Raw genomic sequence first — 57,671 nt, forward strand, 5'->3', positions numbered from 1 at the left:
GACAATTGCTTCAATTATTAGTTATTGTAACACCTTTTATGTACATAGAAATTGTAATAGACGGTATCCTAAAGGGGCTGGGAGAACAAAACAGTTGCTTAATCTATAGAATTATAGAGTCAGTTTTAAGTATTGGCCTCATTTACTTCTTAATTCCTATTAAAGGGGTAGAAGGATTTATCGTATTAAACATAGGTATTAGTATTCTAACAGCTACCTTAAAAGTAAGACGCTTAATAGCAGTAACAGATATAAAGATACAGCTCATTAAATGGTTTGTACATCCAGCACTAGCAGCAACAGCAGCAGGTATGACAGCTAAAGTAATTGTTTTATATTTATTGCCACAAACAGCAGCACTCGGGTTACAAATAACATTAGGAATAGGGATAACACTTTGTATTTACTATATTGCATTAACTTTACTTGAGAATGTTACTAAAGAGGATTTAGCTGTATTAGATATTAGAGGGAAGAATTGTTAAAAGCATTAATAATTTTTTATGCCAAATTTAAACTTTATCTCTCGTGGTAGGTATTATAACGGTTTATATGAACTTGAATTTTATGTAAGGTATAAATTTGATGAGCTTGGGCAAAATCGTAGTAAAAAGGAGATGATGACATGAGTAAACACAAAACAGAAGAAGCAAAACTCCAAAGTAAAATAGATAATACAAGAGATGCGATGAATTCGTCTCATGGATTTAAAGCCGGTATCAGCTCAGGTACACATGGAGCTGGAGACAGCTTTAGAAATAAACGATAAAAATTATTTATAAGCACAAGAAGCTACCCTAAGACAGTCTTTTCCTCCCTGTGATGCACAAAGACTAGACTTAAGGTAGCTTCTTGTATGTGTGGCAAAATCTTCAACTTAGAAGAGACTTCTTAAGAGGGTGCTACAGCTTTAGAGATAAGCAAGGAGTGACTGAAGGCGAAGTAATCTTGGAGTTACCGCACTATACGCTTGCTGCGTTGGTGTGCCTGCTATGAAAGGGATCCCATTGGATTTATCATGTTAGGTGTCCAAGCTAGCCTTGTATATGCTGGATTTACCTCATAAGTTGCCGTAAGTTACACATTACTTATCATGTGGGCATGAGCATTTGAAGGTAGAAGTCACTATTTAGTTAAAGGATACCCAGACACTGAGGTTGCCACCACCTACAGCACTGGGGCTAAGAGAAAATAAAGTTTAAGATCAGGGAGGAGGAACCTTATCATTTATTTTTCTTAGCATAGTATCTCAAGTTCAAGGGGCCTAGGACTTGTCCCATTGATACCGATAAGGTTATTGATAAACACCTTATATATATACATACTTTTTAACTTCCTTAAATTCGTCTAAAAATAAATAAAAAAGTTTTATTTGTTACACTTATACAAATGAATAAAGTAGCTATTGGGCAAAATAACAATGAAAAATGGACTACTCCTATTAAATGAGGAAAATGGAAGTCTACTATGATATAATTAGGGGAATACTAATTTTACAAAGAGAAGAAAGAGGACCAAATGGTGAAGGATTATAGAGAGATTCCACAGGATGCCCTATATATTATAGATACTTTAGAACAACATGGATTTGAGGCTTATGTAGTAGGTGGATGTGTGCGTGATATGATTATGGGGCGTACACCTAATGATTGGGATATTACTACTTCTGCAAAGCCAGAAGATGTAAAAAGTGTATTTAAGAGAACTTATGATACGGGTATTCAACATGGAACAGTAACAGTTATTGTAGATACAGAACATTATGAAGTTACCACTTATCGTATCGAAGGTGAATATAAAGATTCAAGAAGGCCAGAAAGTGTAAGTTTTGTAGAAGATATTACACTAGACTTATCTCGTCGTGACTTTACAATGAATGCCATTGCATATCATCCTGTAAGGGGATTCATTGACCCTTATAATGGCCAAAAACATATAAAAGAAGAATGTATTAAGTCTGTAAGAGATGCTAAAGAACGTTTTACAGAAGATGCCCTTCGTATCTTAAGAGCAGTACGTTTTGCAGCACAGCTAGGCTTTAAAATTTCAAATAATACTATAGAAGGAATTAAGGCTTGTAAGCACCTTCTTGCTAATATTAGTAAAGAGCGTATTCGTGATGAATTTATTAAAATCTGCATGTCAGATTCACCAGAAGCGATTAATATGCTCTATGAATTAGGGCTTCTAGAATACATTTTACCAGAGTTTATTAAAGCCTATGAAACACCTCAAAATCACCCTCATCATATTTACAACGTAGCACAGCACACATTAGTAGCTATGAAGCATACACCAAAGGATGAGGTATTAAGATTAGCTGTACTTTTACATGATATTGGGAAACCTCTTACAAGAACAACAGATGCAAAAGGAATAGATCATTTCTACAATCATCCAGAAAAAGGTACTGACATTGCTAAGCGTGTCCTAAAGGATTTGAGATTAGATAACCAGACTATAAAGGAAGTAACGCTTTTAGTCAGCCTACATGATTATCATCTTAGAAAGAAAATTAATAAGTTTTATATTAAACAAATTCTGAAGGTAACAGGTGAAGAACTATTTGATAAGCTTCTTATTATTAATGAGGTAGATGCAAAGGCTCAAAATCCAGATAAGTATCTTGAGAAAGAAAAAATGATTCAAATAATACGTGGAATGAAAGAAGAAATTGTAGCGAATCAAGAGTGTTATAACTTAAAGATGCTTAAAGTTAATGGAGGAGATCTGATTAAGATGGGTATTACTCCAGGTAAAGAAGTAGGTGATAAGTTAGAAGAACTATTAACTTATGTCATGAAGCATCCAGAAGCGAATGATAAAGTTACATTAGAAAAGTATATACAAGAGTCTGCACGAGCTATATAGAATGTTGGACTAATCTATAATAATATATGAAAAGCCCTTATCAACTAATAGGATTGAGTTGATAAGGGCTTTGTTGCTAACATTTATAAATACTAATTCCTAAACATCCCCTAGTTTAGAAGAAAGAGTACTTTATAAATACTGTTTTTAGAATGATCTAAAGCATAATAAGATGAACTATCTTGAATTTTTACAAAAGAAAAGACAGTAGCATTTCCCGAGAAATCATAAATTTTCACCTTAAGATTAGGTTGGTTAAAGCCATATGAAGAAATAATATGTTCTGAAGCATCATCAATAATAAATTGATCTACTTTTGATAGTGATAAAAAGTTAATCAACTCATCAACCTCTTTTTGAGATAAATTTTCTCCATAAAAAGCTTTATTACCTTCAATAGATACTGGTTCTATAGCATAGTGTGTATCTGGTGTTGTTACATTAATTTTTGCAACTTGTTCTGGATTAAAAGGAATATATTGTTTTGTTCTCCAAGAAGCAAGGTCTGAGGAAACAAAATCAAAAATATCTTTTTTAATCGTATAAATGCATCTAGTCAAAGGACTATATGCGTAATAAGTGGTGTCACTTGCAGCACTACCAGCAATTAATGTATACTCAGCTCCATTTTCATCAACAAGCGTCATTGTAGGAGAATAGTCATAAATACCATAAGAAGAAGGATCAGTAACTTCTGTTTCTATAGTATGAATAAGACCTGGACTAACAAACTGAGAAATAACATTATAAACATATGTAGAGTCTGCAATGGACTGAATAGGGTTTGTAATAAACCATTCGTTATCTATTCTTTCTGCTACAAAGGAAGAAGAATGAGCAGAAAAATGAACTTGTTGTATCTCCGAAATATCTTTGTCCCATGGTAGTTGAGCCAAGTTAGAAGTATGTGCTAAATATGGCTCGTTAGTACTTTGTTCATACATGATTAAGAACCATGTACATACAAAAAATACTGCAATTGGTATAAACCATCCCTTACGTTTCATGTGATCACCTCAAAAGTTGTATGCTTGACAGGGTCTATTGTATCACATAATTGTGAACGAATAATAGAAAAGAATTTTAAAATAGATATTTTTTTTTAGGACTTATCATATACATAAGAAAGGTGAGGAAATAAAACACTGGAGGGGGGGAGAAATGGAATGAAACAAGTAGGGAATGAGCTGTTTAATCAGTATGACATTAGTATAAAAAAATTCCAATATAGTCGTAGCAATTATTACTTGGATACGAAGCAAGGGCAACTCTTACTTAGAAAGACGTTAATTCCAAAAGAGCAAATTGTTTTTGAGCATGAAGTAACCCAACAGTTGTTGGATAAAGGATTTAATGAGATTAATAAAATCTATTTAAATAAAAAACAATTGCCGTATGGTACTTATCTAGATAAGTGCTTTGTCCTACAATCTTATGATAAAATTACAGAGATAGACTTTGCAAATCGTGAAGAACTTAAAGCAAGTATGCAAGTATTAGCAAGATTTCATAAAGCTGCATGTCATATTGAGTCTAAAGTACGTGACATAGAAAATATTGGTTCAAAAAATATATACGAATATTTTCAAAAACGTATGTTAGATGCAAAAAGAATGAAAAAGAAGATTTCTGGTTTCTCACAAAAGACCAAATTTGAAATCATGTTTTTAGAAAGCTATAGAGACTATGAAGAATTGCAGTATAGTGCACTAGACTTGGTAAATACTGAAATAGCAAATCAATTAATTACAAAAGCTAAAGTAAATAAAACAATTATGCATAATGATTTTACTTACCATGCAGTAGGAAGATTAGAAGACAATACCTATAAGATTATGAATCTAGATAATTGCACTTATAATATTCAACTGTTAGACTTAAGTAATGTATTAACAAAGATTATGCAAAAAAATAATTGGGATATTGGGCTCTTAGATGAGCTTATTAATAGTTATGCATGCATTAATACATTAGAAGAAGATGAAGTAAGAGCACTTAAAGCAATGCTTATTTTCCCAGAAAAATATTCTAATATCTGTTTTAAGTATGCCACATCTAAACATCGTAATAACTACAGCATGTTTGAACATAAGTGGGAGAACATGTTAGTCTATAAAGATGAGCAATTAACTGCTGCAAAAGAACTTATTAAACATTTATAAGAGGTACAGATGGTTAGATACTAAGAAATTTAAACTAGGAATAAAATAGAAAAATACAAAGGAGTATAAAGTGAAAAAGAATAAGACTTTTATTACAACTGTAATTATCTCATCAATAGTGGGATTTATGGTGCTTCTCATTGTCATGCTTGTAGGGATTAAGTATTTTGTAACGGAAACAGTTCCAAAAGAACCCTATAAAGCAATAACAAATGAAGTAAAAGACGATAATTTTTATATAACAATTACAGGGGTTATAAGAAATTTAGAAGAACAAAGCATTGATATCTTAGATATAGAAAAAAGAGAAATAAAGACTTATCAAGTTCAAACAACAACTAGGGTACAAGATAGTACTGAAAAGACAATGCCATATTCAGCATTAAAAGTAGGAGATATTGTAGAACTTATTTACCAATCACAAAAAGATAATTTAGTATGTGTTAGAATCTCACCGAACGCTTTTACAAAGACAGACATGAAGAATTTAGACATTGATCGATCTAATCGTACCCTTAAAATAGGGAGTGTACTCTATCATTATACCGGTCATACCAATATTGTTGATGAAGAAGATAACATGATTAATATGCATGAGGTTAATGACTACGATATCTTAGAATTAAAAGGAATAGATGATCAAGTATTCTCTGTTAAGGTACTAGCTAGAGAAGGCTATATACATATAGGTAAGTTACCTATATATGATGGTTATCTAGAAATTAATAGAAATAGGCAAGTTCCACTTTCAGAGGATATGAATCCATTACCATTAGTTGCAGGAGAACATAATGTAGTACTTCAACTTAAAGGGTATGAACCAATTACAAGGACTATTACTATTGAATCAGGCAAGACATTAGAGCTTGATCATGAAGAGTTTAAAAGACTTCAAACTACTCTTACTATTCAGGTGCTTAATACAGATCAAGATTATAAGGTAAAGATAAAGGATAAAGTTTATAAAAAAGGTGAAGTGATCACACTACCTACAGATACCTATACAGTAGAAATTACAGCATCAGGGTTTAAACCTTATGTACAAACCTTAAACTTACAAGAAGGCAATGTAGTGATGAAAGCTAATTTAGTATCAGAAGTAAGTGAAGAGGAAGAAAGTTCAAGTGAGTCTGAGAGTAAGAAAGAAGAGCAAGATAATAATCAAGCGAATCAAGTAGATTACAAAGTAAGCATTTCAAGTGACCCAAAGGATGCTGAAGTCTATATTAATGGAGCGTATAAAGGTATAACACCTTTTAAAGGAACTTTAGAAGTAGGTGAATATAGTATTATCCTTAAAAAAGAAGGGTATAAAAACTATGAAACTAATATCTTAATCGATCAAAGTGATGATCAAAATAGTTACCTTTATACACTTATTCCTAATTAAAAGAATGGAGTTGCTACTTTAAAGTAGCAGCTCTTTTTTGCGTGGCTAGACCTTATCTTAAGGCAACTAACATAAATATTTTATGTAGTGAAAACTTAGTAGTTGAGATAGACCGGTCGGCACTACGTGTGTGCTCTCCCTTTCGCTTTTGCTCAAATGGACTAAGAATGTGTAAACTCTTATTCAGTCAGAATGTGCGAAAACTCGCTAACGCTCAAACATTCGCACAAACCCCTTCCTTCATATTCGTTAACACATTCTAAGTCCATTCTCGAAAAAAGCTCCAGTGAGGTCACCCACGCATCACCGCCCTTTTCTACTCAGTTAGGTAAGTTTTCACTTCCAGTAGTTCACCATGGTGAAGAGATAGGAGTAAATGTTTCTTCTTTCAGGGCAAAACCTTGCATATTTCAATGTCTTTTGTTATCTCTCTACCGGAAGGGTCTATGATGTGATGGGCTGTAAGGTGAGTTATTGTATGGAAACTTTCTCCACAGACTTTTTAGAGAGGCTTAGTGAGTGGAATCAAACTGGTTTTAGGGAAATGTCTGAAGAAAAGTGCACTTCTTTTCTGAGTTTTGACCGTTAGTTTGATGAAATGAGTTTAGCCTGTCTTAAAAGTCGAGGACTAGAAGTTGGAATACAATAAGCTTGCCTACATGCCCTCACACCTAACCAAATATTTATTTGTTTATAATTAACTTTAAAAGTTGGAAAAGTTATAATATAATGTAAAAGTGTAAAAATATGGTTTAAGGGGGCTCAACATGAGTTATAAAGAAAAATATCAAGAGTGGCTAGAAAGTCCTATTTTTGATGAAGCAACAAAAGATGAGTTACTTGCACTTAAAGGGAATGAAAAAGAGATTGAGGATAGGTTCTATACAGAGTTAGAATTTGGAACAGCAGGTTTAAGAGGTGTTATTGGAGCAGGGACTAATAGAATGAATCCTTATATTGTTAGAAAGGCAACACAAGGTCTTGCTAACTTTTTAAATAGACAGGCTTTAACTAATCCTAAAGTAGCTATTGCTTATGATTCAAGACATTTCTCAGATGTATTTGCTAAAGAAGCAGCACTTGTACTTGCTGCTAATAATATTACAGCTTACTTATATGATTACTTAAGACCAGTACCGATGCTTTCCTTTGCTGTAAGGTACTTAAAGTGTGATGCAGGTATTGTAGTAACCGCTAGCCACAATCCACCTGAGTATAATGGGTATAAAGTATATGGTAATGATGGTGCTCAAGTTATTGCACCTTATGACCAAATGATTATTGAAGAAGTTAATGCGATTACTGACTTTAATGCCATTAAGACAATGAGTGAAGAAGAAGCTTTAAGTTCAGGCAAGCTTGTGATGATAGGCAAAGAAGTAAGCCAAGCTTATATTGAAGAAGTTAAAAAACAAGTTTTAAATCCTGAGATTATTAAAGAAGTTGCAGATGACTTTAAGATTGTTTATACACCTATTCATGGAACAGGAAATAAACCAGTAAGAAGGATATTAGATGAAGTAGGCTTTAAGAATGTATATGTTGTAAAAGAACAAGAAGAGCCAGATGGCGCATTCCCAACTGTACAAAGTCCTAACCCAGAGAATAAGGAAGCCTTTAACTTAGCAATAGATTTAGCTAAAGAAGTAGGTGCAGATATTGTAATGGGAACAGACCCAGATGCAGACCGTGTAGGCGTACTCGTACGTGACCATGAAGGTGAATATGCTGTTTTAACAGGGAATATGCTTGGTGCCATGCTTACAGAATATATTCTTTCTCAGAAAAGCAAGCAAGGTACATTAGAAAAGAATAGTGTAGTGATCAAAACCATTGTAACAACAGAGATGGTAAGACCTATCTGCGATGCTTATGGTGTAGATGTTATGGAAGTTTTAACAGGTTTTAAATACATAGGAGAACAAATTAGACTATTTGAAGAACATCATAATAGAAGTTATGCTTTTGGATTTGAAGAAAGCTATGGTTGTTTAGCAGGTACTTATGCAAGAGATAAAGATGCAGTTGTAGCATGTATGCTTGCAGCAGAGATGGCAGCATACTATAAGACAAAAGGTATGACACTCTATGATGGGCTTATAGAACTCTATGAGAAATATGGATATTATAAAGAAGCTGTACAATCTATTACCTTAAAAGGAATAGAAGGATTAGAAAAGATTAAAAATGTAATGGAAAATCTCAGAAAAGAATCACCTGAGAGCTTTGGAGAATACAAGGTGCTTTGTACAAGAGACTACAAACAAGGTGTAGGAGACCTTCCTAAATCTAATGTTTTATACTATGCATTAAATGATGGTGCGTGGGTATGTGTAAGACCATCTGGTACTGAACCAAAGATTAAATTCTATATAGGAATAAAAGGAACAAGCGAAGAAGATGCTTGTAAGAAGGTTGAAGTTATTAAAGAGGCAGTTAATGTACTAATTGCACCTTGGATAAAGTAATAGAAAAATCAAAAAAGTTTTTGAGATGTTTCAAGGCATGAATAGGCTTGAAGCATCTTATTTTTTACTTCAGGATTCCCAAGAAATGGAAATGGTGCTAGGATAGTCTCATGAAACGCCAACACCTATCACACAGATGAAAAATTAGGGGGAATACAGATGATCAAACTACATATTTTAGAAAAAGTAATGGAAGTTGTAAACAGTGTAAGTAAATGGGCTGCTACTATGAAGGACAAGCATGAAGAGAAAAAATTAGAAAGAAAACTTGCAAGAGTGGAAGCTAGAACAGCTAAAAAACATTTACTTAATTTATTTAAATTAAAAAGACGTAAACATCAAGAAGAGCATATTGAGGAAAGCTACTCTACCTTACAAACAAATGTAAAACTTATGAGTAAGGCTAAAGAGATGAAACAGATGATGCATTCTATTAAAAAAGATAATGTCATCTATTTATTACGATATCCGCTTAGGAATCAACGCCAGGATCTCTACTATAGAGATAACGTCGTTTACATAGATTTTGAAAAATTAAAAGATCATTATAACAAAGAACACTATCGTGTAAAACTCCATTCTAGAGAGCCAACACATTCATCATATGGTTAATACTCTTGATACATAGGCATAGGACTTCCTATTCATGTAATAAAATATAGAGATATCGTGACTAGGAGTCTTAATGTATGGTTATTGCAGTCGGAGATTATGTTGTACGTATTTCATATAATAGAGATGTTTTATTTAAAGTATTAGAAATAAGGCCTGACGGTATAGTGAAACTGAAAGGAATTTCATACAGAATTATAGCAGATGCACCTATAGAAGATCTAGAACTTGCGGGAGGGATGCGATTTACAAATAAAGAAAATGATTTAATGGAAAAAATTCAACAGACAGTAAAAAATTTAGTGCTCGAAAAGCAACTCACAAAAGACAAAAACAAACCTATACTCCAAAAAACAGGGAAAGTACTACACATAGATGGAGATACCTTTTATCTCAGCTTATGTATGAAGTACTATGATATATTGGGAGTCAATGCGGTTGGTGAAAATGTCTTAGAGTTTGAGCAACCCAAAAAAATTAGTAGTCTTTTGCAAAAGCACAATCCAGATATACTTGTTCTGACCGGACATGATTCATTGAACAAAAAGTATAAAAATTTATTTGATATTAATGAGTATAAGAACTCAAAATACTTTGTAGAAGCCATAAAAGAAGCTAGAAAGGTACCCCAAGGAAATAAGCAACTTATTATTTTTGCTGGGGCGTGTCAATCTTTCTTTGAGGCTCTCCTAGAAGCAGGAGCGGATTATGCAGCCTCACCAGAAAGAGTACTTATCCATGCCCTTGACCCAGTATTCATAGTAGAGCGTATTGCGTACTGTCCATTTAATGAAGTGTTATCCATAGAAGAAGCCATTAAAAATACAGTCACCAAATTTAAAGGTGTAGGAGGGTATGAGATTCTAGGGGTAGCACGTAAAGGTGGGCCAGTAGTAGGAGCATTCGACGATAAATCCTAACGGCGCAGGAGTAGATCGTTAAAAGAAGGTAGTCAACCGCCAGGCTGCCTTTTTTTTGTGTTCAAAAAAGGTATATTACAGGTTGTACATGAATATAAATGAAATAGAAGTTAGTCCAAAATGTAAAAATCATGGCATAACTAGATAACTCTTACTCATATACATAGGTAGAGTGTAAAGGTTAGAAGAGGAGGATCGTAAAATGTCAGTAGAGCTTATAAGAAAACAAATGGGCTTGAATGAAATGACTAGAAGAGAAAACGTACAAGTTGTTAAGGAAAGAGACATTATTGTTCCAGATGGAAAGCCAGACATGCAAAGAGTACTATATTTAGATGGAGACATTAATATTGATCAAATTGATGTGCAGGAGGATAGAGTTGTTTATAAAGGGCAACTTGATACAACTATTCTTTATGTTCCTCAAAACAATTCAAAAGAAATCTATACTATGAAAGGTAGCATTCCTCTTGAGGATTTTGTTATTTTAGATGGTGTAGACAATGACCAACGTATAGCCTTCAACTATAATATTGAACATATGCATTGGAATATTTTGAATGAACGTAAACTTAATGTTAAAGCTATTATTGGTGTTAGTGTTGAAGCAACAAAACCAAAAGAAATAGAGCTTGTAACAGATGTTAGAAGTGATAGCCCTATTCAAACAAGTTTTGATACTGTAAGTATTGTTAGACCATCACAAAATGGTGTGGAAAAACTTATAGTGAAAGACGAACTGACAATTCCACAAGGTAAAGCAAGTATCGCTGAAATTCTTAAAATGAACACAGAAATTAAAGAAGAACAAATCAAACGTACAGACAGTGAGATTTTATACAATGGTATTGTTGAAGTAAGTACTATGTATACAAGTCAAGATGAAGATAAACCTGTTGAAGTTGTTAAACACCGTATTCCTTTTGCAGGAAGTAGTGATGTAACCAAACCAGGTGAAGAAGTTTATTGGAATTGTGATTTAACTGTAAAACCAACCTATATGCAAGTTTCACCAGACTATGATGGAGAAGATCGTATTGTAGAGGTTGAATGCATTGTAGAAGCTAAATACAATACATATGATAAGAATGATGAAACAATTATAGATGATGTGTATTTCCCAGGTAAAAAAGTAACAATTGCAAACAATACTTCTGATTATATGACTTTAGCTTCAAAAGGAGCTGCTAAAGCATCTAAAAAAGAAATGGTAACTGTAGATAGTGGCGCACCAGACACAGAGCAAATCTTTAGTGTAACTTTAAAACCTATGGTTGAAGAGAAGCAAATTAATGGTGACAAGCTGACAGTTAGTGGTATGGTAGAAGCTAAAATTGTATATATTGATCCAGAGAACATGAATATGGTTCAAACTGCAGTAGAAATGTTACCATTTAACCAAGAACTTGTAATTGAAGGACTTTCTAAGGATGCTTACATTGATGTTAAAGTACAACCTAAAGATATAGAAGTAAGTGCTTATAACAAAAATGATCTTATGATTGACTATGCACTTGACTATATCGCAAATGTTTATAAAAAAGATATAGTTCAAACCATTAATCAAATCAACGTAGAAGATATGGATAAAGAAGAACTTAATAATTATCCAAGTATTACAGTGTATGCAGCTAAAAAAGGAGATTCTCTTTGGAATCTTGCAAAACGTTTTAATACAACGGTTCAAGATATCGTTGAAATTAATGATTTAGATGAAAATGCAGCACTTAATTTAGGTCAAAAACTTATTATTTTAAAGAAAACAAAGTTCTAGTTAAATAGCTCTAAGAATAATTTTGACTATTATAAAAATTATTCTTAGAGTTATATTTTTATGATTTATATTAATAGACCTGTATTGAAATGTTTGCTATAATTTTTATAAGAAGTATACTATAAAAAACAGAAAATATTATAAAGGGGGATACAATGAGCAATATTTTACTTGAAACAGGGAATGGCGAGTTTGAAATTGTAGAGTTTTTAATAAACGGAGCTCGCTACGGTATTAATGTACTGAAGATTAAAGAGATAATTAGAATAAATGAGGTATCTCCAATACCAGGGAGTCCGAATGATATAGTAGGACGTGCTGTAGTACGTAATAACATGGTATCAACAATTGATTTAAAGAAAGTACTTAATAAAAAAAGTACGGATATAACAGATGGTGCTTTAGGGTTACTTTGTGAACTTAATCAAACTACAGTTGTATTCCTTATTGAAGAAGTAGCAGGAATTAGACGTGTAAAATGGTCAGAACTAGATAATACTCATGCACTAGATAATGATTCATTAGTAGTAGGAAGCGTATTATTAGACGAAAAAATTATTATGCTTCTTGATTTTGAAAGTATTTTACTTTCATTAAATCCAAAGAATAACTTCTATAATGAAAAATATAGAGACATGTGTGATAATAGTGAAGAAAAAAAACATATTAGAAGTAAAATGGATCTTATCTTAGCAGATGACTCAAGAGTGGTTAGAGAACTACTTAAAAATGCATTAGAAGACGCTGGATATACAAATCTTAGATTCTTTAATGATGGTGCACAAGTATATCAATACTTAGTAGATGTTAAAGAAAATTATGGAGATAATTTTAAACAACAAGTCAATCTTCTTATTTCAGATATTGAAATGCCAATATTGGATGGTTATTCTTTAACAAAAAAAATAAAAGATGATAAGATTTTAAATACTTTACCAGTTATTTTATTCTCCTCTCTTATAACAGAAGATTTACAAAGAAAAGGTGAGAGTGTTGGAGCAGATGCTCAGATTAGCAAACCAGACATTAAACAATTAATTTCTATTGTAGATAACTTGATTGGAATTAGATAAATAGTGAAGTTTTAATGAAGCTACAGACACAAAGGATATCCTATTAAAGGGTATCCTTTGTTCTTTGTATACAAGAAATACATTTCCATTGACTAAGTCTTTTTTTAAGGGGTATAATATAAAAAATAATAAAAATAAAGGAGCTACTGATGGATACAATAATACTTAAAGCTAGAGGTAAGATTAATCTTACACTAGATGTAGTAGGTAAACGTGATAATGGCTATCATGATTTAAGAATGATCATGCAAACTATTAATCTGCATGATACAATTACGATTACAAAAACTAAAACAGAAGGTATTCGAATCAATAATAATTTAGCATGGCTCCCGAAAGATGATAAAAACATTACCTATAAAGCAGCTGCAAAGTTTTTAGAAGAAAGCAATATAAAAGCAGGTATTTATATAGATATATTTAAACGTATTCCTGTTGCAGCAGGACTAGCAGGCGGTAGTAGTGATGCTGCAGCTGTGCTAGTAGGGCTTAATAAATTATTTGGTACGCATTATAGTAAGAGACAACTTATGAAAATGGGTGTAGAAATTGGGGCAGATGTACCTTTTTGTATTTTAAGAGGGACAGCATTAGCAGAAGGAATTGGTGAAGTATTAACACCACTACCATCATTGCCTCCAATGCATATCTTATTGGCAAAGCCTAACATTAGTGTTTCTACAGCTAGTGTATATAAAGCTTTAAATATAGCAGAAATAGAAAAGCATCCTGAGACAGATGATTATGTTGAAGCAATTAAGAGGCAAGATATTGACTACATGACGACACATATGGGAAATGTTTTAGAGGACGTTACAATTAAGATGCATCCTCAGATAGAAGAGATTAAGCAAGATATGATACGTATGGGGGCACTAGGAAGTATGATGAGTGGAAGTGGCCCAACTGTATTTGGTATTTTCCCAAGCAAATATGAAGCAACATTGGCGGCAGAATATTTCAAGAATAAATGTGGATTAAGAGAAGTACATGTAACGAGTACATTTTGCAAGGCCAAAAGAGAGGGGAAAAGAAGACATGAAAGAAAAAGATACAAACACAAACATGAAGATAAATGAGTACTTACCATTAAGGGATATTGTATTCCAAACACTTAGAAAAGCGATATTAAATGGGGAATTAGAGCCAGGTGAAAGGCTTATGGAAACGCAATTAGGTGAAAAGCTAGGTGTAAGTCGTACACCTATACGTGAAGCAATACGTAAGTTAGAGCTAGAAGGACTTGTTGTAATGGTACCACGTAAAGGTGCACAAGTAGCACAATTTACAGAAAAAGATATTGAAGATGTACTTCAAGTAAGGGCAGCATTAGAAGCGTTATCAGCAAAACTTGCATGTAGACATATGGATGAACGTTCTTTCTTAAAACTTCAGCTTATTATTACAGAATATGAGTATGCGGCTAAAGAAGATGATATAGAAGTAATGATTCAAAAGGATATAGAATTCCATGACACAATTGCATTAGCTTGTAAAAATGAAAAGCTTATTCAACTTTACAATAATATGAGAGAGCAAGTACAGCGCTATCGTATTGCTTATCTTAAAAATACTGAAGAAAGCAATGCAGTAATTGCAGAACATAATGAAATTCTGAATGCATTAAAAGAAAGACAAGAAGAAGTAGCAGCAGGGTTAGCAACAAAACATATAGAAACTCAATGTAGCTCAATTATGAAATTTATTCACAGTAAAAATAGATAATAGTGCGTAAAAAGACTAACAATGGCATGTAAACAAGCCATTGTTAGTCTTTTTTTGTAACTAAATGTAAAATAGATGCACATTTATTTGTATGCAAAAATGATTAAACGCACAATTTATAGACTGAATATGTGACAAAAGAATAAAAGTGTGCAAAAAAAATTAATACATATTAACTAGGCGTAAAACTAGTAATTATAACGTTTTCGCACAATTAACTAGAATAATAGGTGCAAAAAACATAAAAAAAATTAAATATATATATTGATTTTATACAAAATTAATGATACGATAATTATAAATTAAGTAAACATTGGTGTAAAATTCAAGTTTTACATGTAAAAATAAAAATTTACATCAATAGAATGAAAAAAATAGAAATGACTTGAAATTATATCAGACAAGGGGGCGTTTTTTTGAAGAAGGAAATTAAAAAAAGCAAATTCAAAGTAAATAGAGATGATGTGGAACTATCACTCTTAGCATTGCCTACTTTCATATGGTACGTTGTTTTTAGTTTTATTCCAATGATCGGGATTCTAATTGCATTTAAAGATTTTAGAATTTTACCTGGTCAAGGTTTTGTTGAAAGTCTTATACAAAGCGAGTGGGTTGGCTTTACAAACTTTGAATTCTTGTTTAAGACACCAGATGCACCAATTATTATTCGAAATACAGTAGTTTATAATACGATATTTATTATCTTAGGAACAGTGGTACCAGTTGCATTAGCAATCGGGATTACACAACTTTATAGTAAAAAACTTGCAAAAGTATGCCAAACAGCAATGTTCTTACCACACTTCCTTTCATGGGTAGTTGTTAGCTACTTTGTATTCGCATTCTTAAGCTATGATAAAGGGATTGTAAATCAATTCTTAGGAAGCATAGGTCAAGATTCAATCCAATGGTATATGCAAGATAAGTATTGGCCATATATCTTGGTATTCATGCAAGTTTGGAAAACAGTTGGTTATGGTATGATTGTTTACTTAGCAGCTATAGCAGGTATTGATAATACTTACTATGAAGCCGCAGTTATTGATGGAGCTACAAAATGGCAACAAATCAAATATGTAACATTACCACTTATCAAACCAATCATCATTATTATGTTCATCATGGCAGTTGGTAATATCTTTAGATCAGACTTCGGTTTATTCTACCAAGTACCAAAAAATGCAGGAACATTATTTAACACAACAGCAACTATGGATACTTACGTATATAAAGCGATTGAAGGAACAGGTAGTATGGCAATGAGTTCAGCTGCAGCATTCTTCCAATCAGTTATTGGTTTCATTACTATTGTTACTGCAAATACCATCGTTAAGAAAATTGATGGTGAAAATGGATTATTCTAAGAAGGAGGACAGAAAATGAAATTTAAAAAAGAAAAACAACAACTCGAAGGGATCGAAAAATTTAATAGAATCTCTAAAGGAAGCAACTTTGCAATATCAGCTTTATTCATTGTCCTCGGTCTTATTTGTATCTTACCAGTAATCTTAGTATTTATGATTTCTATTAGTTCAGAACAAAGTATTATTCAAGATGGATATAGATTCTGGCCTAAAGAATTTTCACTATCAGCTTATAAATATTTATGGGATACAAAAGACTCATTACTTAATGCTTTAAAAATTTCTGTAATTGTTACAGTAGGTGGAACAATTATGGGGCTAGTATTAAATACAAGTATTGCTTACTCATTATCTAGAAGAAACTTTAGATTTAAAAAGTTCTTTACATGGGTTATCTTCATTCCAATGCTTTTCAGCGGCGGTATGATTTCATTCTATATAGTAGTAGCAAATATGTTAGGACTTAAAGATAACATTTTAGCTTTAATGCTTCCAATGGCAGTATCATCTTTCTATATCATCATCTTAAGAACATTCTTCCAAACAACAGTGCCAGATGCACTTGTGGAATCAGCTAAGATTGATGGTGCAAGTCAATTACGTATCTTTACAACAATTGTATTACCAATCTCATTACCAGCAATTGCTACAGTAGGGTTATTCCTTACATTCAGTTATTGGAATGACTGGTATAATGCGTTACTCTTCATTGATAACTCAAGCCTTGTTCCACTTCAAGCGATGCTTAATCGTATTGAATCAGATATCACATTCCTAAACCAAAATGCAGGTTTACTTGGAACAGCGGCAGCAGATGTTGTTAAAGGTCTACCAACAGAAAGTGTTAAGATGGCAATTGTAATGGTGATCGTACTTCCAATTGCATGTTCTTATCCATTCTTCCAAAAATACTTCATCTCTGGTTTAACAGTAGGTGCGGTAAAAGAATAATTGAAGTTAAATCCATAAGGGATTTGATGATAAATAAACTAAAGTAACATAAATAAAAACAAAATGTAAGCAAATGAAAGGGGTAGTTTTAATTATGAATAAAAAAATGAAATCACTAGCACTTTTATTAGTAGGGATTATGTCTTTAGGTACTTTAACAGCATGTAGCGGTGGAAATAGCTCAACACCAACACCAGCTGGAGACAATCAAACAACAGCATCTTCAACAGATAATAAAAAGACAGATGCACCAGTAAATCTTGTTTGGTGGACAATTGGTAACGAACCAAAAGATTTAAAAATGGTAAATGATAAAATTAATGAGTACACAAAAGAAAAATTAAATGTTACTCTTGAAATTAAATATGCAAGCTGGGGAGAATACGGCGATAAAGTATCAAAAGTTGTTCAAAGTGGTGAAAACTATGATATCGCATTCGGTGCAAGTATCAATAACTACACTGATTTAGCTGCAAAAGGTTACTTTGCTGACCTTACAGATCTTGTTCCAACAGCAGCACCAGCTCTTTGGGACTTCATCCCATCAGATCTTTGGAAAGGTGTAACAATGAACGATAAGATCTTTGGTGTACCTACATACAAAGATTCTTCTCAATCACAATACTGGGTATGGGATAAAGAATTAGTAGAAAAATTAGGTATTGATTACCAAAACATTAAAACATTAGAAGAATTAGAACCAGCACTTCAAGCGATTAAAGCAGATAATCCAAGTGAATACCCACTTGTTCTTCAAGGTATAGAAGGTATCAATGGATTCATGGCAACAATCAATGAAATCGATGAATTCTTAACAAAACCATATGTAGGTATCAACTATAACGATACAACAGGAACAGTAGTTTCTCCATGGGAACAAGACTATGTAATGGATAACTTAAGAACAGTACACAAATGGTTCAAAGAAGGACTTATCAATCCAGATGCTGCAACACTTACAGAAAGTCCAAAATACAGACCTGTAACATCTGACCAAGGTTACCCACATGCAGATGCTGACTGGACAAATTCAAGAAATTATCCTGTAGTATCTAACATGTTCTTCGGACCAAAATACTCAACAAAAACTATCCAAGGTTCATTCTTAGTAGTATCAGCAGGTTCAAAACATCAAGAAGAAGCACTTAAAGTTATTGAACTCTTCAATACAGACGAATATGCACGTAACCTTCTTGCATTCGGTATCGAAGATACACACTACAAAAAAACTGGGGATAACACAATTGAAATCTTAAGTGATGGTTACCAAGCTCCAGCTTACTCACAAGCTACATTCTTCAATATGTACGTAGTAGATCCAGCTCCAGCAACAAAATGGACAGATCTTCAAGCTCATAATGAAACAGCAACATCTTCACCAGCATTAGGATTCACATTCAATACTGATCCAGTTAAAAACCAAGTTGCTGCTTGTGCAAACATTCAAGCTAAATACGAACCATCTCTTATTACAGGTTCTGTAAATCCAGATGAAGTAGTACCAAAAATGTTAGATGAATTAAATAAAGCAGGTTACCAAGAAATCATTACAGAAGCACAAAATCAACTTAATGCCTTTTTAGGTAAATAATAGTTACTAACAGAGCGAATACTTTTATGGAATGAGTAGGGGGAAACCTCTACTCATTTTGTTTTTATTGAATCAGAGGAAATATATAACAAAATATGATTAGATTTGATAAAATAAGATTTAGAGATTATTTAAGTGAGGGAGAAGGTGATACGATGAAAAACGTGGGGATTAATGAGATAGCTGAAAGATTAAATATATCTCGTAACACTGTATCAAAAGTTATGAACAATAGGGGAAGTGTTGCAGATAAGACAAGAAAGAAAATTATAGAGACAGCTATAGAGATGGGGTATAGTAAATTACCTGAGCATCTATCAGAAGGATATAGTAACAAAAATACTATGAAAAATATACTTGTGATAGCGACTTCACCAGACTTTTCATCTTTCTGGGGAAAGATTATTAATGGAATTACTAAGGAATTAGCAGATAGAGAATATCAATGTTTTTATCACTTTTTGACGTTTGATCAAGCTGCTCATTTTACTTTACCTAAGTTAGTAGAGAGTAAAGAGCTTGCTGGTATCATTGTTATGAACGTTTATAATATTGATGCTATAAAGAGCATAGCTACATTAGGGTTACCAACAGTATATTATGACTTACCATTAGGTATAGATATAAGAGAGGCTAAGGCAGACGTAGTTGTAGCGGAAGGAAGAAAGAGCGTCTTTTATCTCACGGAACAGTTGATTAAACAGGGTGATAGAAAGATTGGGTTTATTGGAGATGCAAGCTACTGTAGGAGTATAGAGGATCGTTGGAGAGGCTTTATGAGAGCTCATGAGATCTATAATATACCAATTAACAAAGAGTATTGTTTCACCAATAAGCAAGGACACTTTTACTTTGGAGAAGAAGTAGAACGTACCCTTGAAGAGGTCTTTAGTGACCGAATAAACTTACCAGAGGCATTTGTATGTGCCAATGATGCTATTGCATATAAGGTAATTAATCAATTAAAAGCATATGGATACCGTATACCAGAAGATATACGCATAACAGGATTTGATGATATTGATGTCCTAGGAGAAAAAGAATTAACATCTGTAGGTATTGATATATCAGATATAGGCATAAGACTAGCAGAACAACTTGCGTGGAGAATAGACCATCCAACAAGGAATAATGAAATGATTAAGATTTATGGAGATATTCATTTTAGAAAATCAACTGAAAGACCAGTATGAAAGATTAAAAAGAGGAGTATATACTAACGAACTGATAAGTTAGTGTATACTCCTCTTTTTAATAGGGTTAATAAGATGTAATGGCTATTTATAATATTGTATTGGAAACTGATATTGAAAGATAAAAAGGTGGAAATTGAATAGAATAACAGTATCCTAATTACCGAATAAGTAAAAGATTTATTTGCGTAGGTCTGAAGGGGTGATGCCCGTTAGACGTTTAAAGACTGTAGAGAAATATTGGCTCGATGAAAAAGATAGCATATATGCAATCTCAGTGATACTTAATTCAGTTTGGGTTAATAGCATTTTTGCATAGTTAACTTTTTCTCTAAGGATATACTCATTGGGTGGTAGACGTAATTCGTTGCGAAATTTCACTTTAAATTGTGAAACAGATAAATGTGCATTGTTTGCTAATACTTCTATATTAATAGGTTCACAAATGTGAGAGGTAATATAATCAACACTCTCATTTAAAAAATTATCATTTGGTTGTACTGGTAAGTTTGCGTATTTGATAAGCTCTGTTAGGACTGTAAGGAGACGATTACGAAACATGGTATTTTTCAATGGAGAAGCTTCGTTAGCAGTAGTTAGTAAATTTTCAATACAGTGTTTAACATTATTTTTTACTTTAAAAGGAGCATTACTATTTCTAAGTAATTCATCGATGATATAAGAACATTCTTTATTACCAAAAGCAAAATTAACATCTATAAATTTTGAAGGGTCAAATTGGATGTAATAGAGTTTTAAAGGTTCTATAGAACAATGGCCAGTGTTATAGGAAGTGTGAGGAGAGAGTATCACGACATCATTACTGAAAACCTTAAAATGGGCAGAGTTAATGTTAAATGATTGCGAGCTCTTGTAAAAATAGTAGATGGTAAGTAAAGAAGTTTGTTTATTAATAGGAGGAAGTGCATGAGAGGTAGTAAGCTTCCCTAAGGTGATAGGAAAATCAACATCATTTCCGAATTCAATATGTATATTGGAATTATTATTAGAGGTGCAATTTTGAATAGAGTGCATAGCTTATAACCTTCCTAAGTGAATAATATGAAGATATTTTAGATTAATTATATCAAATAATTGATAACAAGTAAAAATGGATGAATACCTAATGGTATGGGCAAAAGTTGATGATAGTCATTAGATAAAAGAGGTAGCCACTGTATGTGGCTACCTCTGTAAAGAACTGATAGATTAAGGTGTTACTTCGATTTGTGTAGTCCAGATGATATTGCCTTTATCTTCTAAAGTAAGTGTAAAGGTACCTGGTTCTAGTGTGAATTGCATATTAGCATCCCAAACAGACAGGTCTTCTGAATCTAAGGCTAAATTGTATCTTCTTGTTTCGTTAGGTTGAACGAATGCCTTGTTGAATGATTTAAGTTCTCTATCACGTCTAATAGTTGATGCTTGATTATCTTTGATGAAGAGTAAAGGTACAGGAGCACCAACTCTATCACCTGTATTTGTAATGTCTACTGCAAAGGTGAAGCAAGTACCTTTTAACAACTCTGCTTTTGAAAGTGTAAGTGTATTTGCTGCTACTTCGCTATAGTTATAAGTTGTATAGTCTAAACCTGCCCCAAAGCTAAAGAGCGGTTTTGATTTCTCATTGTGATATACCATGGCTGGATAAGATGTTTTGTGGTTGTAGTATACAGGAAGTTGTGCAGCACTATAAGGAATAGATACTGGTAATCTACCTGATGGAGAAATCTTGCCGAGTAAGATTTCAGCTAAAGCTTGTCCACCTACTGGACCTGGGTAGAAGCTGTATAGTAGTGCATCTGTAGCTTCTGCTATACGAGGAATGGCATAAGGTCTGCCTGCAATGATGATGGATACAGTAGGCTTATTGAGTGCAAAAATACGTTCTGCTAACTCATTTTGAAGGCCACTAAGTTCAAGATGTGCACAGTCAACACCTTCACCACAATCCATTTGTAAGCTACCTTCTTCTAAGATTGCAGCACCATTGGTATCAAACTTAGCACCTTTAAAACGGCTACTAGAACCACCTAAGGCTAAGATGACAAGGTCACATGTGCTAGCAAGCTTAACAGCTTCTTCAAGCTCTTCTTGTGTACCATCCATAATGTTACTACCTTTATGGATGTGTAATGCCACATCTTCACCTACAAGTGTTTTAAGGCCAGTGAGTAAAGAGATTCCTTGACTTTCTTTAATAGGTGGTGTGTAGTCCCCAAGTTGGTGATATACTTCATCTGCATTTGGTCCAATAACAGCAATAGACTTAACGCCATCTAATTGGAGAGGGAGTATATTATTTTTATTTTTAAGAAGTACAACAGACTCGCGTGCTAAGTTAAGAGATTGTGGATACTCTTCGTAAGTAAATGTAGGTGTAGCAGTTTCCTCATCAAGGAAAGGATGTTCAAAGAGACCTTGAGAGAATTTCAGTGTAAGAATCGCTAAAGCAGCTTCGTCGATTTCCTCTTCTGTGATGTAGCCTTTTTCTACAGCTTCTTCAAGCTTTGAAAAACCTACATCCCATAAGCTCATTGTAACGCCGCTACGAAGTGCAAGGGCACCAGAACGAGCAAAGTCACCTGTAAGTTCGTTGAGACGGTCAACAGCTACACCATCGGCCATAACAACACCTTTGAAGCCAAATTCATCTCTTAAAATATCTTTTAGGAGATGGCTGTTAGCATGACATGGTACGCCATCGATTTCGTTGTAGGCAGCCATAACACCACTTGCACCTGCAGCAACAGCAGCTTTAGTAGAAGGAAGGTGAATTTCACGAAGTTCACGCTCACCAATACGTGCAGCACTTGCATTTACACCACCAGTGCCTTCACCTTGTGCACAGAAGTGTTTGATCACAGATAATACACCTTGACTTTCGCAACCGATAACAGCACTTTCAGCCATTCTAGCTGAAAGGTAAGGGTCCTCGCTATAGCATTCTTCACTACGGCCCCAACGAGGGTCACGAAGAACGTCTAAAGCGGAAATAAGACCAAGGTCTACACCCATAGATTTCATTTGAGCACCACATACTTTGTAAGCCGCTTCGATGAGTGGAGGGTTAAATGTAGCGCCCATTGATAAGTTAACAGGGAGTAGATAGCCATCTAAGGCTTGATGACCATGAGGACATTCTGTACTCATAAGCGCAGGAATACCAAAGCGAGAATGACTCATAACGAAGGCTTGTACTTTGTTATAAGCTTTTGGAGCAAGCTCTGTGACAATGCCAGTCTCAAAGTCTTTGTTTGCCCAAGGGTCAGCACGGTAAAGGCCATAAAGTGTACCAAGTCCACCGTAGTACTCTACTTCGTCAGTTAAGTGCTTCGTAAGGATGATCTCATCATCCTTACGTTCATAAGCTTGAAAACCATAAAGTTTTTGATTAATTTGACCTACTTTTTCACGTAAAGTAAGACAAGTTAAAAGGTCTTGTGCACGCTCAGAAGGTGTAAGTGAGGCGTCTCTAAATTTTTCTGTCATTATCTAAATACCACCTTATAAGTTTTGATTTCGTATGGTTTGATAGTGAATGTGAAAGCATTTTCTTCAGTTGTTAATGCTTCTAATTCATTTTCTAATAAATCACATTCATGAACTGAAACGATAGCATTAGCGAAGTTTAATGTAGCTTTTGTACGTTTGTTTTGGTATTCATAAAGACGTACAATGATACCACTACCATCTTCAGCAAGCTTAATAGTTTCAAGTAATACGTTATCTTTGTTAATGTTAGCAAATGAGAAATCTGTATCGATATTCCCTTTATTTGCTACAAGTACAGGCTGGTTAAGTTTGATCGCTTCTTCTTGAGTATGAGCTTCTTTCCATGTACCTGTATGTGGGTAAAGTGCATAAGTGAAGAAGTGTTCTTCTTGGTCAGTTGTTGGGTTTGGATCTATACCTGATTTAATGAGTGTAAGGCCAAGGTCTGTATCTTTGATAGAGTGACCATATTTACAATTATTAAGTAAACTTACCCCATAGCCACCTTCAGATAAGTCAACCCATTTATGTGCACATGACTCGAATCTTGCTTGATCCCAACTTGTATTTTCATGTGTTTTACGTGTTAGGTTACCAAACTGAATGTCAAATGTAGCTTCATCTGTGTGAATATCTAATGGGAAGTGAACTTTAAGTAGGTGTTGGCTTTGCTTCCAATCTACATAAGTTTCGAAGTCGATACGTCTAGAATCTGCATAGAAGTGGATACTTTGACGGATGATAGAGTCTACAAATGGTCTTTCGATTTCAAGAGTAGCACGTACAGGACCTACTTCTGTCCAGTTCATGCTTGTAAGCTCTGTAACTTCCCAGAATTTTTGTTTGTAGTAAATGTCGATATCCCAGTTGTCGTAGCACATTGGCATATCTTCGTATACCTTCATGACATTACCTTTTTGTCCTTCAAGAATAAGCTCGCGGTCATTTTCTTTGTCATAAATAGATGTAAAGAGACCATTAGCATCTAATTGAACACTATAAAATGGTGTATCAATAGAATGATTTGTTGTAGCAAAAACATCTGTAGTAGCTACTGCGTCTTGTGAAAGTGCAAAGCCTTTAAGACCTTTTGATGGTAATGCTTTAACATAAGCTACAGCACCATCTTTTGTTTGTTGAACAGGGTATAGAGTACCTTCTTGATCAACAAGAGCAGTAGTAGCGTCTAAGTTTGTAATAGTAGTAGGAAGTGCTACAACAGTATCTTTCACAAAGCCTGATGTGTTAGCAAGTGTAATGCCATCACCAGTCCCTACTAATGTGTCCAGGCGGTCATTAATAAGTGTTTCAGTTTGAGCCTTAATATCAGCGTATTCTTTTGCTGTTACTTCATAAACTTCTTTGATTGAAGTACCTGGTAAAATATCGTGGAATTGGTTAAGAAGCATTGTTTTCCACATAGAATCAAGTTCAGTAGTTGGGTAGCTTGCACCTTTATCAAGAGCCATAGTACTTAAAAGTTCTAGGTTCATAAGGTTATTTTCATTTTCTCTATTTGAACGTTTATTACGTGCCATAGAAGTGTAAGTACCACGATGGTATTCAAAGTAAAGTTCACCTGACCAAGTAGAGAGCATATTGCTGTCTTCTACAGTATCTTTTAATGTATCAAAGTATTCTCGTGCGAAGGCTTGACGTACTTTTGGTGTACCTTTAATACCTTTTTCCATACGAGTAGAGGTTTCAAGCATTGTTCTTGTTGGGCCACCTCCACCATCACCATAGCCATAGGCAATAAGAATATCGTTGTTCATATCTTTGTTTTGATAACGCTCCCATGCACCCATAAGTGCATCTGGATGAAGCATACCATTGTATGTTGTAAAGAAGTTATCAAGAGACTGTCCAACACCAAGGGTTGTAATGAAGTGTGTTAAGATTTCTGTACCATCAATACCGCGCCATTTGAAGGTGTCGAATGGAAGTTTATCAAATTGATTCCATGCAAGTTTTGTAGTCATGAAGTAGTCGATACCGCATTTGTCCATGATTTGAGGAAGTGCAGCTGAATAACCGAATACATCAGGTAACCAAAGGATACGGTTATCTACACCAAACTCTTCTTTGAAGAAACGTTTACCGTGCATGAATTGACGTACAAGTGACTCGCCAGAAGTTAAGTTACAGTCTGCTTCAACCCACATACCACCTTCTGGTTCCCAGCGGCCTTCTTTAACCTTTTCTTTGAGGCGAGCATAAAGCTCTGGGTAACGTTCTTTAAGGAAGTAGTAAAGTTGAGGTTGGCTAGACATGAATTTATAGTTAGGGAACTCATCCATAAGCTTAAGTACAGTAGCAAAACTACGCGCTACCTTTTGTCTTGTTTGAGCAACGGTCCAAAGCCATGCTACGTCAATATGTGTATGACCAATACATGTAGCAATCACTTCATCAAAGCCAGCAAGATCTTCATAGATTGCTTTTTGAATGAAGTTACGAGCAACTTCTATAGAAGCGTAGAATTCATTACTATATGGTTTTCTAAGATCAACCAGGTTAATGGTATCATTTAAAGCTGTTTCAATATCTAAACGGACTTTATCACCTTTTGGCATACGATTAAGTGCCCATAAAGGTACTTGAAGATCGTAATAGAGTGCATTGATCTCAGGATTAAATTCAGCCATTTCACCGATTAATCTAAATTCACTGTGAATAGTCCCAGTGTAAGATTGTAAATCAATATGATAAGTTTCACCAGCTTTTGCACATTCTGTAATAAGCACTTCACGATGGTTCATATCTAAACCTTGAACAATTTCATTGTTTACAAAAAGAAGGAATTGAGGGTTTTTACCGTCGTCCCATTCGTCAATTTGCGTATGGATAATCATCCAAAGTGATTTGCCATCAAAACTTTCTGGTACTGTAAGTGTTGTTTTGAACCAGTAATGTTTATCTGGACCATACCAGTGCATGGTACGGCTGTCGAAGTCTTCCCAGTCTGTCTGTGCTGCATCTGCTTCGATAGGTGTGTTGAAACATCCTGGCTTAACTTGCCAAGTTTCTAAAGGGTTACACTGAACTTTAGAAAGCCTTTTTAATTTTTGGGTAATAATAGTGACTCTTTCTTTTGTGTAGAACATGGTATCCTCCTAGAGTGCGAAGTAATATGTTTTGTTTACGTTAAGTTTACGTTTTTGTTTAAAATTATTATATAATCTTTATTATAATAACTAAATTAGAAATTGTATAGATAAAAAAAGTGATAAAATATAAGCTTATATACTTAAAAAAATCTTTAAATCTCTAAAAATATAGATAAAATGCCTTATTAACAAGATAAAAGGTGTAAACAGCTTGTAAAGTAGATGTAAAATTTATTGATAGAAAGACTATAAAAAGAATGAAAAAAGCATAGAAATCCTATATAATTAATAGGAAATAGACTGAAAATACGCATAAAACTAAGAGCATAAATAGGTATATAAACAATAAATGTAAAGTATAAAGATAAAAATGTAAACACAATAAAAAAACTTTCAGTTTTTATAGAGCTTTTGAGTGTTTTTATTGAGGCTAAGTAAAGAATTCATGTAAACTAAAATAAAGACAACAGCATGAAATTTTGACATTATAAGGAGAGAAGATATATGAAAGGAATGGGAATGAGTGACATTGCTGAAAAAGTAGGTGTGTCGCGTAATACTGTCTCAAAGGTAATGAATGGACGTGGAAAAGTATCTCAGGGGGTAAGATACCAAGTCATTGAAGCAGCAATAGAACTGCGCTATCATAAGTTGCCACAAGAACTTTATGAAGAATATATGCTAACTATCAAAAAGGATGAAAAAGAAAAGGTATCTAAAAATATCCTTGTGATCGCAACATCACCAGACTTTTCAAGCTTTTGGGGACATATGATCAGTGGCATAACAAAAGAATTAGCCGATAGAGAATATAGCTGCTTTTATAATTTTTTAACTTTTCAACAAGAAAAGGACTTTGAGTTACCACCTATTTTACAAGAGGCAGATATTACAGGTATTATCGCTGTGAACTTATATGATAAGAATGCTGTAAATAAATTATCACAAGCTAATTTACCTACAGTGTATTTTGATATTCCATTAGGCATTGACCCGATGTCTGTAAGCGCAGATGTAATTGTGGTAGAGGGTAGAAGAAGTGTACTTAAAATTACAGAAAAACTTATTGAACAAGGTGACAAGATCCTTGGTTTTATAGGTGATACCCAATATTGTAAAAGTATTGAAGAAAGATGGAGGGGCTTCGTTAGAGCGCATAATGTAGCAGGTATTCCTATCCATAATGAGTATTGCTTCATTAGTAAAGAGCATGGACATTTCTATTTTGAACAGCAAGTAGAAGGTACGATTACATCACTTATTGAAGATAAACAACCTTTGCCACAAGGATTTGTATGTGGAAATGATGCCATTGCGCATAAGGTCATTAAAGTATTAAGACAGCATGGATATAAAGTGCCAGAAGATATTAGAATTTCAGGGTTCGATGATATTCCTTTAGAAGGTGAGGAATCAACATTAACTTCTGTACGTACTAATATTCATAACATAGGTAGACGCTTAGCGGAACAGATTGTATGGCGTATAGATAATCCAGATAGAGATTATGAAAACATTAAAATTTATGGGCAAGTGGAATTTAGACAATCAACCAATAAGAGAAGCTAATAGCATAGAACTGGGGGATAAATATATGAAAAATATATTATTTATAATGGGTGACCAACATAGATGGGATTGTATAGGTGCTTATGGTAATAAGATATTGCAAACACCATATTTAGATGCATTAGCACAAGATGGTGTGAAACATACAGAGCACTATACAACCTATCCAGTTTGCACACCTGCTAGGTATTCTATTTTAAGTGGGCTATATACACATCAGCATATGGGATGGAGTAATCATTGTACATTGGCAGATGGTATAGAAACTTTTCCAAAGATACTTAGGAAAAATGGCTATAAAACAGCTGCAATAGGGAAAATGCATGCCACACCGACATATTTAGATATGGGATTTGATAAAATGATTCTATGTGAACAAGATGGTGATGGGCGTTATGATGATGATTATCATAAATATCTAAAAGAGCAAGGTTTATTAGATGAAAATGATTTAATCGATCAGAGACAAGAATTTAGAGCTAAAGCAGATGAAAAATATTGGGATACTTGTGGGGCTATGAAATCTAATTTAGATGAAAAGCATCATTCTACAACATGGATTACAAATCGTGCACTAGAGGAAATAAATTCATGGGGAGAAGGCGGAAATATGATGCTTGTGAGCTATGTGAAACCGCACCATCCTTTTGATCCACCAGCTCCATACGATACAATGTACAATTCAGAGGAAATAGAGATACTGCCAGGGTATACAGAAGAAGTATCAGATGTAGATTATGAACATGGTTCAGGATATTTTGATCATAAAAATCTTACAGAAGATAAGCTGAGACAGGTAACAGCTCATTATTATGGAAGTATTACACATATGGATCATCATATTGGGCGTTTAATAGAAGCATTAAAAGCTAAAGGGCTTTATGAAGATACTTTAATCGTTTATACAAGTGATCATGGAGAGTATTTAGGGTTCCACCATATGCTACTAAAAGCTAATTATATGTATGATCCATTAGCTAAGGTACCACTTATTATTAAATATCCTAATAATGAATATAAGGGGGAAATCAATGAGCAAATAAGTTGCAATATTGATCTTGCTCCAACTTTCCTTACACAAGCTAATTGCCAAATACCATGGACCATGAAAGGGCTTAATTTATCAAACCAAGAAGTGGGAAGAGAAATGACAATATGTGAAGGCCTTAGAGTAGATATGTGTAATGGTGTTCTTGAAAGATACTATGAATACATGGTAAGAAGCAAAGATTATAAACTTATTATCAGTAAAAACTTCAATCATTATAGATTCTTCGATCTTAAAAAAGATCCATATGAATTAAATGATGTAGCAGCAGACTTACAATACAAAGAAGAAATTGAACGACATAAAGCATTTTTAGCACAAACAATGACATTTGATGCACTCACACCAATCTATTTAAATGAAGAAGAAAAAGTGTTTATAGAAGATAAGAAACCTGATTTAGATAAGCGAAGAGAAGTAGAGGAATATTTCAAATTAAAAGTGCCTTACGAGAAAGAGTAGGCTAGGGGGAACAAATGAAACAGCCAAACATATTACTCATATTATGTGACCAATTTCGTTGGGATTGCTTAAGTGTAATGGGGCACCCAACCGTTGAAACACCAAACTTAGATACATTAGCTAATGAAGGTGCACTTTTTACCAATGCTTATACGCCAGCACCGAGTTGTGTGCCAGCAAGAGCGAGCCTCTTTACAGGCATGAGCCCTAATCAAACAGGTTTTATAGGGTATCAAGATGGGACAGAGTGGAACTTCCCTAATATGTTGCCAGAAGTTTTACGTAACTCGGGCTATCAAACGCATTGCGTAGGAAAAACACATTTCTTCCCGCAACGTAAGCATTGTGGATTTGAAGGACTAGAGTCTTATGAGGCATGGCAAGTATTTGGTCATCACTATGTTAATGACTACCATGAATGGCTTGCGGACAAGACCGGTAAGGTGATGGATGAATTACATCATGGGTTAGATGATAATAGCTGGAATGCTAGACCAAGTACATTACCGGAAGAGTTACATAACAATACATGGGTTGTGACAAAAGGGTTAGAGTTCTTGAAGAAGCGAGATAGAACAAGACCATACTTCTTAAATTTATCTTTCCATAGACCACATCCTCCGATAGATCCACCACAATTCTATTGGGATGAGTATATGAAAAAAGAATGTGAACAGGTACCTGTAGGAGATTGGGCAGCTAAACATGATAAACCCGTTAGAGGGCTTGATACTTGGGAAGGTCATTTAGATGAGGGGAAATTAAGAAGAACACGCCTTGTTTATTACGCTCAAATTGCTCACATTGATACACAAATAGGAAGATTAATTCGTAGCCTTAAATATCAAGGTGAAATGCCAGATATGATTATCTTTACTTCAGACCATGGAGAGATGCTCGGTGACCATCATCTATTTAGAAAAACCTATGCTTATGAAGGTAGTGCAGCAGTGCCATGTATTATATGGACTAAAGATAAGGCGTATAGAAGTAAAGAAGAAACACCAATAGTCTTACAAGACTTATACAGTACTATATTAGGATATGCTAATATACCGCAGCCGGATTATGTAGATGGATGCAATTTAATGCCATTATTAAATCATGAGAGCCAAGCTGATGTAGGTAAAAATATATTTGATAGAAAGTGGATTCATGGAGAGCATGCAAGGTGCTACAGTCCAGATGAAGCAATGCAATTTATGACTGATGGTAAGACCAAGTACATTTGGTTTACTCATACAGGAGAAGAGCAATTATTTGACCTTGAAAAAGATCCTTATGAATGTCATGAATGTTCAAAGGATGGAGCCTATAAAGAAGTAATTTTAGAATGGCGTAAGCGAATGATAGATTATTTAGCTACAAGAGAAGAAGACCATTTATCAGATGGAAAAGAACTAATAACAGGCCTATTACCTGTTAAGAGAAAGGGGATACATCAATGAAAAAGTATAACATTATTTTGATTACAACAGATCAACAACGTTATGACACAGTAGGTGAGCTTGCACCAGATTATATGCGTATGCCACATACTCAGTATCTTATTAACCAAGGAATTAGCTATACCAATGCTAATGCCCAATGTCCACTGTGTGTACCAGCACGTATTTCTATTATGAATGGGAAGTTTCCTCAGACAACAGGTTCTACAACAAACTGTGAGACAACAGATGTGATGGGAACACGTGATACCTTACCAGACCTTATGAGACAAGCAGGTTATCAAACCATTGCAATAGGAAAGATGCATTTTGGACCACAACGTGCAAAACACGGATTTGATGAAATGATTATTCCTGATGACTACTACAGACAAATGCAACGTAGTGGAAGCCTGATTCAACCAATGCATCACGGAATGGGACAAAATGAGATTTATCCAGCACTTTCTACTGTACCAGAACCAATGACATTGACTTCTTGGATATCAGAACAATGTGTAGAATACATAAGAGATAGACGTGACCCGTCTCAACCATTCTTTATGTGGTGTTCTTACTCTAAGCCCCATCCACCTTTTGATCCACCAGAACCATACTATTCAATGTATCGAGGTGAAGAGATAGCAGATCCTGTATTTGGAGATTGGTCAGATGATGAACATGCACCTCTTGCTTTTAAACGACTTAGACAAATGTGGGGATACGATAAAATTAGTCCAAAGATCATAAAAGAAGCAAAGGCTGCTTATTATGGCTTGCTCACTCAAATTGATTACAATATGGGACGGATTTTCTCTGCGCTTCAAGACTTTGATATGCTTAAAGATACCATTATCCTTTTCACTTCAGACCATGGAGAATACTTAGGAGACCATCACACAGCAGCCAAGTTCTTCTTACATCAAGCATCTACTCATGTACCATTTATTTTAAGACTCCCACCATCAATGGGGCATAAGCTAGGTGGAACAAAACAAGATATCCCTGTAACTCATGCAGATATCTTACCAACCCTTGTAAATCTAGCAGGTGGGACAGTACCTGAAGATGTAGATGGACAAGATCTTATGGCAGTACTTGAAGGGAAAGAAAAGCCAAGACAATACGTAGAGATGGTATCACAAATGGGCATGTTAGAGTCCATAGGTATTACAGACGGGGAATTTAAATACATGTGGTACTTAGAAGATCAATGCGAGCAACTCTTTGATCTTATCAATGATCCACAAGAACTTAAAAACCTTGCAGGATTAGAAGCATATAAAGGGGTTCAAGAAGAACTTAAACAAGCTTTAATTGAAAGTGAACAAACTAAGAAATTAAACTACGTTAAAGATGGTAAGCTCACAACTATAGAACCACTTCATGACGATGAAAGACATAGAAGAGCGAATCCATGGCCAGGGTATCATACAGAATACTGCGATATTGATGTAAAACATTAAGTAAGTGAGGGTGTGCTGGTATGAATATTGTATTCCAACTTCTAGTCCTCGACCTTTAAGACAGGCTAAGTTCATTCCATCAAACTAACGGGCAAAAACTCGGAAAAGAAGTTCACTTTTCCTCAAACACTTGCCCTAAAATCAGCTTGATTCCATTTACTAAGCCTCTCTAAAAAGTCTGCGGAGGAAGTTTCCATACAATACCTCCCAGCATCCCATCACTTAGTCAGCCCCCCGGAAGAGAAAAAAGGAAGTAACGTTCTTTTATCTTCCGGGGTACATTGCTGAAAGTGAAGGGCCTTAAGCAGAAGTGGGTTCTGGAGTAAACATTTACCCATCAAGCTAGGTAAGGCTACTAAAATAAGTTCACTACTTGGGAGAAGGTAAGTATACAATACCTCCCCAGCAACCCATCACTTAGCAAGCCCCCCTGGAAGAGAAAGAAGGAAGTACCGTCCCTCTCACTTCCACGGGCGCATCACTGAATGTGAAAACATAGTGGAGTGAGTAGAGTAGGTTAGGGATGCGTGGGTAATATACCTGTAGCTTTTTTCGAGAGTGGGCTTAGAAAGTGTTAATGAATACGAAGGTAGGGTTTTGCACGAATGTCTGAGCGTAAGCGAGTTTTCGTGCGTTCTACCTGAGAATGAATTTACACTTTCTTAGTCTGCTTGAGCAAAAGCGAAAGAGATAGTGCACGCGTAGCACTAACCCAACCTCAACAAACACCTATAAGTTTTCACTACATCCAAGTCTAATTAACATGAAAAGAGGGGATTTACATGTCTAAGAAAAAAAATATATTACTCATATTTACGGATCAACACCGCGCAGATAGTTTATCTTGTTACAATCCAAATACACTTTGCAAGACACCTCATATCGATGCTTTAACAAGTGAGAGTGTTGTATTTAATAATGCTTATACAACTTGTCCTGTGTGCTCTCCAGCGAGAAGTTCTTTAATGTCAGGTTCTTATCCATCTAAAACAGGTATGGAAAGTAACTTATATCAATCAGGTTGTAGAACACATGAACTTCAGGATACACCACATCTTTTAAGTCGTAGACTACAAACAGTGGGCTATAACTTAGGATATACAGGTAAGTGGCACCTTGGTGTGGGTAGTGACAAACAAGCAAGTGCGGAAGGTAGAAGTATTGTAGCTCAACAAGAAAAAGGATTTATGGATAGTGCAGCTTATGAGCATTATGGCACATTACCAACAGATGTAGGGTTTGTGGGAGATGATTTCCCAGGACATGGTGGTGGTGGATGGACTTATCCAGAGTTCCATCAGTACTTAAAAGATAACAATCTAGAAGTTAAGATGATTAATAAAGGAAATGGTAATCGTGCAGGTGACCATTCAACTTGGGCAGAGGTTGTATCACCAATAGAATCTACTATCGAATACTACTTAACAGAAAGAGCGATTACACTCATTGATGATTTAACAGGAGAAGACAAACCTTTCTTCTTTGCACTTAACTTCTGGGGACCACATGAACCGTTCTATGCACCAACTAAGTATTTAGATCTATATAGAGATATGGCTATTCCAGAGTCACCTTCCTTTAGAGAAGATGCTAAAAGTATGCCAAAGATTTATGAACTTCTTAGAAGACCAGAACATGACTGGAGCTTCTTCCAAAATACATTAAGACATTACTATGCATGTATTTCTCATATTGATGCACAAATAGGACGTTTAGTAGAGCATCTTAAGGCTAAAGGACTTTATGAAGATACAGTTATTATCTTTGCAGCTGATCATGGAGATAATCAAGGATGTCATGGTGGACTTGAGAATAAGTCTTACAGTATGTACAATGATACAACGAATATTCCTTTATTTATTAAACCAGCAGGAGAAAGTATTACACCATATACTCAAACAGCATTTGCCTCAACAGTAGATATCTATGCAACTATATTAGACTTAGCAGGTTATGTACCTACAGATAACTATGGTTATGGTGATGGTAGAACACTTACAAGATTCCTACAAAGTGAAAGCAAAGAAGGATGGGCAAATGATATTGTGACAGAAGGTATGGGTGCCTTTGACGTTGTAGCGACTCAACGTATGTATAGACAAGATCAATATAAGTACATCTTTAATGGAGCAGGCGAAGATCAACTCTTTAATTTAGAAGAAGACCCATATGAAATGAATAACCTAATTAAAGATGAAAAGATACAAGATAAACTTATGGAACTTAAAAATGACTTTGCAGATTGGATGAGTGCACATAATGATCCAGTGCGCCATGCATTTTGTAAGATTAATCGTATAAAGGAGTGGGAATTATAGTATGCCACCGATTCATTTACTGATAAAACCAGCATCTAGTGGATGTAATCTAGCTTGTAAATATTGTTTCTACTATGATGTAAGTGATAACAGACAAGTAAAGTCTTATGGAAGAATGACAAAAGAGAATTTAGAGGTACTTGTTGAAAAGGCAATGACACATGCTGAGGGAAGTTGTACTTTTGCTTTCCAAGGAGGTGAACCTACTTTGGTAGGTTTAGACTTCTATGAAGCGCTTATAGCTTATGAAAAGAAATATGCAAGACCAGGATTACAAGTGTCTAATGCCATTCAAACAAATGGTACATTAATTGATGAAGAATGGGCCAAGTTCTTTGCAAAGAATAAATTCTTAGTAGGCCTATCATTAGACGGTATAAAGGATGTTCATAATGAACTTAGATTAGATAGAAATAGAGAAGGAACTTTTGAACGTGTACTTGAAACAACAAAGCTTTTTGATAAGCATAAAGTGGAATATAATATTTTAACTGTTGTTACGAGACAAGTGGCTGAAAATATTAAAGAGATCTATGATTTTTATTTAGAAAATAATTTTAGATATATGCAATTCATTCCTTGCTTAGATGAAATTCATGAAGAAAAGGGACAAAAAGATTATTCTCTTACACCAAGATTGTATGAGAAATTCCTCATGGACCTTTTCGATAAATGGTATGAAACCATTAAAAAAGGAGAGTTTATATATATCCGCTACTTCGAAAACTTACTTCAAGTTATGTTAGGTTACTATCCAGAAGCATGTGGTATGATGGGGACCTGTACATACCAATATGTAATCGAAGCAGATGGGGGCGTATACCCTTGTGACTTCTATGTAATGGATGAGTATAAAATAGGAAATATGCTTCATGATGACTTTAAATCTATAGAAGCAAAAAGAACGCAAATAAGATTTATTGAGCAGTCACAATGTAAAGACTCAGGATGCCTCAAATGTAAGTGGTACAACATGTGCCATGGTGGATGTAGAAGAGATAGAGATAAGTTTGAAGATGGAAAAATGGGACGTAATTACTTCTGTACATCCTATAAAACCTTCTTTAAATATAGCTATCCAAGGCTACAAGAAATAGGGCAAATGATTCTTAAAAGAAGATAAAAAAGGTACATTTTGGTTGACTTAACTAAAGTTAACAAAGCGAATAATAAAAAAGTAACAAAAAGATACAAAAAGCTATTCTAAAGCAAAAAAATCTTGTATAATAAACCTATAACAATAAACCATACTTTAATGAATAAACAGAGAGGATTTGACTCATGGAAAAACAATTACCACAATCAATGCAAAATCTCCTTGAAGAAGTAAGAACAAAATTAGCAGGTGATGAAAAACTTATTAAAATGTTTGAAAACTGCTATACAAATACTTTAGATACTACTGTTAAAAAAATGGAAGACGGTACTACATACGTAATCACAGGAGACATCCCAGCGATGTGGCTTAGAGACTCTGTATGTCAGCTTAGACCATACTACGTATTAGCAGAAAAAGATCCAGAAATCGCAGATATGATCGAAGGTCTTGTAAGAAGACAAATGAAATATATCTTAATTGATGCTTATGCAAATGCTTTCAACGAAGAAGCAAACGGAAACTGTTGGGAAAAAGATGAAACAGATCAATGTGATTGGATTTGGGAAAGAAAATACGAAATCGACTCACTTTGCTTCCCAGTTCAAATGAGCTACTTATTATGGAAAAACACAGGTAGAACAGCTCAATTCGATGAAGAATACGTAAAAGCTATCTACCGCATCATTGAAGTATTTAGAACAGAACAAGATCATGAAAACAAATCACCATACAACTTCATCAGACATGGTTGCTACTACACAGATACATTATCAAGAGATGGTAAAGGTGCTTTAGTTAAATCTAACATCGGTCTTACATGGTCAGGATTTAGACCAAGTGATGATGCTTGTATGTATGGATACCTTATCCCATCAAACATGTTTGCAGAAGTAATCATGGGATACGTAGTAGAAATCGCTACAGAAGTTCTTAAAAATGAAGAACTTGCTAAATTAGCTGCAGAACTTAAAGCAGAACTTAGAGAAGCAATTGAAGCTTATGGTACATTATCAAACTACCAATACGGTAAAGTATACGCTTACGAAGTAGATGGTTTCGGCCAATACAACATCATGGATGATGCAAACCTTCCAAGTCTTCTTTCAATCCCATACATCGGATACGTAAATGAAGATGATGAAGTATACCAAAACACAAGAAAAATGATCCTTAGCGAAATGAACCCATACTTCTACAAAGGTGCAGCAGCTCAAGGTATCGGTAGCCCACATACACCAGTAAACTACATCTGGCACATCTCACTTGCTATGCAAGGTTTAACATCAAACGATATGGAATACAAAAAATCTATTCTTGAAATGATGAAAAACACAGATGGTGGCAAAGAATTAATGCACGAAGGATTCAATGTAGATGATCCAGCACAATACACAAGAGAATGGTTCTCATGGGCAAATGCAATGTTCTGTGAACTTGTACTTGACTACTGTGGATACAAAGTAAAAAGATAATTAGATAAATATTTAGTTCCTATAAAAATAAAGCGTGAAATCAAGTCATTGATTTCACGCTTTATTTTTATCCTAAAATGTTTTATAACTACTTCATAAATTTTTGAATAATTGCTTCTAGTTCCTGCCAATGATGCTCCATATCTTGAACAAGTTTAAACTGAGTACGTGCACGGTCTAAATTATGATTAGGTCTATGTATTTTGAAATACGTATCACCTTCTAAATAATCTGTTAAAAAGCGTATACCACATTCAAAAGTAATAATTTTAGCACCTATAAGTAAGGAAGCGATTTCATCATTGGTTAAGTGAGCACCTACTGAGGATAAGAATCCTTCAGTAAAAGCTTCAAAACGATCTAACATAAAGTGAACCTTTGAAAGATCAACCTCATCTTCTGCACCAGAAGTTGCCCCTGTACGAATACAATCACCAAAGTCATAAGCTACAAGACCAGGCATAACAGTATCAAGATCAATAACACAAATACCTTTTTGAGTATAAGCATCTATCATAATGTTATTGATTTTAGTATCATTATGAGTTACGCGTAGAGGCAGTTTGCCAGACTCATAAAGGTCAATAAGACTAGAGGCATCTTGTTCATGACTTAGAACAAAATCAATTTCAGCAGGGATAGTTTTAGCGCGTCCAACACAATCGTTTTCAAGTGCATTAAGAAAGTTATTGAAACGATTTTTGGTATGATGGAAATAAGGAATGGTTTCATAAAGCTTAGAAGCATCAAAATCTAGAAGAAATCTTTGAAATTCACCAAATTTATACGCTGCATTATAAAACACTGTGTTATTTGGGACGATATCATAAGAGATAGCATCAGTAATAAACACATAAGCACGCCAATAGTATCCTTCTTTATCAAGAAAGTAGCTAGTATGAGCATGTGTAGGTATAAGAGTTAAGACCTCACGCTCTATATCACCACCTTCAGCAAGTACTTTTTGTTGAAGATGAGCACATACAGCTTGGATATTTTCCATAAGAGTTTCAGGAGACTTGAAAATATGATGATTGATACGTTGAAGAATATAGTTTTTAGGTGCATTAGTAGTTACAAGAAAAGTATCGTTAATATGCCCATTTCCAGTAGGAGTGATAGATATAAGCTCGCCTTCAAATTGAAAGTGAGAAAAAACTTTATCAGCATTAAAGGTATTCATAGCTTAATCCTCCCATAATTTATTTGGATAGACACCTTGGCTTTGTAAATGCTTAATAGCATTTACCACAACAGGCTTATCTTCTTTATAGGTAACACCATACCATTTATCTGATGAGTGGAGTACCTTCACGGTAGCAGATTGATTTTGAATTAATGAATTAACAACTGAAGGTAAGAAGTATTCAGACTTTAAAGGATTAGTTACAAGTGCTTCTTCTAAAAATGGTTTAAAGGCTTTTTCGAGTTCAGTGAAAATACTAGGGGTAAAGCCCCATAGATTCATGGAAACAATAGAATCTTTACATACAGGTGTCCAGATATCATCTTCTAAGAATTGTACAGTTTTTTCATGATAAGCAATATGTGTACGTTCACAAATAGAAGTTAAGTAGGTATTATTGACTTCACAAACACCACGAGCTACGTGTCCATGTTCAGTTAAAGTATTTTCTAATGAGTAACCAACCATACAATAATTATAGGTGTGATTATCTTGAGCAGTTTGAAGGAAGTCATACATAGCCTTAAAAGCATGTTCGCCATAGAAGTCATCTGCATTAATTACTGCAAAAGGTTCATGGACAATATCTTTACAAGCTAGAATAGCATGACCTGTACCCCAAGGTTTAGTACGATCAGCTGGAGCTGTGAAGCCTTCAGGAAGGTTATTGATATCTTGGTAAGCGTATGTAGTTTCTATAAATTGGCCGATGCGATTACCGATAGCTTCTTGGAATTCTTCTTCATCTTGTTTTTTGATAATAAATACAACTTTTTTAAAACCAGCCTTAATAGCGTCGTAAATAGAAAAATCAATAATTAATTCTTTATGTGAGCCTACAGGATCGATTTGTTTTAAACCACCATAGCGGCTTCCCATACCTGCGGCCATAATAACTAAAATAGGTTCTGACATGATAATTCACCTTTCGAGTTCATTTAATAGTTTATAAGTATAAAAATAAGTTTAGGTATAGAGTTAATCTAACCATTTTATGAAGCAATCATTTTGTGAGATAAGCCAAGTTTTAAGCTGAGCTTCTAATAGAGGAACAATGGTTTGATATTCAACAGTATTTTCAGCAATTGGATTAAGTTGATAAGGATCCGCTTTGAGATTGTACAAGTAACGAGTAGGTGTAGTACACTCAGGGAGATAACCAACATGAATAACAAAGCTATAGTCTCTGGTACGAATACCGCGCCATCCCCAATCTTTAGGATCTAAGTGTGCGGCATCAAATTGCTCTTGAAAAACAGTACGTCCTGGAAAGGCACATATGTAGCCGACTTTATCTGAAGGACCGTGTAAGTCATTGGAGGTAAGATAGGTAGCGACACTTTGTCCTTGGAGTGTATTTGGTTTAGGAATACTTAATAGATCTAGTAATGTAGGCATAATATCTGTTGTATCTAGAACAATGTCTGACGTACCAGCGGTTAAAGTACCATTTTTCCAGTGTAGGATAAATGGAATACCTATGGATTCTTCATACCAAACATGCTTTGCCATAAGACCATGAGATCCCATCATATCGCCGTGATCAGCAGTGATTATGATAAGCGTATCCTCGTAAACGTTATTAGCTTTAAGACAATCTACAAGTAATCCAATATGTTCATCTAAACCAGTAATTGCAGCAAAGTATTGCTTGGTCATGATTTCTAGCTCAGCCTGGTTATAGGTTTGAGGTTCGTGTGTATGATAGCCGATAGTATCATAAATGACATTTTTTCTAGGTGAAAGTGGTTTATCCTTATAGAGGTTTAGATATTTTTCGGGCACAAGATCATAGGGACTATGTGGTGGATTATATGACAAGAATAAAGCAAAGGGACTATGATGATGTGTATTGATATAGTCAATAGCTACAGAGGTCTCGTGTGTGATAGACCATTCATTAACTTTAATTTGCTCTGGACTGTCAGCCCAATAGTGTGGCGTAAGATGATGATCATCTGCTCCGTAGGAATACCAAAAGTCGAAGTTGTGGCGCTTAGGGCCAGGTGGTGTATAGGCATCCCAGTCATGTGCTCCAGATAAAGGATGAGGAGTATGATTTTGTTCAGGAACATCTAGATGCCATTTTCCGATGTAACCTGTTTGATAACCATAAGTTTTTAGAAGATCACTTAAACAGATTTCTTCATCTTTAAGAGTGATATCAAGACCTGTTTTACAGTTAGTATAAACACCATTAGAGAGAGGATATTTCCCTGTGAATAAAGAACCACGATAAGGGGAACAGAGTGGGCAAGAACTGATTGCTTGGGTAAGAACTGTTCCGCTTTGGGCTAAGCGGTCTATATTAGGTGTAAAGATAGAATCTTGATTAGAAAAACCAGTTGATTGCCTTCGCCATTGGTCAGCGAAAATAAAAAGAAGATTAGGTTGTTTCTTCAAAAGATTAGCCTCCTTTATAGGTAAGATGATTATAGTATATAAAGAAAGAAAAGCATTGTAAGTCATAGCTTTTTAAGTTTATCTACAAAAACAAATAAAAGATAATGCCTAATAGAAAAGATAGATTAAATAAATAAGTAGGTAGGTGGAAATGAATATATACACTCATGTGCTTGCGGCAAGAAGATAAATATAAAAAGTAAACAAAAAAATATATGTAAAATAAAATTTAATATATAAAATCACTACGAAAAAGGATGATAACTGTAAAAGTGTATATGAACTTTGTTAATTAAGATAGTTTTTTGAGGTAAATGATTCTAGAATGAATTTAAGCTTTTTAGCTAAATTGAAGAACAGAACCATAAATTAGAAACATTAAAGGAGAAGAAGATGATGAAACTAAATTTAAGATGTATTTCAGCTTTAACTTTAGCCAGCATGATGGGACTTACAGGATGTTCAACAACTACAAGTAAAGATGCTTCAAATGTATCAGGAGAGAAGAGTGTAGCGAGTACAGCTGTTGAATCCAAAGAGGCTGTAGCGTTAGATCTTTTTTACTATGATGCAATTAGAACATTTAGAAGCGATTCACCTTTATGGAAGTACATTCAAGAACAAAACAATATTATCTTAAATGGTGTAGCACCAACTACACCAGGCGCAGATCCTAATGAACAATTTAATCTTATGTTAGCTTCAGGAGACTTAGCAGATATTATCCATGCATCAAAAGATAATATGAATAAAAATGCGAGTAAATTACTTATGCCATTAGATGATCTTATTGAAGAATATGCACCAAATCTTAAGGCTGCTTTAGATTCAGACCCAATTATGCGCTCTGCTTCAACTAGCCCAGATGGTAAAATTTATTATATTCCATATTTACCAGATGGAGAGGTATCTGAAGTTCTATTCATTCGTAAAGATTGGTTAGATAAGTTTAACCTTGAAGTACCAACTACAGTAGCAGCATACGAAGAAGCTATAAGAACTTTTAGAGAAAACGATGCAAATGGAAATGGAAAAAAAGATGAAATAGGCTATTTTGATAGAGATAATAAGATAGGAATTTGGGGTATTATTAACTTCTATGGTGCAGCACAAGAGCCTTATGTTGTAGATGGTGTAGTTAAAAATGATAAATATACACCAGAATTTAAAGAAGTTATTAAAAACGTAGCACGTATATATAAAGAAGGTCTTATTGACCCTGAAATCTATACAAGAGGTAAAAATGCTAGAGAGTACATGTTCATACAAAATATTGGTGCTTCAACTGTAGATTGGATAGCATCTACTGCCAAATTCCAAAAAATGTATCAAGAACAAATACCAGGTTTAGAATGGGCACCTATTTTACCACCTGCATCTCCTAGTGGAGAAGTTAGAACACAATATTCAAGAGAAAAAGTATCAGAGTGGGTATGGGGAATTTCAACAGCTTGTAAAGATCCTGTAGCAGCTATCAAATTATTTGACTACATGTTCACAGAAGAAGGAAGAAGGACAATGAACTTTGGTCTTGAAGGTATTACATATGATATGGTTGATGGTAAACCACAATTTAAAGAAGAAGTACTTAATGCTGATGATACAGTAACTAACCAACTTCTTGATTTAGGTTATGCATCTGTTGGGTACAAACAAGACTTTGAATATGAAAGACAATGGACTGATGAACTTGCACTTAAAGGAATAGAAGTCTATACAGAAGCTAAACCATTCTTAGATATTATTAGTAACTTAGGATTAAGTTACACAGAAGAAGAATCAAAAATTATTAGTGAGAAAAATCCAGCATTAAAATCTTATACAGAAGAAATGGTGCAAAAATGGATTTTAGGTAGTGAAGATATTGATGCAAGCTTTGATAAATATCTTGAAAAGGCTAATAAGCTAGGCGCACAAGAGCTTTTAGATATTCAACAAGCTGCTTATGACAGAATTTATAAATAGAATAATCAACTAAAAAAGATACGGCCTATTTGGCCGTATCTTTTTCTAATATGTACTTTTGATATTGTCCAGGAGACATCCCCACATACTTTTTGAAGAGGCGTATAAAAGTATTAATATTTACGAAGCCAACTTCACAAGATAAATCCTTAATTTTGATAGAAGAAGAGGTATTCAACAATTGTTTAGCACATTCAATACGGTAAGCATTGAGGTAGTCTTTGAAGTTATGACCAGTTTTTTCTTTAAACAGTACACCAACATAGTTAATAGCTAAGTTAAATTCATTAGCCATATCTGTAAGAGAAATATCATGTTGATAATGTGTATGGATATACTCGAAGAATTTATGTTCCATATCATTTTTTGGTTCTTCTTGAACAAGCAGAGTATAATACTCTTCAAATAAATCATAGAGAATAGTTTTTACTTCATTTTTATCAGTTGTTTGTAATAGCTCTTGGAGGATTAAATCTGTATCTTTATAGGAACTAGAAAGTCGATTAAGTTGATTACACATAAGCGTTAGAAATTGATTATAGAATTCATGTGAAAGCTTACGTTTAAGTATATTTTCGGTAAGAATCATATCAACTAAATTTAAAAATTCTACTTGATTTTGTGACTTTAAGTGGTAAAGTAGAAGCTTTTGATCTTGTTCAGTAAAAGTATAGGATACAGGCAATTTAATGTTAATATTTTCCTCTAATAAAAGATTAGATTGATTTAAAATAGTATTATTTTTTGTTAATTGATTAAGATAATAAAACTTAGAGCTTACTTCATTGAGTTCTAAAACCTTAGTAATAATCAAAAAGTAAGATGCTAGATTTGTTCTAAGAGGTTTAAGTGAACTATAAAGGTCTTCTCGATGAATTGTATTTATAAAAATTACATAAGTAGTTTCAGAAACCATAAGTACTTTGAAAGTTGATGCAGGATAAATAGGACTTAGGAGTTCTTCTAAATATATTTTAGAAATAGGTGAATGATTGCTACAGTTTGGTTTTAGAGTAACTAAAATCATTAAAAAAGAATCATCGAGAATGTGTAAGTTATGCTTATGGAGCATTTCTTTTATATTGTTATTTTTTACACCATAAATAACCTCTTTTAATAATAAGGCTTGTGATTCTAATATTTTGTTCATACGATTTGCTTTAATACGCTGAACCTTTTTATAGAAGAAACGTATAGTTAGAAGTAATGTGATGATAATTGATATAAGTAGTATGAGATTAGTGATCTTGTAAATAGGTCTCTCAAATCTTTTTATATGTGGTGTAGCCTTATAAACAAGAGGTAAGGCAGTAGATGTATAAAGTAAATCCTCTTTTTCATAATTAGATACGGATTCTAGATATATTTCAAAGTCAAAAGGTGCATTGTACGGAATAAAGCTATCAATTAAGCAGTTTTTATTAAATAGTACAAAAGATACAGGATGCTTAAGTAAATTACTATTTTTAGTTAGATACAGCACATAATTCTGAGAAGTACTTTCGATTATGAGGCTTGAGTAACTTTTATCCGTTGAGACACTGTGTATAAAGTCATAGATTTCTTGTGTATTAGTGAAATGATAATAATTCAAGAAAAAATCTAAATTTGATGTACCTAAATTAGAAAGCAGTAAATCAATATGACTATTATAAGTACCAATATATGTATCATAATTTGTGATGACATTATAAGACTTAGAAAAGAGATTATAAGCATCTAAAGTTATAGAAGGACTGAAGGAATCTTGATCTAGAAAATCAAGATTTTCTTTTGAGACACTCAGTTTAGTGAGTATGTCTAGGGTTTTTGAAAGGCTTTGGTCCAGGGAGCGCACCGAATTTTCTATTTGGTTGAAAGTTGACTTATATACTCTTTGTTCTTGATGAATGCGTATACCTAAAGTTAAGGTTAAGATAAGTAAGCATAGTAAATAAGGTATAAATGAAAATGTGTGATATAAGGCAGATTTGGAAAATTTAAAAGATAATTTCATAAAGCTAGATCCTCCCCTGTTAAAAATAATGAATAAGCTAAAACATATCACTTATAGAAAATATGCTTATGTTAACATTGCCTTATAATGATATATCTAAAATATATAAAGTTCAATAGTATATACAAAAAAATAAAGTATATATTATAAAATTGATAAATTTTAAATGTAATATTAAAAAATGTAGATATAAAAGTTATGTATAATGCCTTAAAATGAGTTCAAACAAATTGAATATACAACAATTTGTAACAAGACTATGGATAAAAAAATATATTTAGAAGGAGAAGAGTGAATGGAAGCATGTACGGAGAAAACAGTAAAAACTAATATGAAAAACAAGGTACTAATAAATTTGGGACAATTAAAAGTAAGTGTGGTTAATCATTGGATGTTATATTTATTGATTGTACCTTTTTTAATTTGGTATGCCATTTTTATGTATAAGCCTATGTACGGGTTGCAAATTGGATTTAAAGATTATGATATTTTATCAGGTATTACACAAAGTCCATTTGCAGGCTTTAAACATTTTAAAGAATTTTTGACAGATGAGTTTTTTTGGAGGGCATTTAGAAATACCATTATGATTAGTATATATGATTTGGTATTCGGTTTCCCAGCACCTATTATTTTAGCCCTTATGCTTAATGAAATGAAAAGTGTAAGGTTTAAAAAGGCAATTCAAACAATCACTTATTTACCACATTTCATTTCAATAGTTGTTATTGCAGGGTTGGTAACAAACTTTTTAGCACCATCAGGCTTAATTAATAATATAATTGCAGCACTTGGCGGGGAAAGAACTTATTTCCTAATTCAGCCAGAGAACTTTAGAGGAATCTATACAGGAATGAATGTATGGAAAGGAATAGGATTCAGTGCAGTTGTATATATATCAGCTTTATCTGGAGTTGATTCTCAATTATATGAAGCAGCTAGTATAGATGGTGCGGGAAGATTTAAACAGTTATGTCACGTAACGTTACCATGTATTAGGCCAACAATTATGGTAATGCTTATTCTTAAGATAGGTCAACTTTTATCTGTTTCTTATGAAGCAATTTTACTACTCTATCAACCAAGTACTTATCAAACAGCAGATATTGTTAGTACATATGTTTATAGAACAGGTATGGTAGAAGGAAGATATGACTTTGCAACAGCAGTAGGTCTTACTAATTCTATTATTGCATTTGCACTCGTTTATATAAGTAATAAGATAAGTAAAAAATATTCTGATACAAGTATTTTCTAAGGAGGAGGAACAATATGATAGCAAGTAAAGGTGATAAGATTTATACAGCTATAATAGGCGTGTTTTTAACTGTTATAGCATTACTAACATTATATCCATTTTGGTACGTTTTAATAGCTTCATTAAGTTCTGGTAAAGCAGTAGCAGAAGGGAGTGTTTACCTTTATCCTATTCAAACAACTTTTGGGGCTTACAAAGAACTCATTTTTAAACCGGAAATTTGGAGTGGCTATGCGAATAGTATTTTTATTACTGTAGTAGGTACTGTAATTAGTATGACACTTACAATTTGTGGAGCATATCCGTTATCTAAGACATATTTTAAAGGCGGAAAGACTATTAACTTCTTAGTAGTATTCACTATGTGGTTTCAAGCAGGAATGATTCCTACATATTTAAACTTTATTGAGTTAGGACTTAGAAATACATGGGGAGTTATTATAGGACTAGCCATTAATACTTTCAATGTTATCTTAATGATCAACTTCTTTAGGGGTGTACCTAAGGCACTTGAAGAAGCAGCAACAATCGATGGAGCGACTGATTTACAAGTATTAACTAAAATTTTCTTACCTCTATCTAAACCAGCACTGGCAACGATTAGTTTGTTTTATGGAGTATCTAGATGGAATGGTTATTTTTGGTCTATGATTTTAATTCGTGATGAGAATAAATATCCTCTAAATGTTTGGTTAAAGTCTTGGATTGTAGAAAATAATATGGTCAATGAAGTGGGAAGTAAGATGACATCTACATACTCAGCAGAAACCTTTATCTACGCAACAATTATTATCGCAGTTGTACCTATGATGATTCTTTATCCATTTGTTCAAAAATACTTTGTACAAGGTGTTATGGTTGGAGCTGTTAAAGAGTAAAGGGAGGGAGAAAGTTGCCTGCGTTTAAAACATTAAGAAATAAATGGAAAGAGATATTAATTGGCGAAAGTAGTACAAAGCCTATAACTATTTATGAGAAACGAATTATAGATGATTTAGATAAGCGTGTAGAGTCTATTGTAGCAATGTTATGCCAAGATAAAAATAGAATCTACCTATGGAAAGATGAAGCAGACTTTACAAATTCTCAGTGCCAGACCAACAATTATAGAAGAGTTTTGGAAATGAGTAAGGCCTATAGTATGCAAGGCAGCCATTATTATAAAAGTGAAATGCTATTAAAGGCTATAGAAGAAGCGTTAAGTTTTCTATATGAGCATAGTTATAATGCAAATCAGGCTTATCACTATGGGAATTGGTGGAATTGGGAAATAGGAACACCTATTACTTTACTTAATATTATGACCTTGCTAGGAGATGATCTAAGTAAAGATGAACGTCATCAATATTGCGAAGTGATAGACTACTATCAACCAGATCCTAGATATTCTGGTGAACGTTCTTCAAATGAAAGGCTTAAAAAAAGGATTTCTGTTGGAGGAAATCGTGTTGATACAGCTAAAATAGCAATTTTACTTGGAATACATACAGAAAATACTTTATTAATTAAGCAAGGAAGAGATGCTCTAAGCAGTGTTTTTGAAGTTAAAGATTATAAACCAACAGAAAGATTCATAGAAAAAAGAGATGGACTTTATAGAGATGGATCTTTTATTCAACATAGGGATGTAGCTTATACAGGAACATATGGGAATGTTATGCTTGGTGGATTAGGTGAAATGCTTTGTCTATTAAATGATAGTGAATGGCATATTACCGACCCACATATAGAAAATATTTATCAAATGATAGATAAAAGTTTTATTCCTATTATTTATAAAGGGCATGGAATGGATTGTGTTAATGGAAGGGGGGCATCTAGGCAACAATATCGGAATAATGGAACAGGACATATGATTATGACATCGATGTTATGGTTTTGCCAAGTTGCACCTCAAAGGTATAGAGATAGATATAAGGAAAGAATCAAGTACTGGTTAAAAACAGATAAAGTCAGCTCTTACATAGAAAAAAGTACAGAGATTGCAAGTGTACGCATGGCACTTGCAATCTTAGAAGATGATAAGATTTCTGCAGCGGCAGAGTTAGAAGGAAATTTTGCGTATAACTATATGGATCGTATGATTCATCATAGAAAGCACTTTGCGTGTGCACTGAGCATGAGTTCTTGGCGTATTAGAACTTATGAAACTATGTTAGGAGAAAACAAAAGAGGATTTTATACCGGAGATGGCATGCTTTATATTTATGATGATCATCAAGAAGCATACAATGGTGATTTTTGGGCCACTGTGGATCCATATAAATTAACAGGTATTACAGTGGTAGATAAAGAACTTGAAGATGAGCAAGGAAGTTTCAGAACACCATCAAAATGGGTAAGTGCAATGAGTATAGATGATCTATATGGCATAGCAGGTATGCAGTTAGATAAAAGAGGCATAGATGATGAAACAGATCAGATAGAAAATTTATTAGGAATTGATTTGAAGGCTAAGAAATCCTATTTTATGTTAGATAATGAAATTGTTGCATTAGGATGTGACATTGCTTGTAGTAATCAAGAGCAAGTTGAAACTATTATAGATACACGTAAGATTAATAAGGAAGAAAGAAATAAGATTTATCAAACATCGCGTAGTATTTATATTGAAACAGACAAAGAAAAAACGTCTACAGGATACTACTTTTTGCAAGAACACGACATTGTTATAGAGGAATATACAAGAATAGGAAATTGGTTCACTATTAATGTTAACGGATCTCCAGAAGGTATACGACAAGACTATATGACTCTTGCTATTAACCATGGAAGAATGCCAAAAAACGCAAGTTATGCTTATATTATGATACCGAGTATTACACGGGAGCAGATGGAAAGTTATCAGAAACATGTACCTATTCGTGTTGTTGCCAATGAGGCATCGATGCAGGGCATTCAGTATAAGAATAGAATGATGCTGAATTTCTTTGAAAAGGGTAGTGTACCAGGGATACAAGTAAGTCAGCCTGTTTCCATAGCTTTAAAAGATAATACTAATTATATAGAAGTGACTTTGTGTGACCCAACGAAAGAGTGCGAAGAATCTTTGGATTTAATCCTGGATGGAAACTTTGAGTATGTTGCAGGTGATACAAGTCTAATAGAATTACATCAACAAGAGTCATATATTCATCTAAATATTAGGTGGCAAGAAAAATATGGATTACCTATAACTTTTATTCTTAAAAACAAACTAAATTCAGAGTTGTAGAGGGAGAAAGCGATGAGAAAATTATATGAAACATATGAAGAAGTTACAGCACAAGAAATAGAACAAGCTATTAATAATAGCGTGAAACAAACAAGAAGTGCAATTGAACAATTAGGGAATAAGTTTAAGTCTTGTAATAGTACAGATAATTTTTATGTAGGAACAGATAACTTTGATTGGACAGAGGGATTTTATACAGGAGAAGTATGGATCGCTTATGAATTAACAGGAGATGAATTGTTTAAAAAAGTAGCCTTAGAGCAGGTGGAGAGCTTTCTAGAGAGAATAGAGAAACGTGTGATGGTGAATCATCATGATATGGGATTTTTATACTCTCTTTCATGTGTAGCAGCATATAAACTTGTAGGGTCTGAAAAAGGGAAAAAAGCAGCATTGTTAGCAGCAGATAACCTTATTTCTAGATTCCAAGAAGTTGGAGGCTTTATACAAGCTTGGGGAGAATTAGGAGCAGAGGATAACTATAGACTAATTATAGATTGCTTATTGAATCTTCCTCTTTTATATTGGGCAACAGAGGTAACAGGTGATGAAAAATATGCAAATGTTGCGAAGGCTCATATTACAACTTCACTTAAGGTAATTATGAGGCCAGATTATTCTACTTATCATACACATTTCTTTAATAAAGAAACAGGTGAACCTACATATGGTGTAACATTCCAAGGAAATAGAGATGGATCTGTATGGGCAAGAGGACAAGCTTGGGGGGTATATGGTGTAGCACTAAGTTATAAGTATACACGTAACCCTGAGTATGTAGATACCTTTAAAAAGATTGCTGATTTCTTTATTAGTAGTTTGCCTAATGATTTAGTACCTTATTGGGATTTTGACTTTACAGATGGTTCAACAGAACCAAGGGATGCTTCATCTGCTGCAATAGCAGTATGTGGAATGCTAGAAATGGCTAAATACTTAGAGCAAGAAGATGCAGAGTATTATATAAGCATAGCAAAGAAAATTCTAAAATCTTTAATTGATAACTATTCTGTTCAAGATAGCCATATTTCAAATGGGCAACTTTTACATAGTACATATGCAAGAGACTCTGAATTTAATGGCTGTACCAATAGAGGAGTAGATGAATGCAACACATGGGGAGACTATTTCTATTGTGAAGCACTTATTCGTATGGCAAAGGATTGGGAGCTCTATTGGTAATTTAAATTTTATTGATATATATTATAAGGAAAATTAGTGTACAAAAGTAAAACCAATATATAAAGCTAAAAAAATATATAAGAAACAAAGGCCTAGAATTATAATATAAAAATAATTCTAGGCCTTTGTTTCTTATAAAATAAGTTTATTTATAAGATGCTTGTAAAATAGCTAAAACATCTTTTTTACTAAGTGGGGTAGGGTCAACTGCAAAGAGGCCACCCATAGTATCAACTGCATTGTCTACTAGAGTAGGGAGTTCTTCGTAAGACACATCGTAGTTACTCATTTTAATGTCTGCAACATCACAAGCAACCTGAAGTGCTTTAAGTGCTTCTACAAAATCCATAGGAGATGTGGCATTTTTGTTACCTAGTGCTCTTGCCATATCAATCATGCGGTCATCACATTTTCCGCTTTTAGCAAAGTGTGTATAGTAAGCTACACTGATACTGATAAGTGCAGCACCATGTTCAAAACTTGGATGATAAGCACTAAGGGCATGAGCCATGCTATGTTCAGAAGTACATCCAGATGTAGATTCAACCATACCAGCTAAAGTGTTAGCGAGTGCAACGTTTTCGCGTGCATCTACGTTATTGCCATCTTGTACTGCAGTAGCAAGACTTTTGCCAATAAGTTCAATAGCTTTTAGAGCGTACATATCACTCATGACATAGCTGGTTGTATTAAGATACCCTTCTGTACTATGGAAGAGAGCATCGAAACCTTGATAAGCTGTAAGGGATTTTGGAACAGTGAGCATAAGTTCTGGGTCTACAATAGATAGAACAGGGAAAGTCTTGTCATAGCCAAATCCTATTTTCTCGTTGGTTTCAGACTTAGTGGTTACAGTCCAAGGGTCAGCTTCTGTACCTGTACCAGCTGTTGTTGTAATAGCAATAATAGGAAGTGGATCATTTGGAACAGGGAGTCCTTTACCTGTACCGCCAGATATATAATCCCAGTAATCACCGTCATTAGTTGCCATTACGGCAATAGCTTTTGCTGCATCAATACTACTACCCCCACCTAAACCTACAACAAAGTCGATGTTTTCAGCTTTTGCAAGGGCAGCACCTTCCATCACGTGCTCTTTGATAGGATTAGGTAGAATTTTATTAAATACAATAGAAGATACACCAGCTTTTTCTAATTGTTCTTTTACTCTATCCAAATAACCATATTTAATAACGGATGTACCGTTAGAGGTAACAATTAAAGCACGTTTTCCAGGTAAGTTTTGATTACCTAGTTCGTTTAATTTGCCTTGCCCGAATAAAATCTTAGTTGGAATGTAATAATTAAAACCCATTTTGTATCCTCCATATTCTTAGTTTATATTAAATTTTCAGACTTAATTATAGTATAAGGCTTAGAGTGTACTCTAAGTCAATGAGAGATTTAAAGCTTGAGAATAAAAAGAGTGAAAACTTAAATTTTACATTAAATTTTAAAACTTTACGGCTATTTTACATGAATTTAACTAAACTATTCTGAAATGATGATATGATTTTGCTTGAAGAAAAAAATACATTTGGAGGTTTTAGTATTCATGAAAAATAAAATGAAAACAATTACGCAATCACAGAAAATGATGATATTTGTTCTATCTATGTCTTTATATGGATTGGCAACGTTACTAACAGAGCTTATTCCTAAGTTCCAAGTGGGAATTGTAGAATTCTCAGTAGAATACTTCTTATTTATTCCTTTAGTGTTAGCCATGTTATTTGATCCACTTTCAGCAGCATTAGGTGCAGCCACAGGGGAAATTGTATTTAGTGAAATTATGTTAGGACAATTTGGTGGGGTTGGTGAGTTAGAAAAGTTCTTGACTTTAACTATTGGAATTTATATTGCAGGAAGAATGGTAAAAGACCCTCTTAATAGAAAGATGGTAGGGATTGCAGCATTAACAGGTGTTATTGTTCAACAAGCTATGGGATGTGCAGTAGATATCTTAAAAGTTCAATTTGCCATCGAAAGCTTTGAAGCGGTAGCAGGATTACCTGAAAGTGTATTCTTCACAGAAGGTTTTGCCTTTTTAAATGATGTGCTTTTCTCAGGGATTTTATTCTGTTTCCTTCCAACACTTTACTTAGTACCTAGACTTTACAGAAAAATTGAACCACTTTTAGGGATGAAACCTAGAGATAAAAATACTGTTTTAGGTGGAGATAAAGTATTCAGTGTTAAAGTAGTTATTTTAAGTATAGTGGGATTTGTTGGGGCAGTATTATTTGAATTTATGTCAGAAGTAGGTATTAACTTTATTGATTGGGAAGCTGAGTGGGCAGAAAGTATGGGTGCAGTGGGAATAAGTATGCTCACAGCTCTTATTGTAGCATTACTCGTATTTAACTTTATGAAAAAAAGAGCAGCAATGAATCAGACAGAACAAGGAAGTGGACAGATTGATTAAGATTGAAAACTTGACTTTTACGTATCCAGGGGCTGAAGCGCCTATACTTAAGAATATCTCTTTGGAAGTAGAAAAGGGAGATTTCTTAGCTATTATAGGGAGCAATGGATGTGGGAAGTCAACATTATGTAAGACATTCAATGGAGTTATTCCTCATTTTATAGTAGGGGACTTTGAAGGAACTGTAGAAGTTGCAGGATTAAATACTCTCAATGAAGAGATAGGTCAATTATCCCAAAATGTAGGATATGTCTATCAAGATTTTGAAAATCAAATCGTAAGACCAACGGTATTAGATGATGCTTCTTTTGCTTGTTTAAACTATGCAATGGAAGATTACGAGCTAAGAGCAAAACGTGCACTTAAGCTGATTGGTTTAGATGACAAGGAACAAGACTATGTGTGGCAACTTTCAGGAGGACAAAAGCATTTATTAGCATTAGCAAGTGTGATGGCACTTCAACCAGAGGTTATTGTATTAGATGAACCTATTGCTCAACTAGACCCTAAGCATGCCCAGCAAACTTATGAAGTGCTTAAGTACCTGAACCAAGTTCATAATAAAACAATTATTGTTATTGAGCATCATACGGAGTTTATTGCTGAGTACTGTCAAAACGTTATGATGATGAATAAGGGAGAGGTTGTTTGGAAGTTACCAACACGAGAAGCTTTAACACGTGTAGAGGAGCTAGAAGCATGTGATATCTTCCCACCTCAAATCACATTAGCAGCTAAAAAGCTTAGGGAAGAAGGCTTAGTGACATCAAGCGGACTTTTGCCAACAACAGTAGAAGAAGGTAATGACTTTTTTGAACAGCTAAAAGGGAAAAGTTTTAGTAATCAAGTAGAAGAGATAAAAGAGGATAAAGGGGAAACCATTATTTCACTTCAAAATGTATCTGTAGATTATAGAGCAATTAAAGGGGAGAAACCTCGTATCTTATCTCAGTTTTCACTAGATATAAAAAGAGGGGAAAAGATTGCTTTAATAGGTTCTAATGGAGCAGGAAAATCTACACTTATGAAACTGATGACAGGATTGTTAAAACCTACGGAAGGGGAGGTGTTTGTATATGGGCAGTCTACTAAAAAGACCACCCCAGAAGCACTATTCCAAAAGGTATCCCTTGTCTATCAAAATCCAGAAGAAATGTTCATCAAAGACTCTATAGAACAAGACATTGCTTATTCTATGAAGGTAAGAAAGATACCGGCCTATGAAGAACGTACCGAAGAGTTAATGCGTTTATTCAATCTCAATGAACTAAGGGAAAGAGATGGGCGTTTGTTATCTGGTGGGCAAATGAGAAGAGCTTCTTTGGCTGTTGGGATTGCACTTAATCCATCTGTACTCTTATTAGATGAACCAACAGCAAATCTAGATATTGCAACACGTAAAGAGATTATGAGAACTTTAGAACGACTAAAAGATGTGGTAGAAACAGCAATCATTGCAACCCATGATATGCAGCTTGTATCTGAATGGGCAGATAGAATCATTGTACTTTCAAGAGGGCAAATTATGATGGATGGACCACGCGAAGAAGTATTTGAGAATAGTTACATATGCAATAAGGTAGGGATTGTACCACCAGAAATCTATCGAATGGGTAAGGAACTTGATCCTAAGGCATCTTGTTTCACAGTAGAAGAGTTTGTAAAGGGGGTTAATTATGGCCAAGTTAGCTGAGAGTATTGTAGATAAGGTTTCAATAGATTACTTACGTAATCAAGTATACAAAAATGCTTATGGAAATGATGATACACCTATTGCACTATTAGACCCAAGAACATTACTTGTATGGTACCTTTTCTTTGGGGTGGTACCTTGGTTTATTGATAACGTTTATATGTTATTAGGCTTATTCTTATTTGTAGCTGTTACAACAAAACTTGCGAAGATAGCACCATTGGTACTTTTTCTATTTTGTGTAGGGATATTTACACAATCAGGGTATTTACTGTTTGTATCCCTATTCTTTGGAGGTAACATGAGTACAGTTGTTCCGCTTCTTGTACTTACCTTAAAGGTAGCAGTTGTATCACTGGCATCGATTACGGTATTTTCAGGGTTGGATCCTGATAAGTTATCTAATGGGCTTTTATATTTTGGATGCCCAGATCAACTTTCATTTAGTATTTCTTTTGCGTATCGTATATTACCAATTTTAATGGAGCAGTTCCAAAATATCTTATTATCTTATAGATTAAGAGGGATGGCACCAGATAAAACAGGTTTTAAAGGAAAAGTTAAGTACTTGATTTATCAAGTAAAAATTATTATTTTAGCGTTTTATCCACTTATGCTAAATACTGCTAAATGTTCAAGAACAACTGTAGAAGCATTGGAAGTAAAAGGGTATCGCTATGCGACAAGTAATCCAAGAGTTAAAAAAATGAAGCTTTCTGTACTTAAGTTTACACAAAGAGATGTAGCATTTGCAGGTATTTCAATTTTTTATGTAATAAGTATTACTTTTATCGCACTGGGAATAGGAGCATAAGACATGAGAATAGACTTTCATACACACGTAAAACTAGCTAAAAAGTTACCTTTCGCATCGAAGTATACGGATTGGCTTTTCGGAGAGGCAAAACAAAATGGTTTAGATGCAATCTGTATTACGGAGCACTTCAATACCTTAGGCTTTGAAGAAGTATATAACTATATTCGAGAAAATTATCCGCAAGAAGGGGACACATTTATTATAAATGGGCTTAGGATCTTTCCGGGTATGGAGATAGATATACAAGAAGGAGGCCATATATTAGCTCTAGGGAAAATAGAGGATATTATAGCCTTCAATAGGGCATTAGAGCATTATAAGTCAAAGGAAAACTTTCTTCCATTTGAAGAATTATTAGAGCAAGCAAAAGGGTTTAATGTGTACTTAGGGGGGGCGCATCCTTATAGAGAAGGAGGAGCCATTCCAACCTTGCCTGAGCATTTATTAAAACAACTTTACTTTTTAGATTTGAATGGTAAAGATTATGCTGGAAAAGGTGAACAGGCAAGACGAGAGCTTAGTGAATTAGCAACGAGATTGAATCTTCCAATGGTAGGAGGAAGCGATACCCATCAAGCCTTTCAATATGGATGTATTTATACAGCCTTTGAGGAAATGCCTATAACAGTAGAAGAACTCATTGGACTGGTACAATTACAAAATCATAGCATACATGCACATCAAGAGGTGAGCTTTAAAGTAGAATCAGCTGCTACGTTAAAGAAGGCACTAAAAGAAATTCATGCATTAGGTGGAGATTATGTAAAAGTACTCGTAGGTGAGTAAAAGTGATGGGTTAAATATTTGTAAATTTATATTTAAAAATATTAAAATAGATATAATTTGACTTTGGATAATCAAAGTCTTATACTAAGGTAGTTACTTCATGAGGGAGTAGTTGGCTTATAATATAAGTGGCAAGTTCAACATGATGGCTGTTATGTAGCCTGGCTTGTCTTAAATAACAAGACTCATGTATGGTTTATCCATACATGAGTCTTTTTTAGTCTAGAACGAAGGAGGTATAAAGAGCATCTCTCTAGGAGTATACACAAGAAGTTACTGCAACATATAAACAACTAAAAGAGGAGAAATAATTATGAAAAAGATTAAAGAGATCAAGATAACGTTCCAACTAGTGTTTATTTTTTCTTTAATTATTACTATGATGTTGGCAATATGGTTACTTTCCATGAATAATATGAGAAAGATTAGCGACGCTGCAGGGGAGATGTATTATGATAATACGCAGGGGATTGTACATATTCAAGAATTAGCAAAAATCCAGTTAGAAATGCGTGACCATGTACAAAAGCTTATGCTTACTACAGATAAGCATACTAAAGAAAAACTTTTAGATGAAATAGAAAATATAAAAAGAAATAGTGAAATAGCTGTAGAGGGTTATAGACAAGGGGCACATCGTGAAGAAGATAAGGCACAATTTGAAGCTATATTAGAAGAGCTAAATAAATATAGAAATAGTAGAGATGAAGTTATTGAAGCAATAAAACAAGGGGATGAGAAGAAGGTTACAAGTTTGCTTCCTCAATATGAGGCAGCATTAGCAAAAAATATAGCTGAAATTGATAAAATGGTTGAATTAAATGTTCAATGGGCAGCAGAGTCTGTTGCCACTAATCAACAAATTTATCAAAAATCTGTACAGGTAACGATTATGATTTTAGTAGTAGCAATAGCTACATCTATACTATTCTCAGTATTAATGATCATAAGTATAAAAACTTCTCTCCGTAAAATTATGGAGATGTCAGAACGATTAGCCGAATATAATCTTACTCAGACAATAGAAGTGAAAACAAATAATGAATTTGGATTGATAGGCAAATCCTTAAATAATGCCCAAGAAAATATGAAACAATTAATTATGACAGTCAAAAATGGAATGTCTGATATAGGTGCAGGAAGTGAAGAATTGTCTGCAGCAACTGAGGAAATGACAGCTCAGTTC

The 57,671-nt window shown here is 34.1% G+C and carries 43 protein-coding genes (2 of these 43 running past the window's edge); 34 read left to right on the forward strand and 9 right to left on the reverse strand.

Annotation, left to right across the window (positions count from 1 at the left end):
• The 4 genes from BN2390_RS03100 to BN2390_RS03105 all read left to right on the forward strand — a co-directional run.
• Positions 1–485, forward strand: the final stretch of a protein-coding gene (locus BN2390_RS03100; protein WP_053982885.1) for an oligosaccharide flippase family protein. Its footprint begins 1,060 nt before the window's first position; only the last 485 of its 1,545 coding nucleotides appear in the window; its start codon lies beyond the left edge, outside the window; the stop codon is at positions 483–485.
• An 18-nt stretch (positions 486–503) separates the two neighbouring features.
• On the forward strand, positions 504–629 hold the full coding sequence (locus BN2390_RS22210) for a hypothetical protein (RefSeq protein ID WP_278308253.1): 126 nt from the start codon (positions 504–506) through the stop codon (positions 627–629).
• The gene (locus tag BN2390_RS21560; protein ID WP_154668762.1) at positions 626–769 is read left to right on the forward strand and encodes a hypothetical protein; all 144 of its coding nucleotides are present in this window, start codon (positions 626–628) and stop codon (positions 767–769) included. Before BN2390_RS22210 ends, BN2390_RS21560 begins: the two co-directional genes overlap by 4 nt.
• Before the next feature lie 752 nt (positions 770–1,521).
• Positions 1,522–2,871, forward strand: a complete 1,350-nt coding sequence (locus BN2390_RS03105; protein ID WP_242847638.1) for a CCA tRNA nucleotidyltransferase — start codon at positions 1,522–1,524, stop codon at positions 2,869–2,871.
• A gap of 110 nt (positions 2,872–2,981) precedes the next feature.
• Here the strand turns inward: BN2390_RS03105 and BN2390_RS03110 are convergent, their stop codons facing one another.
• Entirely contained in the window at positions 2,982–3,878 is an 897-nt protein-coding gene (locus BN2390_RS03110; RefSeq protein ID WP_053982887.1) for a DUF4340 domain-containing protein, read from the reverse strand.
• 159 nt (positions 3,879–4,037) lie between these two features.
• Here BN2390_RS03110 and BN2390_RS03115 point away from each other — a divergent pair, with 159 nt between their 5' ends.
• The 13 genes from BN2390_RS03115 to BN2390_RS03180 all read left to right on the forward strand — a co-directional run bounded on the left by BN2390_RS03115 (position 4,038) and on the right by BN2390_RS03180 (position 20,094).
• Positions 4,038–5,033 carry a protein kinase family protein gene (locus BN2390_RS03115; protein WP_053982888.1) on the forward strand — a complete coding sequence of 332 codons (996 nt, stop codon included), beginning with the start codon at positions 4,038–4,040 and terminating at the stop codon, positions 5,031–5,033.
• Positions 5,034–5,103: 70 nt separating this feature from the next.
• Complete coding sequence (locus BN2390_RS03120; protein ID WP_053982889.1) at positions 5,104–6,423, forward strand: PEGA domain-containing protein; 1,320 nt, start codon at positions 5,104–5,106, stop codon at positions 6,421–6,423.
• A 767-nt stretch (positions 6,424–7,190) separates the two neighbouring features.
• Complete coding sequence (locus BN2390_RS03130) at positions 7,191–8,891, forward strand: phospho-sugar mutase (protein WP_053982891.1); 1,701 nt, start codon at positions 7,191–7,193, stop codon at positions 8,889–8,891.
• Between the two features lie 159 nt (positions 8,892–9,050).
• Complete coding sequence (locus tag BN2390_RS03135; protein ID WP_053982892.1) at positions 9,051–9,503, forward strand: hypothetical protein; 453 nt, start codon at positions 9,051–9,053, stop codon at positions 9,501–9,503.
• A 77-nt stretch (positions 9,504–9,580) separates the two neighbouring features.
• Entirely contained in the window at positions 9,581–10,423 is an 843-nt protein-coding gene (yabG, locus tag BN2390_RS03140; RefSeq protein WP_053982893.1) for a sporulation peptidase YabG, read from the forward strand.
• A 202-nt stretch (positions 10,424–10,625) separates the two neighbouring features.
• A complete protein-coding gene (locus tag BN2390_RS03145; RefSeq protein ID WP_053982894.1) occupies positions 10,626–12,197 on the forward strand; it encodes a DUF3794 and LysM peptidoglycan-binding domain-containing protein in 1,572 nt (523 codons plus the stop codon).
• A gap of 155 nt (positions 12,198–12,352) precedes the next feature.
• Positions 12,353–13,270, forward strand: coding sequence for a chemotaxis protein (locus tag BN2390_RS03150; RefSeq protein WP_053982895.1), 918 nt, complete (start codon positions 12,353–12,355; stop codon positions 13,268–13,270).
• 149 nt (positions 13,271–13,419) lie between these two features.
• Positions 13,420–14,349: a 4-(cytidine 5'-diphospho)-2-C-methyl-D-erythritol kinase gene (ispE, locus tag BN2390_RS03155; RefSeq protein WP_053982896.1), complete on the forward strand. Its 930-nt coding sequence runs from the start codon at positions 13,420–13,422 to the stop codon at positions 14,347–14,349.
• A complete protein-coding gene (locus BN2390_RS03160) occupies positions 14,309–14,995 on the forward strand; it encodes a GntR family transcriptional regulator (RefSeq protein WP_053982897.1) in 687 nt (228 codons plus the stop codon). Before ispE ends, BN2390_RS03160 begins: the two co-directional genes overlap by 41 nt.
• A 416-nt stretch (positions 14,996–15,411) precedes the next feature.
• Positions 15,412–16,359: an ABC transporter permease gene (locus BN2390_RS03165; protein ID WP_082238554.1), complete on the forward strand. Its 948-nt coding sequence runs from the start codon at positions 15,412–15,414 to the stop codon at positions 16,357–16,359.
• A 15-nt stretch (positions 16,360–16,374) separates the two neighbouring features.
• A complete protein-coding gene (locus tag BN2390_RS03170; RefSeq protein ID WP_053982899.1) occupies positions 16,375–17,310 on the forward strand; it encodes a carbohydrate ABC transporter permease in 936 nt (311 codons plus the stop codon).
• A 94-nt stretch (positions 17,311–17,404) separates the two neighbouring features.
• A complete protein-coding gene (locus tag BN2390_RS03175; protein WP_053982900.1) occupies positions 17,405–18,901 on the forward strand; it encodes an ABC transporter substrate-binding protein in 1,497 nt (498 codons plus the stop codon).
• Positions 18,902–18,996: 95 nt separating this feature from the next.
• Positions 18,997–20,094, forward strand: a complete 1,098-nt coding sequence (locus BN2390_RS03180; RefSeq protein WP_053982901.1) for a LacI family DNA-binding transcriptional regulator — start codon at positions 18,997–18,999, stop codon at positions 20,092–20,094.
• Positions 20,095–20,274: 180 nt separating this feature from the next.
• Here the strand turns inward: BN2390_RS03180 and BN2390_RS03185 are convergent, their stop codons facing one another.
• From BN2390_RS03185 to BN2390_RS03195, 3 genes are all read right to left on the reverse strand, one after another.
• Entirely contained in the window at positions 20,275–21,129 is an 855-nt protein-coding gene (locus BN2390_RS03185) for a helix-turn-helix transcriptional regulator (RefSeq protein WP_053982902.1), read from the reverse strand.
• Between the two features lie 174 nt (positions 21,130–21,303).
• On the reverse strand, positions 21,304–23,586 hold the full coding sequence (locus BN2390_RS03190) for a glycoside hydrolase family 3 N-terminal domain-containing protein (protein WP_053982903.1): 2,283 nt from the start codon (positions 23,584–23,586) through the stop codon (positions 21,304–21,306).
• Entirely contained in the window at positions 23,586–26,696 is a 3,111-nt protein-coding gene (locus BN2390_RS03195; RefSeq protein ID WP_053982904.1) for an alpha-mannosidase, read from the reverse strand. Before BN2390_RS03195 ends, BN2390_RS03190 begins: the two co-directional genes overlap by 1 nt.
• A 507-nt stretch (positions 26,697–27,203) precedes the next feature.
• Between BN2390_RS03195 and BN2390_RS03200 the strand changes: the two genes are divergently transcribed.
• From BN2390_RS03200 to BN2390_RS03230, 7 genes are all read left to right on the forward strand, one after another.
• Complete coding sequence (locus tag BN2390_RS03200) at positions 27,204–28,268, forward strand: LacI family DNA-binding transcriptional regulator (RefSeq protein ID WP_053982905.1); 1,065 nt, start codon at positions 27,204–27,206, stop codon at positions 28,266–28,268.
• Positions 28,207–29,778: a sulfatase family protein gene (locus BN2390_RS03205; RefSeq protein WP_082238556.1), complete on the forward strand. Its 1,572-nt coding sequence runs from the start codon at positions 28,207–28,209 to the stop codon at positions 29,776–29,778. Before BN2390_RS03200 ends, BN2390_RS03205 begins: the two co-directional genes overlap by 62 nt.
• Positions 29,779–29,792: 14 nt before the next feature.
• Positions 29,793–31,226 carry an arylsulfatase gene (locus tag BN2390_RS03210; protein ID WP_053982907.1) on the forward strand — a complete coding sequence of 478 codons (1,434 nt, stop codon included), beginning with the start codon at positions 29,793–29,795 and terminating at the stop codon, positions 31,224–31,226.
• Complete coding sequence (locus BN2390_RS03215; protein WP_053982908.1) at positions 31,223–32,671, forward strand: sulfatase-like hydrolase/transferase; 1,449 nt, start codon at positions 31,223–31,225, stop codon at positions 32,669–32,671. Before BN2390_RS03210 ends, BN2390_RS03215 begins: the two co-directional genes overlap by 4 nt.
• Positions 32,672–33,453: 782 nt before the next feature.
• On the forward strand, positions 33,454–34,989 hold the full coding sequence (locus BN2390_RS03220) for a sulfatase-like hydrolase/transferase (RefSeq protein ID WP_053982909.1): 1,536 nt from the start codon (positions 33,454–33,456) through the stop codon (positions 34,987–34,989).
• Position 34,990: 1 nt separating this feature from the next.
• Entirely contained in the window at positions 34,991–36,112 is a 1,122-nt protein-coding gene (locus tag BN2390_RS03225) for an anaerobic sulfatase maturase (RefSeq protein ID WP_053982910.1), read from the forward strand.
• Positions 36,113–36,270: 158 nt separating this feature from the next.
• Positions 36,271–37,560, forward strand: coding sequence for a glycoside hydrolase family 125 protein (locus BN2390_RS03230; RefSeq protein ID WP_053982911.1), 1,290 nt, complete (start codon positions 36,271–36,273; stop codon positions 37,558–37,560).
• Between the two features lie 88 nt (positions 37,561–37,648).
• Here the strand turns inward: BN2390_RS03230 and BN2390_RS03235 are convergent, their stop codons facing one another.
• From BN2390_RS03235 to BN2390_RS03245, 3 genes are all read right to left on the reverse strand, one after another.
• Positions 37,649–38,743, reverse strand: coding sequence for a phosphotransferase enzyme family protein (locus BN2390_RS03235; RefSeq protein ID WP_053982912.1), 1,095 nt, complete (start codon positions 38,741–38,743; stop codon positions 37,649–37,651).
• A gap of 3 nt (positions 38,744–38,746) precedes the next feature.
• Entirely contained in the window at positions 38,747–39,661 is a 915-nt protein-coding gene (locus tag BN2390_RS03240; RefSeq protein WP_053982913.1) for a sugar phosphate nucleotidyltransferase, read from the reverse strand.
• Positions 39,662–39,724: 63 nt separating this feature from the next.
• Positions 39,725–41,149 (reverse strand): sulfatase-like hydrolase/transferase, encoded by a 1,425-nt coding sequence (locus BN2390_RS03245; RefSeq protein ID WP_053982914.1) that lies wholly within the window; start codon positions 41,147–41,149, stop codon positions 39,725–39,727.
• 393 nt (positions 41,150–41,542) lie between these two features.
• Between BN2390_RS03245 and BN2390_RS03250 the strand changes: the two genes are divergently transcribed.
• Positions 41,543–43,114, forward strand: coding sequence for an extracellular solute-binding protein (locus BN2390_RS03250; protein ID WP_082238558.1), 1,572 nt, complete (start codon positions 41,543–41,545; stop codon positions 43,112–43,114).
• 25 nt (positions 43,115–43,139) lie between these two features.
• Here the strand turns inward: BN2390_RS03250 and BN2390_RS03255 are convergent, their stop codons facing one another.
• Entirely contained in the window at positions 43,140–44,597 is a 1,458-nt protein-coding gene (locus tag BN2390_RS03255; protein WP_198524847.1) for an AraC family transcriptional regulator, read from the reverse strand.
• A gap of 808 nt (positions 44,598–45,405) precedes the next feature.
• Here BN2390_RS03255 and BN2390_RS03260 point away from each other — a divergent pair.
• Genes BN2390_RS03260 through BN2390_RS03275 form a run of 4 tightly spaced genes read left to right on the forward strand, consistent with a single transcriptional unit; the run spans position 45,406 to position 50,764 of the window.
• A complete protein-coding gene (locus BN2390_RS03260; protein WP_242847639.1) occupies positions 45,406–46,368 on the forward strand; it encodes an ABC transporter permease in 963 nt (320 codons plus the stop codon).
• A 14-nt stretch (positions 46,369–46,382) separates the two neighbouring features.
• Positions 46,383–47,246, forward strand: a complete 864-nt coding sequence (locus BN2390_RS03265) for a carbohydrate ABC transporter permease (protein ID WP_053982917.1) — start codon at positions 46,383–46,385, stop codon at positions 47,244–47,246.
• Between the two features lie 14 nt (positions 47,247–47,260).
• On the forward strand, positions 47,261–49,582 hold the full coding sequence (locus tag BN2390_RS03270) for a polysaccharide lyase 8 family protein (protein ID WP_053982918.1): 2,322 nt from the start codon (positions 47,261–47,263) through the stop codon (positions 49,580–49,582).
• Positions 49,583–49,594: 12 nt separating this feature from the next.
• Positions 49,595–50,764 carry a glycoside hydrolase family 88 protein gene (locus BN2390_RS03275; protein ID WP_053982919.1) on the forward strand — a complete coding sequence of 390 codons (1,170 nt, stop codon included), beginning with the start codon at positions 49,595–49,597 and terminating at the stop codon, positions 50,762–50,764.
• A gap of 145 nt (positions 50,765–50,909) precedes the next feature.
• Here the strand turns inward: BN2390_RS03275 and BN2390_RS03280 are convergent, their stop codons facing one another.
• Positions 50,910–52,079 carry an iron-containing alcohol dehydrogenase gene (locus BN2390_RS03280; RefSeq protein ID WP_053982920.1) on the reverse strand — a complete coding sequence of 390 codons (1,170 nt, stop codon included), beginning with the start codon at positions 52,077–52,079 and terminating at the stop codon, positions 50,910–50,912.
• A gap of 240 nt (positions 52,080–52,319) precedes the next feature.
• On the opposite strand from BN2390_RS03280, the gene BN2390_RS03285 reads away from it, so the two are divergent.
• The 5 genes from BN2390_RS03285 to BN2390_RS03305 all read left to right on the forward strand — a co-directional run.
• A complete protein-coding gene (locus BN2390_RS03285; protein WP_053982921.1) occupies positions 52,320–53,189 on the forward strand; it encodes a DUF8171 family membrane protein in 870 nt (289 codons plus the stop codon).
• Complete coding sequence (locus tag BN2390_RS03290; protein ID WP_053982922.1) at positions 53,173–54,882, forward strand: ABC transporter ATP-binding protein; 1,710 nt, start codon at positions 53,173–53,175, stop codon at positions 54,880–54,882. Before BN2390_RS03285 ends, BN2390_RS03290 begins: the two co-directional genes overlap by 17 nt.
• Complete coding sequence (locus BN2390_RS03295; RefSeq protein WP_053982923.1) at positions 54,866–55,696, forward strand: energy-coupling factor transporter transmembrane component T family protein; 831 nt, start codon at positions 54,866–54,868, stop codon at positions 55,694–55,696. The genes BN2390_RS03290 and BN2390_RS03295 overlap by 17 nt, the downstream gene beginning before the upstream one ends.
• A gap of 3 nt (positions 55,697–55,699) precedes the next feature.
• Complete coding sequence (locus BN2390_RS03300; protein WP_053982924.1) at positions 55,700–56,485, forward strand: PHP domain-containing protein; 786 nt, start codon at positions 55,700–55,702, stop codon at positions 56,483–56,485.
• A 313-nt stretch (positions 56,486–56,798) separates the two neighbouring features.
• Positions 56,799–57,671: the 5' portion of a methyl-accepting chemotaxis protein gene (locus BN2390_RS03305; protein ID WP_053982925.1), read on the forward strand. 840 nt of this gene lie beyond the right edge of the window; the window shows 873 of its 1,713 coding nt (coding positions 1–873); the start codon lies at positions 56,799–56,801; its stop codon lies beyond the right edge, outside the window.

It is taken from the genome of Niameybacter massiliensis, assembly GCF_001282685.1.
GTDB lineage: Bacteria > Bacillota > Clostridia > Lachnospirales > Cellulosilyticaceae > Holtiella > Holtiella tumoricola.

Excerpts from the sequence above, each read along its gene's own strand:
- yabG (WP_053982893.1), top strand. The coding sequence starts at position 9,581 with ATGGTTATTGCAGTCGGAGATTATGTTGTACGTATTTCATATAATAGA.
- BN2390_RS03190 (WP_053982903.1), bottom strand. The coding sequence starts at position 23,586 with ATGACAGAAAAATTTAGAGACGCCTCACTTACACCTTCTGAGCGTGCA.
- BN2390_RS03160 (WP_053982897.1), top strand. The coding sequence starts at position 14,309 with ATGAAAGAAAAAGATACAAACACAAACATGAAGATAAATGAGTACTTA.
- BN2390_RS03300 (WP_053982924.1), top strand. The coding sequence starts at position 55,700 with ATGAGAATAGACTTTCATACACACGTAAAACTAGCTAAAAAGTTACCT.
- BN2390_RS22210 (WP_278308253.1), top strand. The coding sequence starts at position 504 with ATGCCAAATTTAAACTTTATCTCTCGTGGTAGGTATTATAACGGTTTA.
- BN2390_RS03205 (WP_082238556.1), top strand. The coding sequence starts at position 28,207 with ATGAAAACATTAAAATTTATGGGCAAGTGGAATTTAGACAATCAACCA.
- BN2390_RS03230 (WP_053982911.1), top strand. The coding sequence starts at position 36,271 with ATGGAAAAACAATTACCACAATCAATGCAAAATCTCCTTGAAGAAGTA.
- BN2390_RS03220 (WP_053982909.1), top strand. The coding sequence starts at position 33,454 with ATGTCTAAGAAAAAAAATATATTACTCATATTTACGGATCAACACCGC.
- BN2390_RS03180 (WP_053982901.1), top strand. The coding sequence starts at position 18,997 with ATGATTAGATTTGATAAAATAAGATTTAGAGATTATTTAAGTGAGGGA.
- BN2390_RS03240 (WP_053982913.1), bottom strand. The coding sequence starts at position 39,661 with ATGTCAGAACCTATTTTAGTTATTATGGCCGCAGGTATGGGAAGCCGC.
- BN2390_RS03110 (WP_053982887.1), bottom strand. The coding sequence starts at position 3,878 with ATGAAACGTAAGGGATGGTTTATACCAATTGCAGTATTTTTTGTATGT.
- ispE (WP_053982896.1), top strand. The coding sequence starts at position 13,420 with ATGGATACAATAATACTTAAAGCTAGAGGTAAGATTAATCTTACACTA.
- BN2390_RS03210 (WP_053982907.1), top strand. The coding sequence starts at position 29,793 with ATGAAACAGCCAAACATATTACTCATATTATGTGACCAATTTCGTTGG.
- BN2390_RS03280 (WP_053982920.1), bottom strand. The coding sequence starts at position 52,079 with ATGGGTTTTAATTATTACATTCCAACTAAGATTTTATTCGGGCAAGGC.
- BN2390_RS03135 (WP_053982892.1), top strand. The coding sequence starts at position 9,051 with ATGATCAAACTACATATTTTAGAAAAAGTAATGGAAGTTGTAAACAGT.
- BN2390_RS03285 (WP_053982921.1), top strand. The coding sequence starts at position 52,320 with ATGAAAAATAAAATGAAAACAATTACGCAATCACAGAAAATGATGATA.
- BN2390_RS03225 (WP_053982910.1), top strand. The coding sequence starts at position 34,991 with ATGCCACCGATTCATTTACTGATAAAACCAGCATCTAGTGGATGTAAT.
- BN2390_RS03200 (WP_053982905.1), top strand. The coding sequence starts at position 27,204 with ATGAAAGGAATGGGAATGAGTGACATTGCTGAAAAAGTAGGTGTGTCG.
- BN2390_RS03215 (WP_053982908.1), top strand. The coding sequence starts at position 31,223 with ATGAAAAAGTATAACATTATTTTGATTACAACAGATCAACAACGTTAT.
- BN2390_RS03185 (WP_053982902.1), bottom strand. The coding sequence starts at position 21,129 with ATGCACTCTATTCAAAATTGCACCTCTAATAATAATTCCAATATACAT.
- BN2390_RS03145 (WP_053982894.1), top strand. The coding sequence starts at position 10,626 with ATGTCAGTAGAGCTTATAAGAAAACAAATGGGCTTGAATGAAATGACT.
- BN2390_RS03130 (WP_053982891.1), top strand. The coding sequence starts at position 7,191 with ATGAGTTATAAAGAAAAATATCAAGAGTGGCTAGAAAGTCCTATTTTT.
- BN2390_RS03265 (WP_053982917.1), top strand. The coding sequence starts at position 46,383 with ATGATAGCAAGTAAAGGTGATAAGATTTATACAGCTATAATAGGCGTG.
- BN2390_RS03295 (WP_053982923.1), top strand. The coding sequence starts at position 54,866 with ATGGCCAAGTTAGCTGAGAGTATTGTAGATAAGGTTTCAATAGATTAC.
- BN2390_RS03260 (WP_242847639.1), top strand. The coding sequence starts at position 45,406 with ATGGAAGCATGTACGGAGAAAACAGTAAAAACTAATATGAAAAACAAG.
- BN2390_RS03235 (WP_053982912.1), bottom strand. The coding sequence starts at position 38,743 with ATGAATACCTTTAATGCTGATAAAGTTTTTTCTCACTTTCAATTTGAA.
- BN2390_RS03115 (WP_053982888.1), top strand. The coding sequence starts at position 4,038 with ATGAAACAAGTAGGGAATGAGCTGTTTAATCAGTATGACATTAGTATA.
- BN2390_RS03275 (WP_053982919.1), top strand. The coding sequence starts at position 49,595 with ATGAGAAAATTATATGAAACATATGAAGAAGTTACAGCACAAGAAATA.
- BN2390_RS03175 (WP_053982900.1), top strand. The coding sequence starts at position 17,405 with ATGAATAAAAAAATGAAATCACTAGCACTTTTATTAGTAGGGATTATG.
- BN2390_RS03250 (WP_082238558.1), top strand. The coding sequence starts at position 41,543 with ATGATGAAACTAAATTTAAGATGTATTTCAGCTTTAACTTTAGCCAGC.
- BN2390_RS03195 (WP_053982904.1), bottom strand. The coding sequence starts at position 26,696 with ATGTTCTACACAAAAGAAAGAGTCACTATTATTACCCAAAAATTAAAA.
- BN2390_RS03170 (WP_053982899.1), top strand. The coding sequence starts at position 16,375 with ATGAAATTTAAAAAAGAAAAACAACAACTCGAAGGGATCGAAAAATTT.
- BN2390_RS21560 (WP_154668762.1), top strand. The coding sequence starts at position 626 with ATGAGTAAACACAAAACAGAAGAAGCAAAACTCCAAAGTAAAATAGAT.
- BN2390_RS03150 (WP_053982895.1), top strand. The coding sequence starts at position 12,353 with ATGAGCAATATTTTACTTGAAACAGGGAATGGCGAGTTTGAAATTGTA.